The sequence below is a fragment of the Streptomyces sp. Ncost-T10-10d genome (assembly GCF_900091955.1).
Classification (GTDB): domain Bacteria; phylum Actinomycetota; class Actinomycetes; order Streptomycetales; family Streptomycetaceae; genus Streptomyces.
The window spans coordinates 1-47,978 of sequence record NZ_FMDF01000166.1 but is presented as its reverse complement, the minus strand read 5'-3'; the positions used below and the strand labels follow the sequence as shown (position 1 = coordinate 47,978).

General features: G+C 70.3%; 43 protein-coding genes and 7 tRNA genes. 14 read left to right on the top strand and 36 right to left on the bottom strand.

Translation table 11 applies throughout. The annotated features are described in order from the left end of the window. Positions 1-527: 527 nt before the first annotated feature. From GA0115254_RS29990 to pgsA, 14 genes are all read right to left on the bottom strand, one after another. The gene (locus tag GA0115254_RS29990) at positions 528-1,079 is read right to left on the bottom strand and encodes an adenine phosphoribosyltransferase (protein WP_093898412.1); all 552 of its coding nucleotides are present in this window, start codon (positions 1,077-1,079) and stop codon (positions 528-530) included. Next, the gene (gene secF, locus GA0115254_RS29985; RefSeq protein ID WP_093898411.1) at positions 1,076-2,185 is read right to left on the bottom strand and encodes a protein translocase subunit SecF; all 1,110 of its coding nucleotides are present in this window, start codon (positions 2,183-2,185) and stop codon (positions 1,076-1,078) included. The genes GA0115254_RS29990 and secF overlap by 4 nt, the downstream gene beginning before the upstream one ends. Position 2,186: 1 nt before the next feature. Next, positions 2,187-3,923, bottom strand: coding sequence for a protein translocase subunit SecD (gene secD / locus GA0115254_RS29980; protein ID WP_093898410.1), 1,737 nt, complete (start codon positions 3,921-3,923; stop codon positions 2,187-2,189). A 146-nt stretch (positions 3,924-4,069) separates the two neighbouring features. Further along, positions 4,070-4,561, bottom strand: a complete 492-nt coding sequence (gene yajC, locus GA0115254_RS29975; protein WP_093898409.1) for a preprotein translocase subunit YajC — start codon at positions 4,559-4,561, stop codon at positions 4,070-4,072. Positions 4,562-4,725: 164 nt separating this feature from the next. Further along, the gene (gene ruvB / locus GA0115254_RS29970; RefSeq protein ID WP_093898408.1) at positions 4,726-5,787 is read right to left on the bottom strand and encodes a Holliday junction branch migration DNA helicase RuvB; all 1,062 of its coding nucleotides are present in this window, start codon (positions 5,785-5,787) and stop codon (positions 4,726-4,728) included. Positions 5,788-5,868: 81 nt separating this feature from the next. Then, positions 5,869-6,495: a Holliday junction branch migration protein RuvA gene (ruvA, locus tag GA0115254_RS29965; RefSeq protein WP_093898407.1), complete on the bottom strand. Its 627-nt coding sequence runs from the start codon at positions 6,493-6,495 to the stop codon at positions 5,869-5,871. Continuing rightward, complete coding sequence (ruvC, locus tag GA0115254_RS29960; protein ID WP_093898406.1) at positions 6,492-7,067, bottom strand: crossover junction endodeoxyribonuclease RuvC; 576 nt, start codon at positions 7,065-7,067, stop codon at positions 6,492-6,494. Before ruvC ends, ruvA begins: the two co-directional genes overlap by 4 nt. A 123-nt stretch (positions 7,068-7,190) precedes the next feature. Next, complete coding sequence (locus GA0115254_RS29955; RefSeq protein WP_093898405.1) at positions 7,191-7,943, bottom strand: YebC/PmpR family DNA-binding transcriptional regulator; 753 nt, start codon at positions 7,941-7,943, stop codon at positions 7,191-7,193. Between the two features lie 61 nt (positions 7,944-8,004). Next, the gene (pdxT, locus tag GA0115254_RS29950) at positions 8,005-8,598 is read right to left on the bottom strand and encodes a pyridoxal 5'-phosphate synthase glutaminase subunit PdxT (protein ID WP_093898404.1); all 594 of its coding nucleotides are present in this window, start codon (positions 8,596-8,598) and stop codon (positions 8,005-8,007) included. Positions 8,599-8,604: 6 nt separating this feature from the next. Next, the gene (pdxS, locus tag GA0115254_RS29945) at positions 8,605-9,525 is read right to left on the bottom strand and encodes a pyridoxal 5'-phosphate synthase lyase subunit PdxS (RefSeq protein ID WP_093898403.1); all 921 of its coding nucleotides are present in this window, start codon (positions 9,523-9,525) and stop codon (positions 8,605-8,607) included. Between the two features lie 165 nt (positions 9,526-9,690). Next, positions 9,691-10,188 (bottom strand): hypothetical protein, encoded by a 498-nt coding sequence (locus GA0115254_RS29940; protein WP_176740353.1) that lies wholly within the window; start codon positions 10,186-10,188, stop codon positions 9,691-9,693. 199 nt (positions 10,189-10,387) lie between these two features. Then, complete coding sequence (locus tag GA0115254_RS29935) at positions 10,388-11,596, bottom strand: glycosyltransferase family 4 protein (RefSeq protein ID WP_093898401.1); 1,209 nt, start codon at positions 11,594-11,596, stop codon at positions 10,388-10,390. Then, a complete protein-coding gene (locus GA0115254_RS29930; protein ID WP_093898400.1) occupies positions 11,593-12,528 on the bottom strand; it encodes a phosphatidylinositol mannoside acyltransferase in 936 nt (311 codons plus the stop codon). Before GA0115254_RS29930 ends, GA0115254_RS29935 begins: the two co-directional genes overlap by 4 nt. Further along, positions 12,525-13,199: a phosphatidylinositol phosphate synthase gene (gene pgsA, locus GA0115254_RS29925; RefSeq protein WP_093898399.1), complete on the bottom strand. Its 675-nt coding sequence runs from the start codon at positions 13,197-13,199 to the stop codon at positions 12,525-12,527. The genes GA0115254_RS29930 and pgsA overlap by 4 nt, the downstream gene beginning before the upstream one ends. Positions 13,200-13,466: 267 nt before the next feature. Here pgsA and GA0115254_RS29920 point away from each other — a divergent pair, with 267 nt between their 5' ends. Beyond that, positions 13,467-15,692 carry an elongation factor G-like protein EF-G2 gene (locus GA0115254_RS29920; protein WP_093898398.1) on the top strand — a complete coding sequence of 742 codons (2,226 nt, stop codon included), beginning with the start codon at positions 13,467-13,469 and terminating at the stop codon, positions 15,690-15,692. Positions 15,693-15,839: 147 nt separating this feature from the next. Beyond that, on the top strand, positions 15,840-17,510 hold the full coding sequence (locus GA0115254_RS29915) for a hypothetical protein (RefSeq protein ID WP_093898397.1): 1,671 nt from the start codon (positions 15,840-15,842) through the stop codon (positions 17,508-17,510). Positions 17,511-17,568: 58 nt separating this feature from the next. Here GA0115254_RS29915 and GA0115254_RS29910 read toward each other — a convergent pair whose 3' ends face one another. After that, positions 17,569-18,129, bottom strand: coding sequence for an HIT family protein (locus GA0115254_RS29910; RefSeq protein ID WP_093898396.1), 561 nt, complete (start codon positions 18,127-18,129; stop codon positions 17,569-17,571). Positions 18,130-18,195: 66 nt separating this feature from the next. Here GA0115254_RS29910 and GA0115254_RS29905 point away from each other — a divergent pair, with 66 nt between their 5' ends. Further along, entirely contained in the window at positions 18,196-18,873 is a 678-nt protein-coding gene (locus tag GA0115254_RS29905; protein ID WP_093898395.1) for a potassium channel family protein, read from the top strand. 29 nt (positions 18,874-18,902) lie between these two features. On the opposite strand, the gene thrS is transcribed toward GA0115254_RS29905, so the two are convergent. The 3 genes from thrS to GA0115254_RS29890 form a co-directional block, all read right to left on the bottom strand. Further along, positions 18,903-20,888 carry a threonine--tRNA ligase gene (gene thrS, locus GA0115254_RS29900; protein WP_093898394.1) on the bottom strand — a complete coding sequence of 662 codons (1,986 nt, stop codon included), beginning with the start codon at positions 20,886-20,888 and terminating at the stop codon, positions 18,903-18,905. 138 nt (positions 20,889-21,026) lie between these two features. Beyond that, on the bottom strand, positions 21,027-22,301 hold the full coding sequence (locus GA0115254_RS29895) for a hypothetical protein (protein ID WP_256102851.1): 1,275 nt from the start codon (positions 22,299-22,301) through the stop codon (positions 21,027-21,029). After that, positions 22,301-22,867 carry a DUF4365 domain-containing protein gene (locus GA0115254_RS29890; RefSeq protein WP_093898393.1) on the bottom strand — a complete coding sequence of 189 codons (567 nt, stop codon included), beginning with the start codon at positions 22,865-22,867 and terminating at the stop codon, positions 22,301-22,303. Before GA0115254_RS29890 ends, GA0115254_RS29895 begins: the two co-directional genes overlap by 1 nt. 192 nt (positions 22,868-23,059) lie before the next feature. Here GA0115254_RS29890 and GA0115254_RS29885 point away from each other — a divergent pair, with 192 nt between their 5' ends. After that, positions 23,060-23,785 (top strand): 3'-5' exonuclease, encoded by a 726-nt coding sequence (locus tag GA0115254_RS29885; RefSeq protein WP_093898392.1) that lies wholly within the window; start codon positions 23,060-23,062, stop codon positions 23,783-23,785. A gap of 79 nt (positions 23,786-23,864) precedes the next feature. Here the strand turns inward: GA0115254_RS29885 and GA0115254_RS29880 are convergent. Both GA0115254_RS29880 and GA0115254_RS29875 read right to left on the bottom strand, forming a co-directional pair. After that, a tRNA-Val gene (locus GA0115254_RS29880) sits at positions 23,865-23,936 on the bottom strand. Between the two features lie 38 nt (positions 23,937-23,974). Beyond that, a complete protein-coding gene (locus tag GA0115254_RS29875) occupies positions 23,975-24,421 on the bottom strand; it encodes an SRPBCC family protein (RefSeq protein ID WP_093898391.1) in 447 nt (148 codons plus the stop codon). 83 nt (positions 24,422-24,504) lie between these two features. On the opposite strand from GA0115254_RS29875, the gene GA0115254_RS29870 reads away from it, so the two are divergent. Further along, a complete protein-coding gene (locus tag GA0115254_RS29870) occupies positions 24,505-27,087 on the top strand; it encodes an SCO7613 C-terminal domain-containing membrane protein (protein WP_176740352.1) in 2,583 nt (860 codons plus the stop codon). A gap of 428 nt (positions 27,088-27,515) precedes the next feature. On the opposite strand, the gene GA0115254_RS29865 is transcribed toward GA0115254_RS29870, so the two are convergent. Both GA0115254_RS29865 and GA0115254_RS29860 read right to left on the bottom strand, forming a co-directional pair. Continuing rightward, positions 27,516-27,587: transfer RNA gene (locus GA0115254_RS29865), tRNA-Val, on the bottom strand. Between the two features lie 54 nt (positions 27,588-27,641). Beyond that, on the bottom strand, positions 27,642-28,133 hold the full coding sequence (locus GA0115254_RS29860) for a TIGR02611 family protein (RefSeq protein ID WP_093898389.1): 492 nt from the start codon (positions 28,131-28,133) through the stop codon (positions 27,642-27,644). 190 nt (positions 28,134-28,323) lie between these two features. On the opposite strand from GA0115254_RS29860, the gene GA0115254_RS29855 reads away from it, so the two are divergent. Further along, a complete protein-coding gene (locus tag GA0115254_RS29855; protein WP_003959770.1) occupies positions 28,324-28,737 on the top strand; it encodes an SsgA family sporulation/cell division regulator in 414 nt (137 codons plus the stop codon). Between the two features lie 350 nt (positions 28,738-29,087). Then, complete coding sequence (locus tag GA0115254_RS29850; protein WP_093898388.1) at positions 29,088-29,675, top strand: CGNR zinc finger domain-containing protein; 588 nt, start codon at positions 29,088-29,090, stop codon at positions 29,673-29,675. Positions 29,676-29,679: 4 nt separating this feature from the next. Here the strand turns inward: GA0115254_RS29850 and GA0115254_RS44785 are convergent, their stop codons facing one another. The 3 genes from GA0115254_RS44785 to GA0115254_RS29840 form a co-directional block, all read right to left on the bottom strand. Continuing rightward, complete coding sequence (locus tag GA0115254_RS44785) at positions 29,680-29,835, bottom strand: hypothetical protein (RefSeq protein ID WP_176740351.1); 156 nt, start codon at positions 29,833-29,835, stop codon at positions 29,680-29,682. Positions 29,836-30,189: 354 nt separating this feature from the next. Then, a complete protein-coding gene (locus GA0115254_RS29845) occupies positions 30,190-31,209 on the bottom strand; it encodes a LacI family DNA-binding transcriptional regulator (RefSeq protein WP_093898387.1) in 1,020 nt (339 codons plus the stop codon). 243 nt (positions 31,210-31,452) lie between these two features. Continuing rightward, entirely contained in the window at positions 31,453-31,914 is a 462-nt protein-coding gene (locus tag GA0115254_RS29840) for a hypothetical protein (RefSeq protein WP_093898413.1), read from the bottom strand. Positions 31,915-32,116: 202 nt separating this feature from the next. Here GA0115254_RS29840 and GA0115254_RS29835 point away from each other — a divergent pair, with 202 nt between their 5' ends. Then, the gene (locus GA0115254_RS29835; protein WP_093898386.1) at positions 32,117-32,632 is read left to right on the top strand and encodes a DsbA family protein; all 516 of its coding nucleotides are present in this window, start codon (positions 32,117-32,119) and stop codon (positions 32,630-32,632) included. A 13-nt stretch (positions 32,633-32,645) separates the two neighbouring features. Here the strand turns inward: GA0115254_RS29835 and GA0115254_RS29830 are convergent, their stop codons facing one another. The 3 genes from GA0115254_RS29830 to GA0115254_RS29820 form a co-directional block, all read right to left on the bottom strand. Continuing rightward, positions 32,646-33,482 (bottom strand): GNAT family N-acetyltransferase, encoded by an 837-nt coding sequence (locus GA0115254_RS29830; protein WP_093898385.1) that lies wholly within the window; start codon positions 33,480-33,482, stop codon positions 32,646-32,648. A gap of 64 nt (positions 33,483-33,546) precedes the next feature. After that, entirely contained in the window at positions 33,547-34,368 is an 822-nt protein-coding gene (locus GA0115254_RS29825; protein ID WP_093898384.1) for an aminotransferase class IV, read from the bottom strand. Then, positions 34,368-35,402, bottom strand: a complete 1,035-nt coding sequence (locus GA0115254_RS29820) for a chorismate-binding protein (protein WP_093898383.1) — start codon at positions 35,400-35,402, stop codon at positions 34,368-34,370. Before GA0115254_RS29820 ends, GA0115254_RS29825 begins: the two co-directional genes overlap by 1 nt. Before the next feature lie 163 nt (positions 35,403-35,565). Between GA0115254_RS29820 and GA0115254_RS29815 the strand changes: the two genes are divergently transcribed. The 5 genes from GA0115254_RS29815 to GA0115254_RS29795 all read left to right on the top strand — a co-directional run bounded on the left by GA0115254_RS29815 (position 35,566) and on the right by GA0115254_RS29795 (position 36,009). After that, positions 35,566-35,638: transfer RNA gene (locus tag GA0115254_RS29815), tRNA-Gly, on the top strand. Positions 35,639-35,675: 37 nt separating this feature from the next. Further along, positions 35,676-35,749: transfer RNA gene (locus GA0115254_RS29810), tRNA-Cys, on the top strand. Between the two features lies 1 nt (position 35,750). Next, positions 35,751-35,822, top strand: a tRNA-Val gene (locus tag GA0115254_RS29805). A gap of 19 nt (positions 35,823-35,841) precedes the next feature. Next, positions 35,842-35,913 (top strand) — tRNA-Val (locus tag GA0115254_RS29800). A gap of 24 nt (positions 35,914-35,937) precedes the next feature. Further along, positions 35,938-36,009: transfer RNA gene (locus GA0115254_RS29795), tRNA-Val, on the top strand. 157 nt (positions 36,010-36,166) lie between these two features. On the opposite strand, the gene GA0115254_RS29790 is transcribed toward GA0115254_RS29795, so the two are convergent. The 3 genes from GA0115254_RS29790 to GA0115254_RS29780 all read right to left on the bottom strand — a co-directional run bounded on the left by GA0115254_RS29790 (position 36,167) and on the right by GA0115254_RS29780 (position 37,915). Continuing rightward, a complete protein-coding gene (locus GA0115254_RS29790) occupies positions 36,167-36,451 on the bottom strand; it encodes a TFIIB-type zinc ribbon-containing protein (protein ID WP_093898382.1) in 285 nt (94 codons plus the stop codon). A 68-nt stretch (positions 36,452-36,519) separates the two neighbouring features. Continuing rightward, complete coding sequence (locus tag GA0115254_RS29785; protein WP_093898381.1) at positions 36,520-37,491, bottom strand: phosphotransferase family protein; 972 nt, start codon at positions 37,489-37,491, stop codon at positions 36,520-36,522. A gap of 214 nt (positions 37,492-37,705) precedes the next feature. Continuing rightward, entirely contained in the window at positions 37,706-37,915 is a 210-nt protein-coding gene (locus tag GA0115254_RS29780) for a hypothetical protein (RefSeq protein WP_093898380.1), read from the bottom strand. A 605-nt stretch (positions 37,916-38,520) separates the two neighbouring features. On the opposite strand from GA0115254_RS29780, the gene GA0115254_RS29775 reads away from it, so the two are divergent. After that, complete coding sequence (locus GA0115254_RS29775) at positions 38,521-39,861, top strand: serine/threonine-protein kinase (RefSeq protein ID WP_093898379.1); 1,341 nt, start codon at positions 38,521-38,523, stop codon at positions 39,859-39,861. A gap of 4 nt (positions 39,862-39,865) precedes the next feature. Here GA0115254_RS29775 and GA0115254_RS29770 read toward each other — a convergent pair whose 3' ends face one another. From GA0115254_RS29770 to GA0115254_RS29750, 5 genes are all read right to left on the bottom strand, one after another. Beyond that, positions 39,866-40,684, bottom strand: a complete 819-nt coding sequence (locus tag GA0115254_RS29770) for a TrmH family RNA methyltransferase (protein ID WP_093898378.1) — start codon at positions 40,682-40,684, stop codon at positions 39,866-39,868. 99 nt (positions 40,685-40,783) lie between these two features. Further along, positions 40,784-42,046 (bottom strand): uroporphyrinogen-III C-methyltransferase, encoded by a 1,263-nt coding sequence (gene cobA, locus GA0115254_RS29765; protein ID WP_093898377.1) that lies wholly within the window; start codon positions 42,044-42,046, stop codon positions 40,784-40,786. Positions 42,047-42,298: 252 nt separating this feature from the next. Then, positions 42,299-45,553: a nicotinate-nucleotide--dimethylbenzimidazole phosphoribosyltransferase gene (cobT, locus tag GA0115254_RS29760; RefSeq protein WP_093898376.1), complete on the bottom strand. Its 3,255-nt coding sequence runs from the start codon at positions 45,551-45,553 to the stop codon at positions 42,299-42,301. A 333-nt stretch (positions 45,554-45,886) separates the two neighbouring features. Beyond that, the gene (gene cbiE / locus GA0115254_RS29755) at positions 45,887-47,125 is read right to left on the bottom strand and encodes a precorrin-6y C5,15-methyltransferase (decarboxylating) subunit CbiE (RefSeq protein ID WP_093898375.1); all 1,239 of its coding nucleotides are present in this window, start codon (positions 47,123-47,125) and stop codon (positions 45,887-45,889) included. A gap of 107 nt (positions 47,126-47,232) precedes the next feature. Continuing rightward, complete coding sequence (locus GA0115254_RS29750) at positions 47,233-47,919, bottom strand: GNAT family N-acetyltransferase (RefSeq protein WP_093898374.1); 687 nt, start codon at positions 47,917-47,919, stop codon at positions 47,233-47,235. Positions 47,920-47,978 lie beyond the last annotated feature (59 nt).

Genomic DNA, 47,978 nt, shown 5'->3' with positions numbered 1-47,978 from the left:
TCTGGGGCCGGGGGCGTTCGGCTTCTCCGCGGCCTGATTCTTTCCGGGCGCGACTGGGGCCGCCACCGGCTTGTCGGGCTGCGGGGCGGCGACTGGCTGGGCCTCGTCTGGCAAGAGCGCTCCTCATGCGGATCCGGATACCCGGAAAGGCCATCGTATCGACCCTGTGGCCGGTCCTCCCCCGGGGACCGTGAGACCCCTCCACAACGCGGGACGGGCATCCGGTTGTTCCCGGGCGCCCGTCCTTCGCGCATGACCCCTTGCCACGTACGGTCCGACTGCTGGTCGGACAGTGATCAGAACCTTCAGTGGGCGGCGCGCAGGCGCTGCTCGGGACGTGCGCGCCCGGAACCGGGGAGGATCACGCCGCAGTTCGGTCCCACCGCAGGAGCGCGCCCCGCCACGGCGACGGCCGCGAAGGACAGAGGGAGAAGCCGGCCCCCGGGGCGATCTCGCGTGAAATCGCGTCACGCGCAACGGGTGCCCCAGGAAAATCCCTGGGGCACCCGTTGCGCGGCTGTGGGTACTCAGACCTGGCTGAGCGCCTCGAGCGGCGCGCCCGCCAAGGCGGGCTCCAGACGGGCCCGGCCGGCGAGGAACGCGAGCTCCATGAGGACCGCGACGCCCGCGACCTGGGCACCGGCCCGGCGAATGAGTTCCAGCGACGCCTCAGCGGTGCCACCCGTGGCGAGGACGTCGTCGATGACCATGATCCGGTCGTCGGCGCGCAGGTCCTCTGCGTGGAGCTCGATCTCCGCGGTGCCGTACTCCAGGTCGTACGCCTGCCGCAGTGTGGCCCTGGGGAGCTTCCCCGCCTTGCGTACGGGAATGAATCCCATCCCCGCCCGGACCGCGACCGGCGCGGCCAGGATGAAGCCGCGGGCCTCCAGACCCGCGACCTTCGTGGCGCCGTGCCGGACGCACAGCTCCGCGAGGGTTTCGGTGAGGGCCGCGAACGCCGGCGGGTCCGCGAGCAGCGGGGTGATGTCCTTGAACATCACGCCCGGCTTCGGATAGTCCGGCACGTCACGGATCCGGCTGAGCAGGAGTTCCCTCGTGCTCTCGGTGGTGCTGGTCATCGGCGCTTCCCCGAGGTCCGGCCGTGGCCCCTGGGGGGCTGCTGGCGCTGGCCGACGACCGCGGCGGCGGGTGCGGGGTCGGCGTCCTCCGGGAAGTCGTCGTCCGACGTCTTGTCCTCGGCGGACTCGCCCTTGGCGGCAGCTGCCGCACGCTTGGCGAGGACCCGCTTCTTCAGAGCCTTCATCTGCGGGTCGCGTTCCTTGAGGTCGGCGACGAGCGGGGTGGCAATGAAGATCGAGGAGTACGCACCGGCCGCGAGACCGACGAACAGCGACAGCGAGATGTCGTTCAGCATGCCGGCGCCGAGGACGCCACCACCGATGAAGAGCAGACCAGCGACGGGGAGCAGGGCCACGACGGTGGTGTTGATGGAACGGACCAGCGTGCCGTTGATCGAACGGTTGGCGATCTCGCTGTACGTCCAGCGGGTCTGCTTGGTGATGTCCCCCGTGCTCTCCCTGAGGCTGTCGAAGACGACGACCGTGTCGTAGAGGGAGTAACCGAGGATGGTCAGCAGACCGATCACGGTGCCCGGGGTGACCTCGAAGCCGACCAGGGCGTAGATGCCGACCGTGATGGTGATGTCGTGGATCAGCGCGACCAGGGCCGCGATGGCCATGCGCCACTCGAAGGCGATGGCCAGGTAGATCACCACGAGGACCATGAAGATGCCGAGGCCCGTCCAGGCCTTGTTGGCGATCTGCTCACCCCAGCTGGGGCCGACCAGGTCGGCGGCGATCTTCTCCGTCGGGACGTCGAGGTCCTTGGAGAGCCGGTCCTTGATCTGGTCGGACTTCGCAGTGTCGACCTCGGTGATCTGAATGCGCAGACCGCCGTTGCCGAGCTTCTGGACGATCGCCTGGTGACCGGATGCCTCCGTCGCCAGGTCCTCCGCCTGGGAGACGCTGACGCTTGTCTTCGGGGTGGTGAAGACCGCGCCGCCCTTGAACTCGATGCCCATGTTCAGGCCGCTGACCGCCAGGCCGACGATGGCCGTGATGGTGATCAGGATCGAGATCCCGTACCAGATCTTGCGCTTGCCGATGAAGTCGTAACCGACCTCGCCGCGGTAGAGACGGGCGCCGAGACTGCCGAGTCGCGACATCTCACGCCTCCTTCGGGTCAGTGGGGGCATTGACACGGCGCGAGCGGCGCAGCGGCGGCTTGGCGCCGAGCCGCTTCGGGTCCAGACCGGACCACGGGTGACCGCTGGAGAAGAACTTCCTGCGGGCCATCAGCGTCATGACGGGCTTGGTGAAGAGGAACACCACAACCACGTCGAGCAGGGTGGTGAGACCCAGCGTGAAGGCGAAGCCCTGGACCTTGCCGACAGTGACGACGAAGAGCACCGCGGCGGCGAGGAACGACACGAAGTCGGAGACCAGAATGGTGCGCCGGGCACGCGGCCAGGCGCGCTCGACGGCCGGACGGAGCGTACGGCCCTCGCGGATCTCGTCGCGGATTCTCTCGAAGTACACGATGAAGGAGTCCGCGGTGATGCCGATGGCCACGATGGCTCCGCAGACCGCCGGGAGGTTCAGCGCGAAGCCGATGGCCGGGCCGAGCAGCGACATGATCGTGTAGGTCAGGATGCCGGAGGCCATCAGGCTCAGGAGCGCGATGAGGGCCAGTCCGCGGTAGTAGGCCACCAGGTAGATGACGACCAGGGCCAGGCCGATGGCGCCTGCGATCAGACCGGCCTTGAGCTGCTCACCACCGAGCGCGGCGGTGACGGTGGTGACGCTCGCCTCCTTGAAGGAGAGCGGGAGCGCACCGTAGGAGAGCACATTGGCCAGGTCTTCGGCGGACTGCTGGGTGAAGCTGCCGGAGATCTCGGCGCTGCCGCTGAGCGTCGTGTTCACCTGGGGCGCGGAGACGACCTCGCCGTCCAGGGCGATGGCGAACTGGTTCTGCGGGGACTGCTGCGCGGAGAGCTTCTTGGTGATCGTCTGGAATTCCTTGGAGCCCTTCTTGGTGAACTCCATGTTGACGATCCACATGCCGCGCTGCTGGTCGAAGCCGGCCTTGGCGTTGTCGACCTCGGTGCCGGACACCTCGGCCGGACCGAGGACGTACTTGGCGTCGCCCTCGGAGCTGCACGCCACGACCGTGTCGGTGGGCTTGGCGCCCCGTGCGGCCTCGGCGCGGGAAGCCTTGCTGGAGCAGTCGAGGTCCGCGAACTGCTTCTGCAGCTTGGCGGCGGCCGCCTCGTCCGCGGCGGAGGGAGCGGATGCGGAGGGCGACGCCGTGGCGTCGGCGGATCCACTCGCCTTGGGGCTCGGCGTGGTGTCGGTCTTGAGGCCGTCGGTGACCGCGCGGCCCTGCGTGGAGGCGCCGGCGCTCGGCGTCGTCGACGCCTTCCCCTTGTCCGACGTCGAGGCGCTCGGGCTGGGCTTGCCGGACGACGAGGCGCTGGGCGCCGGGGTGGGCGTGCCCTGGGCGACGGTCAGCACCGGCCGGAAGTAGAGCTTGGCTGTGGTGCCGACCTGCTCACGGGCCTGGGCTGAATTCGTGCCCTTGGGGATGTTGACGATGATGTTGCGATCGCCCTGTGTCTGGACTTCGGCCTCGGAGACGCCCAGACCATTGACACGGCGCTCCATGATCTGGACCGCCGTGTCCATGTTGGTCTTGTTGATCGCCGATTCCTGGCCCGGCTCGCTCTTCGCCTCAAGCGTGATGGACGTGCCGCCCGCCAGGTCGATGCCCAGTCGTGGGGTCGGCTGATCGGCCAGGAACATCCCGCCGGTGAGCGCGACCATGGCGATCAGGATCAGAGCCAGGGAACGCCCCGGCCTGCCCTGACCGCCGGCCGGCCCTCGGCTCTTCTTCGGTGCTGCCACCTTCTCGTTTCTCCCTGTCCAACCGCCCCGCGCCGGGTACGCGCCCGAGCGGCCACGAAGTGTAGTGGGGACCCGCCCCCGCAGAAGACCGCACGGTCCGGGGAGTGCCGGATGCCTGTGGGCTCACAGCATCCCCGGTTCGTGGGTTACTTCGCGTCGGCCTCGCCGTCGGTCTTGCCCTCGGACTTCTTGTCGGACTCGGCGTCCTTCGGCTCGGCGTCGTCGGCCTCGGCCTTCTTGCCCAGGTCGATCTTGGCGTCGTCCGAGGAGTCCTCGTCGGCGTCGGGCTCGGCCTCGGTCAGCGAGGAGGCGTCGTCCGGCACGACCGCGCCGTCGATGTCGAGGGCGTCATCGCCGTCGCCGTGGACGATGCGGTTGTACTCCGCATCGTCCAGGACGGCGCCGATGGCGTTCTTGGCGTAGATGGCGTGGACGCCGGGCGCGATCTCAAGGAGAACGGTGTCGTCGTGAAGCTCCTTGACGGTGGCGTACATGCCCCCGATCGTCCGGATGCCGGTGCCGGGCTGCATCTCATTGCGCATCTGGGCAGCGGCCGCCTGCTTCTTCTTGGCGGACCGCGTCATCAGGAACATGGCCCCGATGAGCACGATGAAGGGGAGGAGAGTCACGGGATTCACGGGACGAGTTTCCTTCGCACGACCGCGCTGGAAGGCGGCCTGATCTACGGGGGTGGGTACACCGACCTGTACGGGCGGCATCGGCGGAGTCTAAGCGAGTCCGCATCGATGGAACAACGCCCGGCGCCGCTCGGTGGTTCCTGTCCGGGTGAACCTGTGATGCATCACGCCCCGAACAGGCCCGGTTGTCCCTTTCCGCCGTGCTGGGGAGGTACGAGGCCGAGATGGGCCCAGGCCGCGGGTGTCGCGACACGCCCCCTCGGCGTCCTGGCCAGCAGTCCTTCCCGTACCAGGAAGGGCTCCGCGACCTCCTCGACCGTCTCGCGCTCCTCGCCCACGGCCACGGCCAGGGTGGACAGTCCGACGGGGCCGCCGCCGAAGAGCTTCAGCAGGGCACCGAGCACCGCCCGGTCCAGCCGGTCGAGGCCACGCGCGTCGACCTCGTACACCCCGAGGGCGACGGCGGCGACGGAACGGTCGATCCGTCCGTCGGCCTTGACCTGGGCGTAATCCCGGACACGGCGCAACAGCCGGTTGGCGATACGGGGGGTGCCGCGGGAACGTCCGGCGATCTCGGAGGCGCCCCCCGCGTCTATCGCCACGTCGAGGAGGCGCGCGGAGCGGTGGATGACGCGTTCCAGTTCGGTGGGGGCGTAGAACTCCATATGGCCGGTGAAGCCGAAACGGTCACGCAGCGGGGGCGGCAGCAGTCCGGCCCTGGTGGTGGCACCGACCAGCGTGAAGGGCGGCAGTTCCAGCGGGATGGCGGTGGCTCCGGGGCCCTTGCCGACGATGACATCGACGCGGAAGTCCTCCATCGCCATGTAGAGCATCTCTTCGGCGGGCCGCGACATGCGGTGGATCTCGTCCAGGAAGAGAACTTCGCCCTCCTGGAGTGAGGAGAGAATCGCGGCGAGATCACCCGCATGCTGGATGGCGGGGCCCGAGGTGATCCGGATCGGGGCGCCCATCTCGGCCGCGATGATCATGGATAGGGTGGTCTTGCCGAGACCGGGGGCGCCGGAGAGCAGGACATGGTCGGCGGTGGCGCCGCGGGCCCTGGCCGCCTTGAGGACCAGGTCGAGCTGTTCGCGCACCTTTTCCTGACCGACGAATTCGTCGAGGTCCTTCGGCCGCAGCGCCGCTTCGACCGCGGTGTCCTCGCCGTCCGCGTCGGCGTCGACGAGCCGCTCGTCGGTATCGGGTCCGGTCTCGTCCCAGTTCATTCAGTCTGTCCCGCCTCGGGTGTTTCGGTGCCGTGCGGTGCCCGGCCCGGTCGGGGTCTCCCCCGGGGTGACGCGCTCCGGTCAGCGCGCGCGGTTGAGGGTCTGCAGCGCGGCGCGCAGCAGCTGCGGCACGGGGGCCTGTCCACCCTCGGCCAGGGCCGCCTCGGCCTGCGGGGCGACAGCGGTGACCGCTTCGTCGGCCTCGCGGGTGGCGTAGCCGAGACCGATCAGGGCCGCCTGCAGCTGATCGCGCCAGGAGGAGGTGACGGCGGTGCCGATGCCCTGTCGGCCGATGTGGGCGCCTACGGGCTCGCCGAGTCTGTCCTTCAGTTCGAGGAGGAGTTTCTGTGCGCCCTTCTTGCCGATGCCGGAGACGGCGGTGAGCGCCTTCTCGTCGCCGCCGGCGACCGCGATCCGCAGGGCGTCCGGACTGTGCGTGGCGAGCATGGCCTGGGCGAGCCGCGGTCCGACCCCGCTGGCGGTCTGGAGCAGCTCGAAGACCTGCCGCTCGTCGTCGTCGGCGAAGCCGTAGAGGGTGAGCGAATCCTCCCGTACGACGAGGGAGGTGGCCAGCCTGGCCTCCTTGCCGACCCGGAGGCCGGCGAGGGTGTTCGGGGTGCACTGGACGGCCATGCCGATGCCGCCGACCTCGATCACGGCCGTGGTCGGGGCGAGCGCGGCCACGGGGCCACTGACGAAGGCGATCATCGGGGGACCTTCCGGACGGGAACTGTAGGTGTACGGGGAGCATGTGCGGTACGGGCAGCGGCGGCGGCAGCCGCGTGTGCCTGCTGGAGGCGGTTGACGGCAGGGGCTCGCCAGATGTGGCAGATGGCGAGCGCGAGTGCGTCGGCCGCGTCGGCTGGTTTCGGCGGGGCATCGAGCCGCAGCAGCCGGGTGACCATGGCTCCGACCTGCGCCTTGTCGGCACGGCCGCTTCCGGTGACGGCCGCCTTGACCTCGCTGGGGGTGTGCAGGGCGACCGGTATGCCGCGCCGGGATGCGCAGAGCATGGCGACCGCACTGGCCTGGGCGGTGCCCATCACCGTACGGACGTTGTGCTGGCTGAACACCCGCTCCACGGCGACGAATTCGGGCCGGTGCTCGTCGAGCCATTCCTCGATGCCGCGCTCGATGGCCACCAGCCGGTGACCGAGCTCCGCATCGGCCGCGGTGCGGACGACTCCGACGCCGAGCATCGTCAGGGGCCGGCCGGCGACGCCTTCGACGACGCCGACACCGCACCGGGTCAGCCCCGGGTCGACGCCGAGTACCCGCATGGGAGGCCCCTCCGTACCGATCGGTCAACTGTTCCCGCAGGCTATCGGCTCGCACTGACAATGCGACGGGCCGACAGGGTGTGTCCCCGTCGGCCCGTCCGTGAAGGCTGTGCTGAGCGTGGCTCAGGCGTCGACCTTCTCCATGACCTCGTCCGGGACATCGAAATTGGCGAAGACGTTCTGCACGTCGTCGCTGTCCTCCAGCGCGTCGATCAGCTTGAAGATCTTGCGCGCGCCCTCCTCGTCCAGCTCGACCTGCATGGTGGGCAGGAAGTCGGCCTCGGCGGAGTCGTAGTCGATGCCGGCCTGCTGGAGCGCGGTACGGACCGCGACCATGTCGGTGGCCTCGCTGACGACCTCGTAGGTGTCACCGAGGTCGTTGACCTCCTCGGCGCCCGCGTCGAGCACGGCACCCAGGACGTCGTCCTCGGTCAGCCCGCCCTTGGGGACGATGACGACACCCTTGCGGTTGAAGAGGTACGAGACCGAACCGGGGTCTGCCATCGAACCACCGTTGCGGGTCATCGCGACACGCACGTCGGATGCGGCACGGTTGCGGTTGTCGGTGAGGCACTCGATGAGCACCGCGACACCGTTCGGGCCGTAACCCTCGTACATGATCGTCTGATAGTCGACGCCGCCCGCTTCGAGACCGCCACCGCGCTTGACTGCGGAGTCGATGTTCTTGTTCGGTACGGAGCTCTTCTTCGCCTTCTGGATCGCGTCCACGAGGGTCGGGTTTCCCTCGGGGTCCACACCGCCGGTGCGGGCCGCGACCTCGATGTTCTTGATCAGCTTTGCGAAGAGCTTGCCGCGCTTGGCATCAATCACGGCCTTCTTGTGCTTCGTCGTAGCCCATTTAGAGTGGCCGGACATCTGCCTTCTCCTTCGCGTCACCAAATTCGATCCGAACCCGAGAGATCCTACCGGGATCGAGTCAGCCGACTGCGCGCACCATGTCCACGAACAACGCGTGAACCCTGTGGTCCCCGGTCAGTTCCGGGTGGAAAGACGTCGCCAGGGCGTTTCCCTGACGTACGGCGACGATGTGACCACCGTGTTCCGCCACCACCTTGGCCTGCGCGCCGACCGATTCCACCCACGGGGCGCGGATGAACACGCCCTCGACGGGGCCGCCCTCGATACCGGCGACCTCCACGGCCGCCTCGAAGGATTCGTTCTGCCGTCCGAAGGCGTTGCGGCGCACGATCATGTCGATCCCGCCGACCGTCTCCTGGCCCGAGCGCGGGTCGAGGATCTTGTCGGCGAGCAGAATCATTCCGGCACAGGTGCCGTAGACCGGCATCCCGTCCCGTACCCGCTCGCGCAGCGGTTCCAGCATGCCGAACAGGGACGCCAGCTTGGACATCGTGGTGGACTCCCCACCGGGAATGACCAGGCCGTCGACCTCGGCGAGTTCCTCGGGACGCCGGACCGGCCTGGCCACGGCATCCGCCGAGGCCAGGGCGATCAGGTGTTCCCGTACGTCGCCCTGGAGAGCCAGGACTCCGATCACAGGGGTTTCGCTCATCAGTGATTACCAGCCACGGTTGGCGTAGCGCTCGGCCTCGGGCAGCGTGTCGCAGTTGATGCCGACCATGGCCTCGCCCAGGTTCCGGGAGGCATCCGCGATGATCTTCGGGTCGTCGTAGAAGGTGGTGGCCTTCACGATGGCGGCGGCGCGCTTGGCCGGGTCGCCGGACTTGAAGATGCCGGAGCCCACGAAGACGCCCTCGGCGCCGAGCTGGCGCATCAGCGCGGCATCGGCGGGGGTGGCGACACCGCCCGCGGAGAACAGCACGACGGGCAGCTTGCCGAGCTCGGCGACCTCCTTGACCAGCTCGTACGGGGCGCGGAGCTCCTTCGCGGCGGCGTACAGCTCGTTGTTGTCGTAGCCGCGCAGCCGGGCGATCTCGTTCTTGATCTGACGCAGGTGACGGACCGCCTCGACGACGTTTCCGGTGCCGGCCTCGCCCTTCGAACGGATCATGGCCGCACCCTCGGCGATGCGGCGCAGGGCCTCACCGAGGTTGGTGGCGCCACAGACGAACGGGGTGGTGAAGGCGAACTTGTCGCTGTGGTTTACCTCGTCGGCCGGGGTGAGGACCTCGGACTCGTCGATGTAGTCGACACCGAGGGACTGCAGGACCTGGGCCTCGACGAAGTGTCCGATGCGCGACTTCGCCATCACCGGGATGGAGACGGCCTCGATGATCTCCTCGATCATGTTCGGGTCCGACATCCGGGCCACGCCGCCGTCCTTGCGGATGTCGGCCGGCACCCGCTCCAGGGCCATGACGGCCACGGCGCCCGCGTCCTCGGCGATCTTCGCCTGCTCGGCATTGACGACGTCCATGATCACGCCGCCCTTGAGCTGCTCGGCCATGCCGCGCTTGACGCGAGCGGTGCCGGTGGCCGGGGAGTCGGCGGACTGCGGGGTGGTGGGAAGCGTGGACACGGATCGACCTCACTCGGAGAAAAAGATACTGAAAGCGCTGGTTGCAGTGCTGAGCAAACTCTCCGGAACCAGTCCACAGCAAGGGCCAATGGGAGGCCGGTGGATCGTTTTGCGCGTGTACGAAGTGGGTTGTGATCCCGGTCACGCACAAGCGTGGCCGCCGGGTCAGCTGACGGGGCGGTCCGCCAGGGCGACAGGCGGTTCGTCGTCCATCTCGAACGCGAGCGGGAACGGGGCGTGCCCCGCCAGCCGGAACCACCGCACCGTACGGTGCCGGCGCAGCGCACGCGCGGCGCGCACCGCATCGTTGTGGAAACGCCGGGCCATGGGGACTCGGCGCACGGCCGCGGCGAGTTCGAACGCCGCCTCCTCGCCGCCGGGGATCTCCTTCACGGACTCCACCTGCGCCGTTTCACCGAACACCGCCCTCAGCGCGGTGCTCAGTTCGCTCTCCGCGACCTCGCGGTTCTCCTCCTCCGCCTGGCGGGCGGCGTGCGCGGCCTCGTACAGCACGATGGACGCGGCCGGGTCGAGGACACCCGATGTCGCCAGTTCCTGGGTGACCGAGGCGCGGCGCAGGAGCTGCGCGTCGAGGGCGGCGCGGGCGGCGTCGATACGTGTGTGCAGCCGGTCCAGCCGCCCGGCGGTCCAGCTGAGGTACATACCGATCGCGACGATCGCGACGGCGATCCAGATGAGGGTTTCGATCACGGGCGGCAAGGCTACCGTCGGGGCGCAGGCGGTGTGGCCGTCCGGTCCTGGGCGCGGAAGCGGGTGCGGGTGCGGGGCGGGCTCGACCGCCGCCGGGGATGCTGCCCCTGGCCCCGGCCCGCCATCGCCGGACGGGCTCGAACCAGGGGCCCTAGTCCCGTGCCAGTCCGAGGCGTGCGCGCAGGCCCGTGCGTTCGTCGGCCGCCACCGACGCCGCGCCGTCCGTCACCGTCTCGTACACCGCGAGGATGTCCGCCCCGACCGTCGACCAGTCGAAACGCCGCACATGCGCGGTTCCCCGTTCACGCAGCTCCGTACGCCTCCCCGGGTCGCCGAGCAGCCGGATCGCCGCCGACGCCAGTGCGTCCGCGTCCTCGTTGGCGAAGAGTTCGCCCGCCGCGCCCAGGTCCAGGACCTGCGCGAACGCGTCCAGATCGCTGGCCAGGACCGGCGCACCGGCCGACATCGCCTCGACCAGGATGATCCCGAAGCTCTCGCCGCCCGTATTGGGCGCGACGTACACATCGACGCTGCGCAGCAGGCGCGCCTTGTCCTCGTCGCTCACCATGCCGAGGAATTCGACGCGCCCGCGCATCTCCTCCGGCAGCGAGGCGACGGCCTCCTCCTCGTCGCCCCGGCCCGCCACCAGCAGCCTGGTGTCCGGACGTGCGGCAAGGATCGCGGGCAGCGCCCTCATCAGGACGGGCAGGCCCTTGCGGGGCTCGTCGATACGCCCGATGAAGCCGATCGTGCCGCCCTCCGGTCTCCCACCACCGCCCTCGACCGAGCTTCGCGCCCCCTGTGACTGCCACTCGGCCTTGGGCTCGGCCCCGGCGAAGAAGCCGACATCGACCCCGTTCGGGATGACGACCGCGTCGCCGCCCAGATGCTCGACCAGGGTCCTGCGTGCGTACTCGCTCACCGCGATGCGCGCGCTGATCTTCTCCAGCGCGGGCTGCAGGATCGGGTAGGCGGCGATCATGGCCCGGGAGCGCGGGTTGGAGGTGTGGAACGTGGCGACGATCGGCCCCTGCGCCGCCCAGCAGGCGAGCAGCCCCAGCGACGGCGAGGTCGGCTCATGGATGTGGATCACGTCGAAGGTGCCGTCGTGCAGCCAGCGGCGCACCCGGGCGGCCGAGAGGAAGCCGAAGTTCAGCCGGGCCACGGAGCCGTTGTACGGGACGGGCACCGCCCGGCCCGCCGAGACCACGTACGGCGGCAGCGGTGTCTCGTCGTCGGCGGGCGCCAGCACCGACACCTGATGCCCCAGCCGGATCAGGTGCTCGGCCAGGTCCCTGATGTGGAACTGCACACCGCCCGGCACGTCCCAGGAGTACGGGCATACGATGCCGATCTTCACGGCCGGCCCTCCCGGTTCTCCAGGTCGGCCAGCCAGAGCCGTTGCAGCATGTGCCAGTCCTCCGGATGCTCGGCGATTCCGACGGCGAAGGCATCGGCCAGCGCCTGTGTCATGGAGGACGTCTTCTCCGTACGGCTGCCTGACTCGGGCACCTCGACCGGCGGATGGATACGCGCCTTCATCACGGGCGTGTCGTCGTACGAGAGCGTCACCGGCAGCAGCAGCGCCCCGGTCTGCTGGGCCAGCAGCGCCGGCCCGGCGGGCATGCGTGCGGCGTCGCCGAAGAATGTCACCTCGACGCCGGACGCCGACAGATCACGGTCGGCGACCAGACAGACCAGGCCGCCCGCGCGCAGCCGCCGCGCCAGGGTGCCGAAGGCGGCGCCGCCACTGTGCGGCAGGACCTCCATGCCGAGCCCCTCGCGGTAGGCCACGAACCGGTCGTACAGCGTCTCGGGCTTGAGCCGCTCGGCGACCGTGGTGAAGGGCACCTTGAGATCGGTGGTGACCCAGGCCCCGGCCAGGTCCCAGTTCCCCAGGTGCGGCAGGGCGAGGATGACACCGCGGCCGGTTTCCAGCCCGTCGGTCAGCCGGTGTGCGTCCGTCACGTCTATGGACGCCTTGATCCGCGCCGGACTCCAGGTGGGCAGCCGGAACGACTCCATCCAGTAGCGCATGTACGAGCGCATCCCGGCCTTGGAGAGCGCGGCGAGCCGGGCCGGGGAAGCCCCGGGCACGACCCGTGCCAGATTCGACTCCAGCCGCAGCACGCTCTTGCCCCGCCGTTTCCACGCCTGATCGGCGATGCAGCGGAAGAGTGCCCGGGCGACCGGTTCGGGGAGCTTCTTGACGGCGGTCCAGCCGAGCCCGTACAGCCCGTCGGTCAGCCGGTTCCGCAGGCCGGACTGCGTGTCACCCGGTGCGCCGCTCACTGTGCGGCCCCGCTCCCCCGGTCCGCGGCAGCGGCCTCGGCCGCGTCGGCCTCCGCGGACTCGCGGCGCACCGTCACGACCCGCTGCACAAGAGTCACCAGGCTGCCCACGGCGACGATCCACAGTGCGATCGGCAGCAGGATCTGGATCCCCGGAACACCGAACTTGTGGAGACCGGACAATCCCGCCGCGACCAGCGAGATGACCAGCCGCTCGGCACGCTCCACGAGACCGTTGACCGCGACCGGCAGCCCGATCGACTCGCCGCGCGCCTTCGTGTACGAGACCACCTGGCCGCTCGCCAGGCAGAAGATCGCGACCGCGCACATGACGTTGTCGTCGCCGTTGCCCGCGTACCAGAGCGCGAACCCGCCGAAGATCGCCCCGTCGGCGACCCGGTCCAGGGTCGAGTCCAGGAACGCGCCCCAGCGGCTGGAGATACCGGCCTGCCGGGCCATATTGCCGTCGACGAGGTCGGAGAAGACGAAGATCGTGATGACGATCGTGCCCCAGAAGAACTCCCCCATCGGGAAGAAGACCAGCGCACCTGCCATCACTCCGGCCGTACCGATCAGAGTGACCGCGTCAGGGCTCACGCCGAGACGGAGCAACAGTGCGGCGAACGGTGTGAGGACACGCGTAAAAAATGCACGCGCGTACTTGTTCAGCATGGCCTTCCCGAGGGTCGGTGGGCCGAGCAGCCCCTACGGCCACCGGCTGGCCCATCGTAGTCACGCCCGCCGGACTCCACCGTCCGGGCACCCGGCATCGCGCCGCGGTGCACGACGTATGGACGCAACCTGACCTGAGTGGAAAGCTCGAATTACCGCGGGCGTCGCCGTAGCCGCCGCGGCGGCTCCCCGTGCCCGTGCACCCTTCTCCCCACACCGCGCCGGCTTTTCTTCCCGCTCCGCGCCACTATCTGGGAGGCACGCATCATGGGCGACAAGGCACACGCACACACCGGGGCCGCCGGCAGGGCAGCGACGGCCGACCAGCCCTCATCCGTACGGAATGTGGTGCTGGTCGGCCACAGCGGCTCCGGCAAGACCACCCTCGTCGAGGCCCTCGCGCTGACCGCGGGCGCGGTCAACCGGGCCGGGCGGGTCGAGGACGGCGCCACGGTCTCCGACTACGACGAGATCGAACACCGCCAGCAACGCTCCGTACAGCTCTCGCTCGTCCCCGTCGAATGGGGCGGGTACAAGATCAATCTGCTGGACACTCCCGGATACGCCGATTTCGTCGGGGAACTCAGGGCCGGTCTGCGGGCAGCGGACGCGGCCCTGTTCGTTGTGTCCGCGGCCCAGGAGGCCGACGCCGTGGCGGGCGCCACCCGCGCCGTGTGGGAGGAGTGCGCCGCCGTCGGCATGCCACGCGCCATAGTCGTCACGCATCTCGACACGGCACGCACCTCGTTCGACGAGATGACCCGGATCTGCGGCAAGATCTTCGGCGGCGACGACCCCGACGCCGTACTCCCGCTCTACCTGCCGGTGCACGGCCCCGAGGGCCCGGACGGGCACGCTCCGCTCACCGGCCTCACCGGACTCCTCACCCAGCGGATCTTCGACTACTCCTCGGGCGACCGGCAGGAGAACCCGCCCGCCGACGCCCAGCGGACCACGCTCCGGGAGGCCCGGAACCGGCTCATCGAGGGGATCATCGCCGAGAGCGAGGACGAGACCCTGATGGACCGCTACCTCGGCGGCGGCGAGATCGACATCAAGACACTCATCGACGACCTGGAGCGCGCCGTGGCCCGAGGCGCCTTCCACCCCGTCCTCACTGCGGCCCCCGCCACCGAAGGTGCCCGTCAGGGCATCGGCACCGTCGAGCTCCTGGACCTGATCACCGGCGGCTTCCCCACCCCGCTGGAGCGCCCCCTCCCCGAAGTCACTCCCCTTCATGGGGCGCCGCGACCGGTCCTGACCTGCGACCCGCGCGGCCCACTCGTCGCCGAGGTCGTCAAGACGGCCTCCGACCCGTACGTCGGCCGGGTCTCGCTCGTACGCGTCTTCTCCGGCACCCTTCGCCCCGACGAAACCGTCCACGTCTTCGGCCACGGCCTCAACGATCCCTGCCACGAGACACGCCCCTTCCACGAGGCGGAGGTGCGCGTCGGCGCGCTCTCCTCCCCCTTCGGCAAACAACAGCGCCCCCTCACCGCCTGCATCGCCGGAGATCTGGCCTGCGTCGCCAAACTGGGCAGTGCCGAGACCGGGGACACCCTCTCGGCCAAGGACCAGCCGCTGCTGATGGACCCCTGGACCACACCGGACCCGCTGCTGCCGCTCGCCATCGAGGCACACAGCAAGGCGGACGAGGACAAGCTCTCCCAGGGGCTCTCCCGGCTGGTCGCCGAGGACCCGACCATGCGCCTCGAACAGAACCAGGACACCCACCAGGTGGTCCTGTGGTGCCTCGGCGAGGCCCATCAGGATGTGGCGCTGGACCGGCTGCGCAGCCGCTACGGCGTGCAGGTCGACGCCATACCGCACAAGGTGTCGCTGCGCGAGACCTTCGCCGGCCCGTCGACCGGGCGCGGCAGGCATGTGAAACAGTCCGGCGGCCACGGCCAGTACGCCATCTGCGAGATCGACGTGGAGCCGCTGCCACCGGGGTCGGGCATCGAGTTCGTCGACAAGGTGGTCGGCGGAGCGGTCCCGCGCCAGTTCATCCCGTCCGTCGAGAAGGGCGTGCGCGCCCAGGCCGCCCGAGGAGTCGCCGCCGGACATCCGCTCGTCGACGTACGCATCACCCTGCGGGACGGGAAGTCCCACTCGGTGGACTCCTCCGACGCCGCGTTCCAGACCGCGGGCGCACTAGCCCTGCGCGAAGCCGCCGCGGACACCCGTATCCAGCTCCTCGAACCCGTCGTCGAGATCCAGGTCCTGGTCCCCGACGACTACGTCGGCCCGGTGATGAGCGATCTGTCCGGGCGGCGCGGCAGGGTGATCGGTACCGAGCAGTCCGGCCCCGGACGCACCCTCGTACGGGCCGAGGTCCCGGAGCTGGAAATCGGCCGGTACGCGATCGACCTGCGTTCCCTGTCCCATGGCGCCGGTCGCTTCGACCGGGCGTACGCCCGGCACGAAGCCATGCCCCCACAGCTCGCGGAACGCATCCGCGAGCAGCAGGAGAACAACCCGAATGACGCGTAATCGACTGTGCCGCCCGCCCTTGTCCACAGAGGCGGGCGGCGAATTGATCCGGACGATACGCTGTGGTCCCAGCTCAGAAGGTGTGCCGGGCACGGCAGTTGGGAAACAGCCGCAGGAGCAGTTCCTTGGCGGCGAGTGGGGGCGACAGTGGCCAACGACGGATTCGATTTCTCTCCCGGAGCGCAGATCCCGCTCCAGGGCGCGGGCTCACAGGCGGTGGCGACGAACGCCCTCGCCTCCGCCGCGTACCGCGACAGCCCGGTGGAGAAGATCCTTGAAGCCAACAGCGAGTGGCACAAGTCCGAAGTGAAGGCGGGCCGTTCCAAGCTCTTCAAGTCCGACTACTTCAAGCCCAACCTCGGCGAGGCATTTTCCCGCGCCGTCCAGGAACGCATGCTGGGCGGCGCCCGGAAGGCCCTCATCCAGTCCTTCGGCACCGACCCGCAGACCGTCGTCGAGCACTGCCTGTCCGCGACCCGCCTGCGCAGGGCACGCGACACCAAACTGACCGCCGTCACCGCCCTGTTCGGCTTTCTCTTCCTGCCCGGAATGCTCCTGTGGGTCATCGCCTTCCGGCTGCGCGACTCGCTCGGCAACACCAAGGACAAGGCCCTCGCCGCCCTGGGCAACGCGCTGCTCCCGGTCATCGGCATCGTGGCCCTGTTCTTCCTGATCAAGCTGCCGCTCACCGGGATTCCCGCACTCTACGTACGGGCGATGATCGTCGCTCCCGTCATCGGCTGGCTCATCGCCAAACGGATCGCCGAGTCCTCCGCCAAGGACATGCGCGCCCGCTGGGAAGGACTGCTCTCCGGCGGCGGCGTGATCGCCAAGATCCCCGAGGCCGTACCCAAGAACCCGAACGAGACCTCCCGCGAGGCGCTCCGCCAGGGCCTGGAGAAGCTCTCCGCCGAGCAGCAGTCCAACTCGGTCTTCTACGCGGGCCCCAAGGGAATCCTCGGCATGGGAACCCGCTGGGGCAGCTGGCAGCTCGCCGAACAGCTCGTCGCCAAGGAACCCGGCAAGGAGTTCCACCAGTTCCGCAGCTGGGACCTGATACGGGTCATCCACGACCAGCTCAAGGTGCTGGAGCGCGGCCCGCTGAACACCGGAGGATTTCCCACCCCGTCGGTCACCCACTGGATCGTGTCACCCGTCGGCGAGAACGCCGACGCGGTCTCCAGGCCCGACGGCGAGGACGTCGCCACCTTCCAGGTCAAGCCGCACGAAATACAGCGGATCTGCAACCACCAGCAGTTCGGCGGCGGCGACCGGCACTATCTGGGCGTCCAGTTCACCCTCTGGGACGGCCAGTTGGTCATCACGATGATGATCACGGTCACGGTGCTCTACGAAACCCTGCGCATCGAAGTCACCGGACACGCACTCGGCCCGGTCCACTCGCTCTTCACCAGCAAGCCGGCGGCCAGGACCAAGACGGTCAACAAGACCGTCCGCTTCTGGGAGACCCGCGACATCACTCTCGCACTGGTCGAACCCCGTGAAGTCGTCCGCCTCGCCCTGCGCGCCCCCTTCACCTGGTACCCGCCGCTCCTCGACTACCTGGGCGGCAAGATCGCCCTGCCCGAACCGTTCGGCCTGCGCCACGCCTGGGCCGAGAAGCCATGGCGCCACCGCTTCATGGCCGACGACGCGATGCGCGCCGCCACCCCCGTTCTGCGCGCCGTGCACAGCGCCGCCCTACGAGTCCTGGAGGAAAACGGCGTCGACACCGAACGCTTCGACAACCGCTCGATGATACTGAGCGGACTGGTGCAGGACCCGACCCCGCGCAAGGCCGACCTGTACGACGCATAGACATGCACAGGGCGCCCCGGCAAAAACCGGGGCGCCCGCGCAGAGGCAACAGCTCCGATCAGGCCGCCGGCCAGGCGTCGGCAAGCATCTTGCGCGTATCGGCCAGCAACTGTGGCAGCACCTTCGTATGCCCGACCACCGGCATGAAGTTGGTGTCACCGCCCCAGCGCGGCACCAGATGCTGATGCAGATGGGCCGCGATACCGGCCCCCGCCACCGAGCCCTGGTTCATACCGATATTGAACCCGTGGGCACCCGACGCCGCCCGCAGAGCCGCCATCGCCCGCTTGGTGAAATCGGCCAGCTCCATGGTCTCCGGACCGTCCAGCTCCGTGTAGTCGGCGACATGCCGGTATGGCACCACCATCAGATGGCCGCCGTTGTACGGATACAGATTCAGCACGGCGTATACTTTCTCGCCGCGCGCGACGACGAGTCCGTCCTCATCCGATTTGGCCGGGATCGCACAGAACGGACAGCCGTCGCCGGCCTCCGGACCGGTCGGCTTGTTCTCGCCCTGGATATACGCCATCCGGTGGGGTGTCCACAGGCGCTGGAACGCGTCGGGCGTTCCCACTCCGATCTGCTGCTCCGGCTCACTCGTCATGCCGATCAGCATATTGCTTCGCTCCCGGGCAGCGTGTCGCCGGGGCCGGACCCGTCGGCGCACGGCGATGCTGAGGCGATGAGCGACCAGCCCGCGGACTCCACCCCTCTTCGTTTCAGGCGCTGGGAGCAGCGCACAGAGGTGCCGCTCTTCGGCGCCTCGCTACTCTTCCTGCTCGGATACGCGGTCCGCGTCCTCGCCCCCCACGGCGCCGAGCCCTGGCACAGCCTCGCCCTCGCCCTGGTCGGCGCCACCTGGCTGGTCTTCGCCGCGGACTACGTCGTCCGACTCCGCCTCAGCGGCCTCGGCCACCGCTTCGTGCGGGTGCACTGGCTGGACACGGTCGTCCTGCTGCTTCCCCTGCTGCGGCCGCTGCGCCTGATCCGGGTCTACAGCGCGGTCCAGCAGCGCAGGGAGAGGGCACGGCTGAGCCTGTACGTCCGCGTGATCGCATATGCCGGTACGACCTCCCTGCTACTCGGCTTCTCCGCATCGCTCGCCGTCTACCACCAGGAGCACGCGGCGAAGGGAGCTTCGATCCGCACCTTCGGCGACGCGGTGTGGTGGGCGTGCGAGACGCTCACGACGGTGGGGTACGGGGATACGGTGCCGGTCACAGCAGGCGGACGAGTCGTGGCGTCGGGCCTGATGGCCTGTGGGCTGGCGCTGCTCGGGGCAGTGACGGGTTCGTTCTCGTCGTGGCTGTTGCAGGTGTTCAGGCGGGAGGACGAGAAGAGGCCCCCGGGCGGCAGGTAGCTCCCCGGGGGCCTCTCACTTCGTACCCGTCAGACCTGAACGCGGTCCTCGACGGCCTTCTTGATCTTGGCGATAGCGTCCTCGACGGGGACGCCGTTCTCCTGCGATCCGTCGCGGTAGCGGAAGGAAACCGCGCCGTTGGCCATGTCCTCATCGCCCGCGATGATCATGAAGGGCACCTTGGCCTTCTGCTGGTTCCGGATCTTCTTCTGCATCCGGTCGGACGAGGCGTCCACCTCGACCCGCAGGCCCTTCTTCCGGGCCTTGGCCGCGAACTCCTGGAGGTACGGGATGTGCGCGTCGCCGATCGGGATGCCGACCGCCTGGACCGGGGCCAGCCACACCGGGAACGCACCCGCGTAGTGCTCGAGAAGTACCGCGAAGAAGCGCTCGATGGAACCGAACAGGGCGCGGTGGATCATGACCGGGCGCTGCTTGGTGCCGTCGGGACCGGTGTACTCCAGGTCGAAGCGCTCCGGCAGGTTGAAGTCGAGCTGCACGGTCGACATCTGCCAGGTGCGGCCGATGGCGTCCTTGCACTGCACCGAGATCTTCGGGCCGTAGAACGCGGCGCCGCCCGGGTCCGGGACCAGGGGCAGCCCCTGCTTCTCGGCGACCTGGCGCAGCGTCTCGGTGGCCTCTTCCCAGACCTCGTCCGAGCCGACGAACTTCTCCGGGTCCTTGGTGGAGAGCTCCAGGTAGAAGTCGGTCAGACCGTAGTCGCGCAGCAGGTTCAGGACGAAGGTGAGCGTCCGGTCGAGCTCCTCCGCCATCTGCTCCTTGGTGCAGTAGATGTGCGCGTCGTCCTGCGTGAAGCCGCGCGAGCGGGTCAGGCCGTGTACCACACCCGACTTCTCGTAGCGGTACACAGTGCCGAACTCGAAGAGACGCAGCGGCAGTTCACGATAGGAACGCCCACGCGCATCGAAGATCAGGTTGTGCATCGGGCAGTTCATCGGCTTGAGGTAGTAGTCCACCCCGTCGTCGAGCTGCATGGGCGGGTACATGCCCTCGGCGTACCAGTCCAGGTGACCGGACTTCTCGAAGAGCTTGCCCTTGGTGGCGTGCGGCGAGTAGACGAACTCGTAGCCCTCCTCCTCGTGACGTCGGCGCGAGTAGTCCTCCATGGCGCGGCGGATGATGCCGCCCTTGGGGTGGAAGACCGCGAGACCGGGGCCGATCTCGTCCGGGAAGGAGAAGAGGTCCAGCTCGTTGCCGAGCTTGCGGTGGTCGCGCTTGGCGGCCTCCTCCAGGAACTCCAGGTGCGCCTTGAGCTCGTCCTTGGTGGGCCACGCCGTGCCGTAGATGCGCTGCAGCATGGGGTTCTTCTCGCTGCCCCGCCAGTACGCCGCAGCATTCCGCATCAGCTTGAACGCCGGGATGTTCCGGGTCGTGGGCAGGTGCGGACCGCGGCACAGGTCCTTCCAGCACAGGTCGCCGGTCTTCGGGTCGAGGTTGTCGTAGATGGTCAGCTCGCCGCCGCCCACCTCGACATCCGCGCCGTCGCCGGCGTTCTCGACGGAGTCGGAGCCCTTGATACCGATGAGCTCCAGCTTGTACGGCTCGCCGGCCAGCTCCTCGCGGGCCGCCTCGTCCGTCACGACCCGGCGGGAGAACCTCTGCCCCCGCTTCTGGATCTCCTGCATCTTCTTCTCGATGGCCTTCAGGTCCTCGGGAGTGAACGGCTTCTCGACGTCGAAGTCGTAGTAGAAACCGTCCTTGACCGGCGGACCGATGCCCAGCTTGGCCTCGGGGAAAATCTCCTGCACGGCCTGCGCCATGACGTGCGCGGTGGAGTGCCGGAGGATGTTGAGGCCGTCCTCGGAGGAGATCTCGACGGGCTCGACCACCTCGCCGTCGGCGACGACGTACGCGAGGTCCTTCAGCTCACCGGCGACCCGGGCGGCGACAACGGTGCGCTCGCCGGGGAAGAGCTCGGCTGCCGTAGTGCCCGTCGTCACCACGCGCTCTTCCCGCTCGGAATCGCGTTGGATGATCACACGGACGTCTGACACCGGTCTCTCCTGACTCAGGGGGTACGCACGCATTCGTGGTGCACGTGCGATACGAATCGTACCGAGCCGTGGGCCCCCTCTGCGAAACGGTTGAGCGCGAAGGGCCGCCTCTTGCCCGCGGCCCGCCCCCTGCGCCCCTCATTCGCCGGTGCACGCCTCCTCGAAATAGTCGACGTTCTCCTGGAGCGACTTCATCAGCCGGTCCCGTTCCGCCTCGTCCACCTGCACGGGCACGACCTGCGAGGTCCGGGTCAGCCGCCGGAAGCCGCCGCGACTCTCCAGCCTGCCCTCCACCCGGATCGGCAGCCCCACCAGGTGGGCGTGGCCGGCGATGCGGTACGCCTCCTCGTCCAGCTCCAGCCGTACGTGCGGCACCTCGGCGCCGGCCAGCACCCGCAGCCGTACGATCCCGGCGCCACGCGGTGCCGAGCGGCGCAGCCGGACGACGACGCCGGTGATCCGCACCGTCACGGCGGGTTCGTCCTGGAGGTAGCGGGCGCCCGCCCGGCGCAGGGCGGGCAGGTCGCCCGGGGAGAACTCCACCGGTTCGGGGCGGGCCGGGCAGCCCTCGGGGGTCCCGGCGGCGGGCGCCCATTCCAGGGCGATCCCGGCCCCTTCCGAGCCCCGGACCAGTGCGATGACGGCCTCGGTGAGTTCCCGGCTGACACCTGCCTCGACAGCGGTGTCGAAGGCTTCGAAGCCACCGGTGGCCCGCTGGTAGTCCACTGCCTCGCGGGTGGCGTGCAGGGCGTGGTAGAGCCGTACGGCGACGGCACGGCCCGCTTCGGCGGGGACGAAGGCGGTGAGATCGCGACCGCCGGGCGCGGGCCCGACGAGGATGCCTTCGAGGGCTGCCAGGGCCCTGCGGCGGTGACGTGCGCCGTGGTAGCCGGCGCGCCCTCGTACGGCGAGCGCCCCGGCGAGCAGGATCTGCCGGGCGGCGGTGTGCAGCTGCTCCGCCCCCGTCCAGCTGGCGGCCCCGGCCGCTCCGGCGACCGGTTCGGGGACCTCGCGCCACCAGCGGATCTCGTCGCTGGGTACGGCGAGGGAGACCAGGACTTCACGGGCGGAGGGGGCGGCGCTGCGGGCGAGCGCGGTCAGCGCCTCGCCGAGGAGGTCCTCGCTGTCGGGGAAGGCGGTGGTGTCGGGGACGAGGAGGCTCGTACCGCCGCCGGGCGGGGCCGGTGGTCCGGGCGGGGTCCAGCGGCTGTAGCGTCCTGCCGCACCGCCGCGGCGGTGCCAGCCGTGCCGGTCGAGCAGGACACCGAGGACCGCGGGGTCGATACGGGCGGGGTCGGGGATGTTTCCGAACGGCTCGGGAGCGATGGGCCACGGTCCCGCGGATTCACTGGGGTGCGGACGTGTCGCTGACGGGATCGCTTCGTTGACGGACTCGTCCATCGGCCGGTGCATCAGGGTCTCCCTCCCGCCCCTACGCGGGTCATGATCTCGCAGAGCGCCCGGTCGTCGAATATGCGCGAGGTCGGGATCCGCACAGTGGTCCTGTGCCGGCCCGTCACCGCGTGGCCGGCCAGGTTGGTCCAGTAACAGCAGTGCCGCAGGTCGAGCCGGTCGTGTCCGGCGCGCAGCCAGTCGTCCTGGCTGCGCGGCACGATCATCACGACCAGGATCTTGTGCACCGACACGGGCGTCCGGGCGAGCTTCACGAGATGTGCGTTGTCGAGCGTGAAGGAGAACGTCGGTCCGGCCGGGTGCGGCGGGATCTGGTAGGTGCATTTGAGCTGCACCTTTATGGTCACTTCGTCGTCCACGGTGTGACCGGGGGCGCCGTGGCTGACGTGCCAGTCGATGCCGTTGTCGGGGAAGGGCTGTGACAGGGAGCACCCCGCCGCGGCCGCGACGGCGTGCAAGTAGCCCACCTGGAGGGTCTCCATGCAGGCGGTGGTGGCGAGTGTGCCGCGCAGCGGTGCGATCCGCTGGGGCAGCAGCCCGCTCGGTTCGGGCTGCGCGAGCGCCATGGCTGCGTGTGCCTTCCCGGCTGTGCCGATCGGTTCTTCGTTGCAGGGGTGACGGACAACTTCCTTTCCCGTCACCTGTGTTGTCACCGCACAGGGCGGCCCGCAAACGGCGTATCAGGCAAAGGGTGCGGGTATCACCGAACCGGGCAGGGGAATCACACCATCTGCCGTTCACGCACGAGGAGTTCGGGGATGACTCACTGGTACGAGGGGCCGCTGGCCGCTTTTGACACCGAGACAACGGGAGTGGACGTCGAGGAGGACCGGATCGTTTCGGCCGCCCTGGTCGTCCAGGACACGACAGGCGGCCGGGTGCGCGTCACTCGCTGGCTGGTGAATCCAGGGGTACCGGTGCCCGCCGGGGCGACCGAGATCCACGGTCTGACCGACGATCACCTTCAGCGCAACGGCCGCTGGCCTGCGCCCGTGGTGGAGGAGATAGCCCGGGCGCTGGCCGAGCAGTGTGCGGCCGGCCGTCCGCTCGTCGTGATGAACGCGCCGTTCGATCTGACGCTGCTGGACCGGGAGCTGAAGCGTCATCGCGCGTCGTCGCTCGCCGGATATCTGCAGAACGCACCGCTGTGTGTGCTGGATCCACGCGTACTCGACAAACATCTGGACCGTTACCGCAAGGGCCGGCGGACCCTCACCGATCTCTGCGAGCTGTACGGAGTGGTGCTGGACGGTGCGCATGACGCGGCGGCCGATGCGGTGGCCTCGCTGGAGCTGGTACGGGCGGTGGGGCGACGGTTCTCGTCCCGTCTGGAGCGGCTGACGCCGGCGGAGCTGCACACCTTGCAGGCCGTGTGGCATGCGGCACAGGCGCGCGGCCTGCAGGCGTGGTTCGCGAAGAACGGCACGGCGGAGGCAGTGGATCCTGCGTGGCCGCTGCGCCCGGACCTTCCTGCTGCTGCGTGATCGGTCACACCCTGGAGCCTCTTCCCGGACACGCAGAGGCCGGTCCGTCGATTCTACTGACGGACCGGCCTCTTCCGGGTGGGCGATACTGGGTTCGAACCAGTGACCCCTTCGGTGTGAACGAAGTGCTCTCCCACTGAGCTAATCGCCCGGAACGGGTTGAACCATACAGGGCTCGGAGGGTCTGGTTCAAACTCCTTGCAGCCAGGCCGTGAGGCCTCGCCGTCCGGCACGCATCATCAGGGCGTGGTTGGCCCGGAACACCGCGCGTCCGGGCACCGCGAGGATCCGCATCAGCCGTCTGTGCACCTCGACCTCCTGCTCGTAGGTGGCACGGCTCCCGGTGCCGTGTGCGGTGACCGTCCACCGGGCCCAGCCGTCGAGGTCGCCGCTGAGGATCGCTTCGAGGACCCTGGCCCGGGGGTCGCGGCGGCGTTCGCGGACGGTCATGACGAGGTCGTACGGGAGGAAGGAGCGGATGCGGGTGGTTCCGGTGGTGCCGTCGACCGAGGTGACCTCGCGGATCTGCGGCCACCATCGCGGGTAGTCATCCGCGCGTCCGAGGATCTCGTACACGGCGTCGGGTGGGCCTGGCAGGTCCCAGATGCTCACAAATCGGTACTGACTCCACTCCATGGTCCCAGTCTGCGCGTACTCAGCCGGAGAACTGAGTACCCGAGCGCATGTCCGATCCTGTGGCTCGCACCACACTCCCGTCCATGGAACATGTGCCGCCGCCCGCCGAGGAATTGGCGCTCCTCGATCGCGAGCTGGCCCGGCTGGATGCCCGCCGGTCCCAGTTGCTGGTTCGTCGTGCCTGGCTGCTGAGTGTGCTGACGCCGCCCGTCGCGCGCCCTGCCGCCCCGCCCGCACCGCCGTTCGCGGCTCCGTTCGGGCCGCCGTCGCCGGTCCGGCCCCCGGCATCGTTCGCGGCTCCGTTCGGGCCTCCTGCCGCGCCTGTCGGGACGCGCGGTGCGCAGAATGTACTGCTCACCCTGGGCGGTCTGCTGCTGACGATCGCAGCGGTCGCGTTCACTCTGGTCAGCTGGGGTCACATGGGCATCGGTGGCCGCTCGGCCGTGCTCGGGGTGGTGACGGTCGCGACACTCTCCGCTCCTGCCGTGCTGCTGCGTCGTGGGCTGCCCGCGACAGCCGAGTCGCTCGCCGCCCTGGCTTCGGTGCTGATGGTGCTGGACGCGTATGCGATGCACCGGGTGGTGGTGCCGCAGGCCGACGGACGAGGTTTCGCCGCGGCCGCCGCAGCGGTGCTGGCCGTGCTCTGGGGCGCGTACGGGCTGCTGCTCGACCGGCTGCGGCTGCCGCTGCCCCTGGCGGTGATGAGTGCGCAGCTGCCGCTGTTGCTGTGGGCGTGGGCGGCGGGTGCGGGAGCCACGGTGTTCGGTTGGGCGTTGCTCGTCACGGCGGCGTCGGACTGCGCGATCGCGGTGTGGGGCAAGGGTGTTGCCGTACGGGTGACGGCCTGCGTCTGCTGCTGGGCGACGGGTCTGCTGGGGCTGCTGGTGGCCCTGGCGCAGTCGGTGTCCGCCGATGCGGCGCCGGCCGCGCTGGCGCCGGGTGTGCTGTTGCTCGTGGGTGCGCTGATCGCGGTGTCCGGGGCGTGGCGTGCACCGGCGGGGCTTGCGGTGGCCGGTGGCCTGGTGGCCGGGTTGTGCGGGGTGGCCGCCGTGGGCGGTGTGCTGCGTGCCGGGGTGGCCTGGGGCTGGTCGGTGCCGGTGTATCTGTTGTGCGGTGTGGTGCTGTTGATGGCGGTGCGCGCTCCGCTGCCGCGTCCGGTCGGGCAGGGGCTGGTGTGGGCTTCGTCGACGGTGACCGTCGGAGCGGTGCTGGCCGCGGCACCGCCGGTCGGTCTGTCGCTGATGGGTGCGGCGTCGCAGATGGCCCGGGTGTGGTCGGGGGCGCCGGGCGGTGGTGTCCGTGGCGCGCTGGGCGTGGAGGGTCCGGCGTGGTCCCAGATGGCTGCGGCACCGGTGGTGCTGCTGGTGGTGGCCGGTCTGCTGGGGGCGGCGTACCGGTCGTGGGCATGGCTGGTGCGGGTGGCCGGGCCGGTGCTGTCGCCGGGTGCGACGGGGCGGGGTGCGGCGGGGCGGGGTGCGGCGGGCGCGGGTGCGGTGGCGCTCGGCTGGGCGGGGCTCACCGTGCTGCCGGCGATGCTGGGGGTGTCGTACGCGGCCGCTGTGTCGGTGCAATTGACCCTGGTCGCCGGGGTGTTCGCGGTGGCGGTACGAGGTCTGCGCCGCCGGATGGATGGCGTGGGACTGACTGCGTTGGTGTGCGGTCTGGTCGGCGCGGTGAGTACGGGGATGCTGTCGCTCGCGGCGGAGGCTGCCACGTACGCGGCGTTCGCGGTGCTACTGGTGGTGTTCGGCGGGGCCGCGGTGCTGCTCGGCGGCGCCGCGGTGCCGGCGGCGCGGACATTGCCGCCGCTGCCGTACGGTCAAGCGTCTCGATCCGTGGGGACGTTGCAGATCGTCCAGGCGGTACCGGCGTGCGGTGCGGTGGTGTGCGGGATGGTGCTCGCCCGTGCGGTCGGGGCATCGCTGGGGCTTTCCGCGCATCAGGCGGCGCCGGTCATGCTGGTCGTCCCTGCGGTGACGGTGTTGCTCGGAGCTCGGCTGCGGGGTCTCCCTTCGGCTCTGCCCGTCGAGCTGACCGGGGCCGTGGCGGGCCTGGTGGCGGTGGGCATGGCAGTGACGGACCGGCCGTTCCTGGCGTTGGTGCTTGCACTGTGCGGGGTACTGGCGGCGGGTACGGCTGTCCGAGCCGAACGGCGGCCGGTGGCCGGGTATCTGGCGATGACGCTTTTCGTCCTGGCGGCCTGGCTGCGGCTGTCGGCTTCGGGGGTGTCGGCGCCGGAGGCATACACCCTGCCGGTGACGGTGCCCGCTCTGGCAGTCGGTACGCTGCGCCGACGCCGTGACCCGGAGGCGTCGTCGTGGACGGCGTACGGTGCGGGCCTCGCGGCGACGCTGGTGCCGAGCCTCTTCACGGCATGGGCCGATCCGCACTGGGTGCGGCCGCTGCTGCTCGGTGTGGCGGCACTGGTGATCACCCTGTCGGGCGCGCGGCTGCGGCTCCAGGCGCTGCTGCTGCTCGGCGGCGCGGTGCTGGCTCTGGACGCCCTGCACGAACTCGCGCCCTACGTGGTCCAGGTCGTCGGCGCCCTGCCGCGCTGGCTGCCGCCCGCGCTGGCCGGGGTGCTGCTGCTGGTGGTCGGGGCGACGTACGAGCAGCGGCTGCGCGACGCCCGGCGACTGAAGGACGCTCTGGGCCGGATGCGTTGACGGTGTGGCCACATGGCCGGCCCGGGTCGCCCTCATGGGCTTCGGGCCGGCCCGTGGTCATCAGGTCGTCGTCGAAGGCGTACCGGACAAGGAAGTTGTCGCGGCCGGCCTGCCCTTCGGAGTCGCGCAGTACGCGTTTCCCGCCGTACTTGCGCAGAAATACGACGGAGTTCCGGAAGGCATCGGGAGATGCATTTGCCCGCGGGGGCTCGGGTGTTGAACTCTTCCAGAAATTCTCGTAACCCTGGAAGACGGCCCTGGCAGCCCGTCCCGACGCTGATATCCGAATGCCTCTTCCCGGGGAACGATGCCCGGCGTCACCCGCTGCCACGATCGATTGAATCGTTCACGAAGACGTCGCAACGAGTGGACGTGGACATGCAGAGGGCCCGTGAGACTCTGCGGTCTCACGGGCCCTCTGTCCGGGGTGGGCGATACTGGGTTCGAACCAGTGACCCCTTCGGTGTGAACGAAGTGCTCTCCCACTGAGCTAATCGCCCGGGCACAGGCCAAACATTACCCCATGTCAGCGGCGCCCCATGACCATCCCCAGGTCACTCGTGGATCTTCCACGGCATGGTGATGCCGAACTTCCAGACGTAGATCCCCACCAGCACCACGATGATCACCAGACCGACCACGGTGAGGATGATGTTGCGACGCCGGACCTTGGGGTCGAGCGCACGCTGAGCGGCCTCGGTGACCTTCCGCCGAGTCCAGCGCAGAACCAGCTGCGCCCAGACGAACTCGGTCGCCCAGATCGCCATGCCGCCGAAGATCACCAGCCAGCCGGGGCCGGGCAGCGGCAGCATGATGATGCCTGCCACGACCACCGCGAGACCGACCACGAAGACGCCGACCTGCCAGCTCAGATGCAGCGCCCTGGACGCCTTGATGAACCCGGGCGCCCTGGAGCCGAGCTCCCGGTCCTCCTTAGTCACGCCCTCCGCGACATCCCCTGTCACGCTCTCTGTCACATCCCCCGCGGCGGACACCGGTTTCACCGGCACGGCGCCCCCGTCCCGCTCGTCACTCTCCGCATTCATGGGAGCCAACCTACCGGAACGGCCTTCGTCACCGGAATGGCCGCATAACCCAAAGTTACACACCGCCGTACGAGCTACCTGAAGGAACACAAAAAGGTCAGAGGGGTTTACAACGCCACCGTAGGTGGCATGTCGATTTCGCCGACGTGCGAATCCCCGAGCGCACACTGAGCGAAAGGCCCTGGCGCTTATGAACACCACGGTCAGCTGCGAGCTGCACCTGCGCCTCGTTGTGTCGAGCGAGTCCTCACTGCCTGTACCTGCGGGCCTGCGGTATGACACGGCCGATCCTTATGCCGTGCACGCCACCTTCCACACCGGAGCGGAGGAAACGGTCGAGTGGGTTTTCGCCCGCGACCTCCTTGCCGAGGGGCTTCATCGGCCCACCGGCACCGGAGACGTCCGCGTCTGGCCATCCCGTAGTCACGGCCAGGGCGTCGTCTGCATCGCGCTGAGCTCCCCAGAGGGCGAAGCCCTGCTCGAGGCCCCGGCGAGGGCCCTGGAGTCGTTCCTGAAAAGGACCGACGCCGCGGTTCCGCCAGGCACCGAGCATCGTCACTTCGATCTCGATACGGAGCTCTCACACATCCTGGCCGAGAGCTGAGCCAGGCCGAGAGCTGCACGGCGCCGTCCGACTCGGGGAGGCGGCGCCGCGCGGAAAACCTCATAGGGCTGACACCGACGCCGCCATCACGGAATCCACCGTGGTGACGGCGTCGGCGCGTTCCCCCTCAGCCAGGCCCGCACCCCCACGCGCCGGCACACACCCCGGGGCCCAGGGTGCCCGCTCACGGCCCGAACAGGCAGCCTCCGGCCACGGATACCGATAGGTGGCCGGTAAGCGCTCCCCGCGCCCCTCATGGACCCTCTCGGGCCTCTGTGCGCCGGCGTCGAGCCAGTAGAGTCAGCCGGCATCGGCGGACACCCGCCCGCCGGAGGCCAGGGAGCGAAAGCGTGCTGATCCCCCACGACACCCGGATCGCCCTCGACACGGTGGTCGATCTGCTGAACACCGCACCGGAGAGCGAGCCCCCGGGAAGCGGACAGCCGGAAGGCGAGCCGATCGACGGTCTCGCCGACATCGGAGCGCTGTACGACTTCGCGCAGCGCCATCGCATCAGCGGCGTGGACGAGCTGCACGAGAAGGACCTGCGCGCCGTGCAGGACGTACGGACGCGCTTCGCCGCGATCTTCGCGACGGACGACGCACAGCTCGCCGCACCGCTGGTCAACGCCCTCATCGCCGCCGCCGGCACCACACCCCAGCTCAGCAATCACGACGGCTACGACTGGCATGTCCACTACTTCGCACCGGACGCCTCGATCGCCGACCACCTCGCCGCCGACTGCGGCATGGCGCTGGCCTTCATCGTGGTGACGGGCGAGCAGGAGCGGCTGCGCCGCTGCGAGGCGCCGGACTGCCGGCACGCCTTCGTCGATCTCTCCCGCAACCGCTCGCGCCGCTACTGTTCCAGCCGGACATGCGGTAACCGTCTGCATGTGGCCGCGTACCGGGCACGCCGCAAGGAAGCGGCCGGCTGACCGCTCACAGCATGAAGAGATCATGCAGCGCGGCCATCAGCAGCAGGCTGCCGACCACCGCGAGGAAGATCATCAAAGGGGGCTGGGAAAGCGCGAAGAGGCAGCCGCGCGGCTCTTCGGCAGGGCTTGCGGGGGCATCGCCCCGGGAAGTGTCCACCATCTCGGGACGATCATGACTCAGCCCGGGCCCCTTTGGCGATCAACACGCCTTCTCGTACGGGGAGTTCACCCACCCCGGAGCCGGGCACGATTCGCTCCGGCGTCCGATCGGCAGTCACATTTTCGGTGCGACAGCTGACGCGCCCCCCTCGCATGCGCCACATCTCGGACGTCGACGCGCCCCTCAACACCGCTTTGCACAGGACGAATTCGGTGCCCGGCTGATGAGCGCCGATCGGTTGCGGACGCGCCGTCAGAAGACATCGAAGTCCTCCGGTTCACCGGACTCCGGTCGGTAGTCGACGAGTTGGGCCAGGAATGGCGCGAACGAGGCCGGGCGGGCGGGGTCGCGGTCTCAGCGCGGTGTCGCGCTGGAGGCACGCACCACGAGTTCCGGCTGGAGCACCACGCTGCGGTGCTCGTGCGTGCCACCCTCGTCGTCCGCCTCCTCCAGCAGGAGCTCCGCGGCCATCCTGCCCATGACGACCGCGGGTTGACGGACCGAGGTGAGCGGTACGGCAGCGGCGGCGGCGAATTCGATGTCGTCGTAGCCGACGATGGCGATGTCGTGCGGCACCCGCACGCCCGCCGCGTACAGCGCCTGAAGCACACCGAGGGCAAGCAGGTCGTTGGCGCAGAACACCGCGGTCGGCCGCGGTACAAGACCGAGCAGCCGGGCCCCGGCGTCGCGGCCCGCCGCCACGTCCAGGCGGTCGGAGGGGATCTCGACGAGCGCCTCGGGCGGCAGTCCGGCGTCGGCGAGGGCCGAAAGGGCGCCTTCGCGCCTGTCCCTGATCTGATGCAGGTCGCCGGGGCCGCTGACGTACGCCACCGAGCGGTGTCCGGCCGAGACCAGATGACCGACGGCGAGAGCGCCGCCGCGGACGTCGTCGACGGAGACCGCACAGGTCCCCGTGCCGGACGCCACCCGGTCCACCAGCACGAAGGGAATCCGGTGACGGCTGAACGCCTCCAGGTTGCGGCCGGTCGCATCGGCCGGGGTGACCAGGACGCCGCACACCCGCTGCTCGGCGAAGAGCCCGAGGTACTCGGCCTCCTCCGTCGGGCTCTGGCCGCTGTTGCAGACCATGACACCGAGGCCGGCCGCACGGGCGGCGCGCTCGGCGCCACGGGCCACGTCGACGAAGAACGGGTTGCCCATGTCGAGGACGAGCAGTGCCATGATCCGGCTGCGGCCCGCCCTGAGCTGGCGGGCCGATTCGCTGCGCACGTACCCGAGCTCCTCGATGACTGCCAGCACCCTCGCACGGGTCTCCGGCAGCACCGCCTCGGGCCGGTTGATCACGTTGGACACGGTGCCCACGGAGACTCCGGCCTGCCTGGCCACATCCTTGATCCCTGCCACACGCGCCACTTGCCCTGCCCCACTGATGTCCTCGGCCGCACCGGTCCGCGGCGCGTCACCCCGTCGTACGGACGCCGTTACGAGGCGTTCCGTCACCCCGGGCCGGTTTCCCGGGGATCACCCACAACGGAATGAATTGTTTCAATGCGATCGGGACGCTAGCTTCATCCCCGTACCCCGTCAAGGCGAGCCATGAATCGATTCATCCATCGAGGGCACACACTCCCCGCCGGAAGAAGGCGGGGGTGCGGGTCAGATTCCGTGCTTCTTCAGGATGGCCTCGATGTCGCTGAAGTCCTCGCCCGACGAGGCGGACTGCTGCTTCGGCTTCGTCTTCGGACGCGCCTGCGGCTGCGTCGCCGGGAGCCCGGACCCCAAGGAGGGCGCCGAAGCCGCAGGAGCAATGGCCTCGCTCCGCGCCGCCCGGGCGGCGGCCTTGCGTTCCTTACGGGTACCGACGCCGCAGCGCTCGACCGCACGAGTGGTCATGAACAACAGCCAGGCCACGGCGAGCAGCCCGAAGCCGATCCAGACGCTCGGCCTGAAGGCGATTCCGGCAACCCAGTCCACGACGCCGGTCAGCACCAGGCCGATCGGCACCAGGGAGTAGGCGGCGATCCGGGCCGCGGCGAGGAAGCGCTTCCGGTACGCGGTGACGGCGGCGATGCCCAAGCCCGCCGCGGACGCCGCGGAACAGATGGTCTCGGCAAGCATCGGGGCCTCCAGGCGCAAGGGGAAACGTCCCTTCCATCCTGCACCGGTCATCGCCCGGACGGCCACGATCCGAGACCACATCAGGGACATTTCAGGGCCGGAATCCTCCCCAGGTGCCGATCGGAGGCGATCCGGCCGTACGGAGCCGGCGCGGACCGGCTGCCGATTGGGACGCCCGCCCGGGCCCTGGGAGACTGGCCGCATGAGCGATTCCATCCCCGCAGCGCCCGTCGTCCTCGACGTCTGGTGCGAACTCCAGTGCCCCGACTGTCACCAGGCCCTCACCGATGTGCACGCCCTGCGGGCCAAGTACGGCGACCGCCTCGAGGTGCGGCTGCGGCACTTCCCGCTGGAGAAGCACAAACACGCCTACGCCGCCGCGCAGGCCGCCGAGGAGGCGGCGGCCCAGGGCAAGGACTGGCCGTACATCGAGGCGGTTCTCGCCCGTACCGACGACCTCGGCCGCACCGGCGAGCCGCTGCTGATCGAGGTGGCGCGGGAACTCGGCCTGGACGCCGAGGAGATGGACACCGCGCTGATCGACGGACGCCACATGCTGATCGTCGACGCCGACCAGGCCGAGGGCAAGGCGATCGGGGTCACCGGCACGCCGACGTATGTGATCGGCGACGAGCGGCTGGACGGCGGCAAGAGCCAGGACGGGCTGCGCGAACGGATCGAGGAGATCGCCGACCGGCTGCTCGCCGAGCAGGGCTGAGCCGACGCGGCTCCTAGAGCGTCTTGGCCAGGTTGTACTGAGTCGTTCGGTAACCGAGCGACTCGTACAGTCGCAGGGCCGGCGTGTTGGAGGCGAGGACATGCAGTCCGATCCGGTCGTCGCCCGCCCCGAGCACGATGCGTTCGGCCTCGAGCATCAGCGCCCGGCCGTGCCCCCGCCCCCGGAACTCCTCACGCACCTCGACGTCGAACACGAATCCCATCAGCATCCCCGGATGCATTTCGTGCCTCGCCACCCAGACATGTCCCACGACCTCGTCCTCGTGGACGAGGACGTGCAGATGCGCTCCCTCGGTGGCGAGGCCGTGCGGCAGGTTCTGGGCATGGCTGGTCTCGGCCTTCCTCATGGCCTGTTCCACCGGGACGCCACGGTCGATCCAGGTCTGCGCATAGCCGGTGATCGCGTCGCGCTCCCATTGCGCGAATTCGTCGTCCGTCATCGGGCGGGCAGCGACACCGTCCGGCAGCGCGGGTGGGGTCTGCGGCAGTGTCTTGACCATGTTCCTGCTGCGCTCGGTGTAGCCCAGCGCTGTGGCCAGTCCTTGCCCCGCGGTGTCCTCCGCCGGGACCGCCACCATCATCTGGGTGCAGCCCCAGCCGCGCAGCACCTCTTCGGCGGCCAGTGCCGCGATGGTGCCGCGGCCGCGCCTGCGGCGGGATTCGTCGATGTGCAGGGAGCGGAGCACGCCCGCCCTCTCGCCGAACCCGGGATCCGTGCCGATCTCGACGGCGCCGACGGGCCGCCCGTTGTCGCATACGTCGTACATACGGCTCTTCGCGCCGTCGGCGCCTTGCTGGATCGGCCCGGTCGGCCGGAGGGTCGTGGTCATCGGAGACGTTCTATCCGCTGAGCCCCTGCCCGTCACCCTGTTTTACGGGTTGGAGGTACGCGTTTTACGGGTCGAGGTCGTTCCCGGCCCGCTCGTCGAAGATCCGCATGGCCTTTGCGGTCACCGGTCCGGGCCCGCCGGGCAGCTCCCGTCCGTCCACCCGGTGGACGGCCTGCACGTCACGCAGCGTGGAGGTCAGGAAGATCTCCTCGGCCCGTTCCAGGGCATCGAACGGCAGGTCGGTCTCCACGGCCCCCGTCCACTCCACGGCCAGTGCACGGGTGATCCCTGCCAGGCAGCCGGAGGCGACCGGCGGGGTGTGGGCCTGCCCGTCGAGGACGACGAAGACATTGGACCCGGTGCCTTCGCAGAGCTGTCCGACCGTGTTGGCGAAGAGCGCCTCCGACGCGCCGTGCTCATGGGCGCGGGCGAGGGCGACGACGTTCTCGGCGTACGAGGTGGTCTTGAGCCCGGCGAGCGCACTGCGTTCGTTGCGGGTCCAGGGGACGGTGATCACGGCGGTGGTGTCGGGGCGGCGCCCCGCCTCCCCCAGGGCGACGACGAGGCCGGGGCCGGCGTTGCCGCGGTCGGAGCCGAGCGGGGAGAGTCCTCCGGTGTAGGTGATGCGCAGCCGGCCGAGCGCCATCGGGTTGGCGTCGATGACGGCGGTGCAGGCGCGGCGCACCTCGTCGAGGTCGGGGGCCGGGAGGCCGAGGCCGCGGGCGGAGCGGGACAGCCGGTCGAGGTGGCGGGTGAGGGCGAAGGGCCTGCCGTCGACGGCCTTGACCGTCTCGAAGATGCCGTCCCCCACGGTGAGTCCGTGGTCGAGCACGGACACCCGGGCGTCGTCGGCGTCCCGCAGTTCGCCGTTGACCCAAATCCTCATCACGCGGTCCTTCCAGTCGCTTCGTAGGCGCCCGACGCTACAGCGAGCAGCCGGGAGGCCTTGAGTTCGGTCTCGTCCCATTCGCGCTCCGGGTCGGAGCCCCAGGTGATGCCGGCCCCGGTGCCGAAGCGGAGTACCGGTGCGGTCCGGGTCCGGTCGATCCAGAAGGTCCGTATGCCGACAGCCAGGGAGGCGGTTCGGCGGTCGGCGTCGACCCAGCCGATGCCGCCGCAATAGGGCCCGCGCGGTGCGGTCTCCAGTTCCTCGATGATCCTGAGGGCGCTGGACTTGGGTGCCCCGGTGACGGAGCCGGGCGGAAATGCCGCGTCGAGGAGTTCGGGCCAGCCGACGCCTTCGGCAAGCTCTCCGCGCACGGTGGAGACGAGGTGGACGAGGCCCGGATGCTTCTCCACCACACAGAGGTCGGGGACCGTGACCGATCCGGTGGCGCAGACCCGGCCGAGGTCGTTGCGGACCAGGTCGACGATCATCACGTTCTCGGCGTGGTCCTTCTCCAGCAGATCGTCCTCGGTCCGTCCGGTGCCCTTGATCGGTCCGGACTCGACGATCCGGCCGTCGCGCCTCAGGAAGAGTTCGGGGGAGGCTGTAGCGATCTCCACGCCGTGCGCGGGCAGCCGAATCGTTCCTGCGTACGGGGCGGGGTTGCCGCGCGCCAGCAGCGCGGTCAGCGCGTCCACGTCCGCGGCGGCCGGGTCGGGCAGTGCCGCGGTCATCACCCGGCAGAGGTTGGCCTGGTAGACCTCGCCCGCCGCGATGTACTCGCGGATCCGCCGGACGCCCGCGGTGTACGCGGCACGGTCCAGGGACGAGTTCCAGTCACCGGCCGCGGGGCCGCACCAGACACCGCGTACCGGGTCGGGCACCGCCTCGGTACGTACGGCGGCGAAGCGCGCGCAGACGAGGCGGCCCTCGAAATCGGCGGATACGGCCCAGAATCCGGACGAGTCGAGGGCTGCGGGATCATTGGTCACGTCCTGCAGATCGGACGCGACGAGGCCGCCGAAGCGGGCCATCGGAGCGAGGTCGTGCACGCCGTTGAGTCTAGGACGGCGCGTGCTGACCTGCGCCGGGGCGAACGCACCCCAGCACGCTGCACAAACGCGTTTTTGTACTGGCCCAGGAATCCGCTAGAGTTCAACACGTCGCCGGGACGCGCAAGCGGACCGGGAAAGACAAGCGGACGTAGCTCAGTTGGTAGAGCGCAACCTTGCCAAGGTTGAGGTCGCCAGTTCGAACCTGGTCGTCCGCTCGCAGAAAGTGGGGGATCTTCCCGAACCCTCACTCCTGGTGGAGTGGCCGAGAGGCGAGGCAACGGCCTGCAAAGCCGTCTACACGGGTTCAAATCCCGTCTCCACCTCCAAGGACGATTAGCTCAGCGGGAGAGCACTTCCCTGACACGGAAGGGGTCACTGGTTCAATCCCAGTATCGTCCACTGATCCGCAAGGATCCCCGCGCGATTAGCTCAGCGGGAGAGCGCTTCCCTGACACGGAAGAGGTCACTGGTTCAATCCCAGTATCGCGCACGCAGTACACGCAGGTTCACCCTCGCGCGATTAGCTCAGCGGGAGAGCGCTTCCCTGACACGGAAGAGGTCACTGGTTCAATCCCAGTATCGCGCACGCAGTAAAAGTCCCGGTCGTCTCGACGACCGGGACTTTGTCGTTTCCACGATCAGCAGCAGTGGGTGTTGGTGAGCGGCCGGACGGCGGAACGCACCGCGGGCCCGGACGGAAGGCGTCCGAGCCCGCGGTCAGGCGCTCACCGGTGTCGGCCCGCTCAGGACGAGAAGAGCATGTGGCCGAAGCTCTTGTGCCGGTAGTGACCGCCGTGGTGGCCGCCGTGGTGCTGCGGGGCGCCCCAGGCGGGCGCCGGGGCGGCCGGGTAGGCCTGCGGGGCGGGCGGCGCGGGCGGGGCCTGCTGCGTCCACTGCGCCTCGATACGGGTCAGGGACTCCAGCTCGCCGTAGTCGAGGAAGATCCCCCGGCAGCCGCTGCACTGTTCGATCTGTATGCCATTGCGGTTGTACGTCTGCATCTGCGCGTGGCACTTGGGACACTGCATGGTTCGGCTCACTCCTCGCCGTCGGGTCGCCGTCGCCGGAATACATGCCCGCCGACGGTCGGTTCAGCCTACGACGAGGGCTCAGCGGCCAACTCGGGCGGGAGGGAGGCAATTCGGGCACAGGCGTCGATCATCGTCTGCTCCACCTCATCCGGAGTTCGACCCTCCGCCGCCGACTTGGCGAATGCCAGCGCCGCGGTCTGAACGGTCAGGGCCCGGGCCGGGACGTCCAGTTCGGGCCAGGGGTCACCCTCGGCGCGTACGGCAGGCCCGCCGGCCGCCCGGTAGGCGTCCAGGAAACGGAGCCAGACCTCGGGTGGCAGCAGCCCTGCCGCGTACCAGGCGGCGGGGCGGGCGAGGTCCCATGCGGGGTCGCCGAGGCCGGCGTCATCGACATCGATGAGCAGCCAGCGGCCGCGCGGGGCGGGATGGCGGACGAGTTGCCCGAGGTGCAGATCACCGTGGCACAGGAAGCGGGAGCGATGCGGGGGCGGTGCGGCTTCGCCGCGGGCCCAGGCGGGCAGGCGGCGCCACGCTTCGCGTACGGGGGTGGCGGCCGGGTCGCCGGGCCGGGCGGCGTGCATCCGGGCAACGGCGAGCGAGGCCTTGGCGGGGCCCCGCATGGGCGGGAGCGCGAGGGAGGGCGGGGCCGGAGTCAGGTGCAGCCCGGCCAGCAGGACGGCTGCCTCTTCCCAGGGGGCGGCGTCGGGGTCGCCGGGGTCGACGGGCTCGCCGTGGGGCCACAGGGTGACCGGGCGGCCCCTGGATGGTGGTGGAGGGAAGGGGGGCCGGGGCTGCAGGGGGGCGAGGAAGACGCCGGCCAGGCGGGGGTCGTTCGCGAGGCTCAGTCGGGACAGCAGGTCGGAGGTGTCCGTGCCGGGGGCGTGTGCCTTGGCGACGACGGGCCCGCTGCGGACCACTGTGCCGTCCGCGCGGTCGGCGAGCACCGCGGGTGGCGGGCAGGAACAGATGTGCCCGGGATGGGCGTGGGCGGCCCGGTGGGCGAGGGCGCCCAGCGCGCGTGCGACTGCGGTGGTCACGGTCTCCCCCGGTGGCGGACAGGTGCGGGCGGCCCGGTACGCGCCGGGCCCGCCGACGAGCGTACGCGCGTCGCGAAAAGACCCCGGACAGCGCGATGTCCGGTCAGCTCCCCAGCTGACCGGACAAACGCTGCCGTCCGCCGCACCCCCGTCCCCACGGGGTTGTTGGCCGGATGTCCCGGTCCGGACCGCTCTTCCGGACCCGGGGCGCCGCTCAGCGCCCCAGCATCACGCCCACGGACGACGCCTGTGTGACCACTGCGTCCCAGCCGCCGAAGGCGACCACGAGCAGGGCCGCCAGAGGAAGAACCATCGCCGTCGCCACCAGCGGGTGGCGCGTCCCGGACGACGGGCGGCTGCCGAACGAGGCACGGGCCCTGCGTCCTCGTGTGCGGATCATGGTCCGCGCTGCCGTGTCCGCCATGGTTCCTCTCCTGACTGGATGTGGAGCGACGGGCGTGTGACCTCGGGGGACGAGTGCTGCGCCCGCCGCTTGACTTCAACATTAGGGACGCGGAAGGGACACGACGTCATGCCCGCGTACCGAATTCCGGGCCTCCCGGAGGATGAGCTCCGGGTAGTCGGCGTACTCCCCTGGGTGGAGATCGGGCTCCTGATCCCGGGGTCATCCCGGAGGGGTGCCCGGAATGTTGTGGATCAGGTGGGCGTACGGATGCGGCGGCAGGTGGGACGGCGACCGTGACTTCACTCACTCGCCCGCGCCGCGGCTCCCGGCCGTGGGCCGTGGGTACGTCGCCCCGGTCGCCGCGGCCCCTCCCCGCGGGGTCCGTGTCGCGCCCCCACTCGTCGGGTCCGCAGCCTTCACAGCGCCAACCCCTGGTCACCACAGCCGCTTTGATGACCAGACACCGTTCGGTGCGGGACCGGCTGCGGCTCCACTCCCCGTCATGGACCGTGCCACGCCCGGACAATCGATCGGCGGGCGAGGGCGCGGCCTCTGAGCGCCCCGGGCGCCGGGTACGTAAGCTGTGCCTCGTCAGGCGTACCAGGCAGCGGGGATGGGCAGACATGGCGATGATGCGGCTCCGGCGCGAGGACCCGCGTGTCGTCGGTTCGTTCAGGCTGCACCGGCGGCTCGGAGCGGGCGGCATGGGTGTCGTCTATCTCGGTTCGGACCGGCGGGGCCAGCGGGTGGCGTTGAAGGTGATCCGTCCGGATCTGGCGGAGGACCAGGAGTTCCGCTCGCGCTTCGCGCGCGAGGTGTCCGCCGCGCGACGGATCCGCGGTGGCTGTACGGCGCGTCTGGTGGCCGCCGATCTGGAGGCGGACCGCCCGTGGTTCGCCACGCAGTACGTCCCGGGGCCCTCGCTGCACGACAAGGTGGCCGAGGAGGGTCCGCTGTCGGCGGCCGAGGTGGCCTCGATCGGGGCGGCACTCTCCGAGGGCCTGGTGGCGGTGCACGAGGCCGGTGTCGTCCACCGTGACCTGAAGCCGTCGAACATCCTTCTCTCCCCCAAGGGCCCCAGGATCATCGACTTCGGGATCGCCTGGGCGACCGGGGCGAGCACGCTCACCCATGTCGGTACGGCGGTGGGCTCGCCGGGATTCCTGGCGCCCGAGCAGGTGCGCGGCGCGACCGTGACACCCGCGACGGACGTGTTCTCGCTCGGTGCCACGCTGGCGTATGCGGCGACGGCCGACTCGCCTTTCGGGCACGGCAGTTCCGAGGTGATGCTGTACCGCGTGGTGCACGAGGAACCGCAGTTGTACGACGTACACGATGCGCTCGCGCCGTTGGTGAGCGCCTGCCTGGCGAAAGACCCCGAGGAGCGGCCGAGCACGCTCCAACTCTCCATGCGGCTCAAGGAGATCGCGGCGCGGGAGGCGCAGGGTCTGCACGAGAGCCGTCCGCCCGTTCAGCGTTCGGCCCAGGAGCTGGACCGGCCGACCGGACGTCTCGACGGCCCGTACACCGAGCAGCAGACCCGGCGTACGGCTCCTCCATCACCCCGTCAGCAGAAGCAGAAGCAGCCTCAGAGCAGCCGGCAGGGCACGTCGTCGCGGCCCGGGTCGCCCCGCACCGGTGGTTCGCGCCCTCAGCACCATCAGCCGCCGCGCACCACCACGCGGTCCGGCAGGCGTCCGCAGGGCACGAACGGGACGAACGGCCGGCCGGGAACGCGGCCCGGGGCCCGTAAGACTTCGACGGGGCGGCGTCCCGCCAACCCGCGGCTGCTGAGGCAGCGGCTCGTCGTCTTCGTCGTGGTCACACTGCTGGTCGCGCTGGGCATCGCGGCGGCACAGGGCTGCCAGGGTCCGGCCCGCGGGCTGGGCATGAGCGAGAGCCAGACGCAGCCCCGGGACCAGAACCCGGACCAGAACCAGGGCCGGGGCCTGCAGCCTCAGTAGGCGGTCAGTTCCGCGGGCGGCCCGATGCCACCGCGTAGAACGCGACTGCGGCGGCCGCTCCCACGTTCAGCGAGTCGACGCCGTGCGCCATCGGGATGCGCACCCATTCGTCGGCGGCGACCAGGGCCTGGGTGGACAGTCCGTCCCCCTCGGCGCCGAGCATCAGCGCCACCTTGTCCATCCGGTGCGGTGCCGCCTCGTCGATGCTGCTGGCCTTTTCGTCCGGGGTCAGCGCGAGAAGTTTGAAGCCCGCTTCCCGTACGGTCTCCAGGGCCTTGGGCCAGGTGTCGAGACGGGCGTAGGGGACGGAGAAGACCGCACCCATCGAGACCTTGACGGAGCGCCGGTAGAGCGGGTCGGCGCAGTCCGGGGAGAGCAGTACGGCGTCCATGCCGAGGGCGGCGGCGCTGCGGAAGATCGCCCCGATGTTGGTGTGGTCGTTGACGGCCTCCATGACGACCACCCGGCGGGTCGTCGCCAGCAGTTCGTCGGCCGTCGGCAGCGGCTTGCGCTGCATCGAGGCGAGGGCGCCGCGGTGGACGTGGTATCCGGTGACGCGCTCGGCGAGCTCGGGAGTGACCGCGTACACCGGGGCCGGGACCTCGTCGATGACGTCGCGCATCAGATCGATCCACTTCGCCGAGAGCAGCATCGACCGCATCTCGTACCCGGCGTGCCTGGCGCGTCTGATCACCTTCTCGCCCTCGGCGATGAAGAGGCCCTCGGCGGGCTCTCGTCTGCGCCGGAGTTCGACATCGGTCAGTCCGGTGTAGTCGCGCAGGCGCGGGTCGTCGGGGTCGTCGACGGTGATGAGATCAGCCACGGGTTTGATACTGCCTTGTCCGGTGTGTGGTGCCAACGGCTTGGGAGAAGATCCGTTACCGCTGGTTACTCGGCGGGGTGCGGGCGGCGCTCGCGCCGGTTATTCGGCGGGGTGCGGTACGGAGCTCGCGCCGACCGCGACGACGTCGCCGATGACGATGACGGCCGGGGGACGTACATCTTCGGCGACGGCCCGTTCGGCGACGGTCGCGAGCGTCGCGTCGACCCGGCGCTGGGCTGCCGTGGTGCCCTCCTGGACCAGGGCGACCGGGGTCTCGGGGGCCTTGCCGTGGGCGATGAGGGTACGGGCGATCGCGCCGATCTTGTCGACGGCCATCAGGAGCACGAGCGTGCCGCGCAGCCGGGCGAGGGCCGGCCAGTCGACCAGCGAGCGCTCGTCGTCCGGGGCGACATGGCCGCTCACGACGGTGAACTCATGGGCCACACCGCGGTGGGTGACGGGGATTCCGGCCGCGCCGGGCACGGAGATCGAGCTGGAGATGCCGGGGACGACGGTGCAGGGGATGCCTTCGGCGGCGAGCGCCTGGGCCTCCTCCATGCCGCGGCCGAAGACGAACGGGTCACCGCCCTTGAGCCGCACGACGGCCTTGCCCGCCTTGGCATGCTCGATGAGCGCCTGGTTGATCGCCTCCTGGGCCATGTAGCGGCCGTACGGGATCTTCGCGGCGTCGATCACCTCGACGTGCGGCGGGAGTTCGTCGAGCAGGTCGCGCGGGCCGAGGCGGTCCGCGATGACGACATCGGCCTCGGCCAGGAGGCGGCGGCCGCGCACCGTGATCAGGTCCGGGTCGCCGGGGCCGCCGCCGACCAGGGCGACACCGGGGGTCCGGGTGCGGTGGTGGGGTGCGGCAAGGGTGCCGTCGCGCAGGCCCTCGACGATGGCGTCGCGGACGGCGGCGGAGTGGCGCGGGTCGCGGCCATGGGTGTCGGTGGTGAGGACGGCGACGGTCACGCCCTCGCTGCGGCCGGTGGCCGGGGTCCAGGCGGTGGCGGCGTCGGCGTTGTCGCTGCGGACGCACCAGGTGCGGGTGCGCTCGGCCTCGGCGGAGGCGGCGTCGTTCGCCGCGGTGTCGTCGGACGCGATGAGTGCGTACCAGGTGTCGGCCAGGTCCCCGTCGGCGTACGGGCGGCGCTCCCAGCGGATCTCGCCGGCGTCGGCCATCGCCTCGACGGACGGGGTCGCGGCCGGCGATACGAGGACGATGTCGGCGCCCGCCGCGATGAGCGCGGGGAGGCGGCGCTGGGCGACCTGCCCGCCGCCGACCACGACGACTCGACGGCCGCTGAGACGCAGTCCGACGGGGTACGCAGGGTGATCGACGTGATCTGCGTGCTCGGCCATGGCGGTGCGGCTCCTCGTAAGGTGCGGGGTGCGGGCCGCTGCGGCGGTGGAGCGGCTGTGACGTGCGGGTTCGTGAGGCTGGGTCCACGATACGGGGTGGGTGCGGGGGTGCGTGGGGAGCCTGCGGCGGGCTTGTTCCGCTGCCCGCCCCTTCCTGTGACCGGGGCTCCGCACCGGACCCCGCGCCTCAAACGCCGCAAGGCTGGAGAACAAGCCCTTCGGTGATTGAGGAACGGTGGTCCGGTGGAGGGACTACTTCTCCGTGACGCCCGCAGAGTCGAACGTCGCCACCTCGTGCATCGCCCGCGCCGCACTCTGCACGATCGGCAGCGCCAGCAGCGCACCCGTGCCCTCGCCGAGGCGGAGGTCGAGGTCGACCAGCGGGCGCAGGCCCAGCTTGTTGAGCGCGGCGACATGGCCGGGCTCGGCGCTGCGGTGGCCGGCGATGCAGGCGGCAAGGGCCTCGGGGGCGATCGCCCGGGCGACCAGGGCCGCGGCGCCCGCGCTGACGCCGTCGAGGATGACGGGCGTACGGAGCGAGGCACCGCCCAGCAGGAAGCCGGCCATCGCCGCGTGTTCGAGGCCGCCGACCGATGCCAGGACACCGATCGGGTCTGCCGGGTCGGGCTGGTGGAGTTCGAGGGCCCGGCGGACCACGTCGACCTTGCGGGCGTGCATCTCGTCGTTGATGCCGGTACCGCGACCGGTCACCTCGGCCGGGTCCATGCCCGTGTAGACACAGATCAGTGCGGCCGACGCGGTGGTGTTGGCGATGCCCATCTCACCGGTGAGCAGACCCTTGTTGCCTGCCGCGACCAGATCACGGGCGGTCTCGATGCCGACCTCGATGGCCGCGAGAACCTCTTCGCGGGTGAGGGCCGGTCCGGTCGTGAAGTCGGCCGTTCCGGCGCGTACCTTGCGGGGAAGGAGGCCGGGGGTCGCGGGCAGCTCCATGGCCACACCGACATCGACCACGCACACCTCGGCGCCGACCTGGGCCGCGAACGCGTTGCAGACCGCGCCGCCGCCGAGGAAGTTGGCGACCATCTGGCCGGTGACCTCCTGCGGCCAGGCCGTGACGCCCTGGGCGTGCACCCCGTGATCGCCCGCGAAGATCGCGACGGCCGCGGGCTCGGGGATCGGCGGCGGGCACATCCGGGAGAGTCCCGACAACTGCGCGGAGATGATCTCCAGCATGCCGAGCGCACCAGCGGGCTTGGTCATCCGCTTCTGGCGTTCCCAGGCCTCGCCGAGCGCCTTGGCGTCCAGCGGACGGATATTGGAGATGGTCTCCTGCAGCAGGTCGTGCGGCTCCTCGCCGGGCAGTGCGCGGCGGCCGTACGTCTCCTCGTGGACGACCCAGGACAGCGGGCGGCGCTTGGACCAGCCCGCCTGCATCAGCTCGGGCTCCTCGGGGAACTCGTCGACGTAACCGACACAGAGGTACGCAACGACTTCGAGGTGCTCGGGCAGGCCCAGGGCGCGGACCATCTCGCGCTCGTCGAAGAAGCTGACCCAGCCGACGCCGAGCCCTTCGGCGCGGGCGGCGAGCCACAGGTTCTCGACGGCGAGCGCCGAGGAGTACGGGGCCATCTGCGGCTGGGTGTGCCGGCCCAGGGTGTGGCGGCCGCCGCGGGTGGGATCGGCGGTGACGACGATGTTGACCGGGGTGTCGAGGATGGCCTCGATCTTCAGTTCCTTGAACTGCTTCGCCCGGCCCTTGGGAAGCGACTTGGCATAGGCGTCGCGTTGACGCTGTGCCAGTTCGTGCATGGAACGACGGGTCTCCGCCGAGCGGATGACGACGAAGTCCCAGGGCTGCGAGTGGCCGACGCTGGGCGCCGTGTGCGCGGCTTCGAGGACGCGGAGCAGAACCTCGTGCGGAATCGGGTCACTGCGGAAGCCGTTGCGGATGTCGCGGCGCTCGCGCATGACCCGCAGGACGGCCTCGCGCTCGGCGTCCTCGTAGCCGGGGGCGGGCGGGGAGGCGGGAGCCCCGTTCTCGTCGGAATCGGACGCCTCGGGAGCTTCCGCTTCCTCGGCCTGGAGCAGGGGCTCGGGCCGGGCCTCGGGCTGTACGGGCTCCACGGGCGCGGTCTCCATGGCCTCTGCACTGTCCGTGGGGGCCGTGATGTCCGGGGTCTCGATGACCTCGGGGCCCGGTTCGGGCTCCGGCTCGGCCACCGTCGGAGCCTCGGCCTCGGGGGCGGGCGCGGGGATCGGCTCAGGAGCTTCGGCGGGCTCGACGGTCTCGACCACTTCCGCGGCCTCGGCGGCCTCGGGCTGAGCGGGCTGGACCGGCTCCATCGCGAACACCACGCGTTCGGGCTCGGGCTCGGTTTCCACGGCCTGCTCCACCACGGGGGTCGGGGCCAGGTGCGGGGTCGTCGGCACCGAACCCTCCACGGGCACGAACTGGCCCGTGGGAGCGGCTTCCGCGACGTCCTGCGATGCGACGACAGCGGCTTCGGCAGGCACCTCGGACACAGTCTCTGCCTGTGCCCCGGCAGAAACCTTCGCCGGACCCTCTACGGGAGTCTCGACAGTGGTCGGCACCGTGTCGGCCCCGGGAGCATTCACGGCCTCCGGCACCACTGCCGGAGCGACCTGCACCGACTGTTCCTGCTGTGTCGCCGGTACCGGCTCGGCGACAGGCTCCGGCTCCGGCTCCGGCACGACCGTTTCTGCTGCCACCGGGGGAACAACCGGCTGCGGCGCCTCGGCCGACCAAGGGCTTCCGCCCTGCGGCAGGATCTCACCGAGCTGCGGGCCCGGCAGTGCGGCCGCCTCGTCGACCGGCATCTCGAAGTACTCGGGCCCGGTGGTCGGCGCTCCGGCGTGCCGTGCGGGGGCCTGCGCCTGGGGCGCGGCGGCCGGTCCTCGGTCGGCGAGCGAGCGGACCACCCCGCCGCTCGGCGTTCCGCCGTAGGACGGCCCACCGTCTGCCGCGACCGGGCCGCGATGCAGCGGTCGGCGCACCGGCGCCTGGGTCTGCGCTGCCGTGGCCGGAGCGGGAGCCTGGGTGGGCGACGGGATGCGTACGCCCCTCAGGTCGACCGAACCGGAGTCACGGCCACCGGTCTCGTGCGTCCCCTGGCCGGTCTCGGGCAGGGGTTCGGCCACCGGCTGCTGCGCGACGTATGCGTCCGCGACCTGCGTCTGAACGGTGGGTTCCTGCACCTGCACGGGCCCCTGGGGCTGCACGGGAACCTCGCCGCCCGCCTGGGAGTGGACCGCGTGTGCCGACGGCTGGGCCTGGTAGGCGCCCTGTTCGGGCAGCAGCGCCTGTGCGGCGACACCCTCGGGGTACTGGCCGGGGGCCGGTACCGCCTGCGGGTCGCCCCAGGCGCCCTGGGGGCTCGGCATCAGAAGGAGATCGTCGTCCTCGGACACATGCTCGGAGGGAGCGAGGTAGGTGTAGGCATCCGGGGCGGCGATGCCCGGCTGCTCCACCATGCCTGCGTTCTCCGGCAGTCCCTCACCCGGGATCTGGCCGGTGTCACTCATGCGTACCCCTCGCCCATCGTCAGTGCTCCTTCGGCCCATCGCCCGGGACGCCCGACCACGGCACGCCGGCGCTCGTCAACAAGAACGAGCGGGCGCGCCGCGCGGCACGAAACGGTCGCGGACATACTGCATTCTCGCGGCCGTTCGCCGCCGCGGCAGCTCATTTCGCCACGGCCCGCTGTGGACTGCGCCACGTCGCGCATCCCCCGGCTCTGCCGTACCACAACGGGGGCCAAAACGGTCCCCTTTTCCGGACATTGACGAACGAAGCGACGAACGTCCAGCCGCGGTGCAACGATCGGCCAGCCTACCTCGCGCTGTACGCCGACCGGGTCAGGGGGCGAGGTCCGAACGCAGCGCCGAGAGCAGGAACACGACCGAGCGTTCGCGCTCCGACCATGCGGCCGTGTCGAGTTCGACGGACTGGAGGAGCGAACACCGGACGGTGTACCCGTTCCCGGTGAGTGCCGCGCCGAGTGCCTCGGCCTCGTCCCGCGTCGACGCATGGGTCACGATGCGCTCGGGGCGGCGCTCGGTGACGGCGGTGACGACGGGGACTCCCCCACCCCCGATCCGTACGACATCGGGCTCCGGCAGCCGTTCCAGCACATGGGGTGCCCGGCCCTCGACGACCTGGAGCTGAACTCCGAAGGACCGGGCCGACGCCGCGGTGCGGGCGCAGGCCGCCGGGTCGCTGTCGACCGCCAGGACCGCAGCCCCGAAACGGGCGGCCTCCACCGCCAGGGCACCGCTGCCGGAGCCGATGTCCCACAGGAGGTCTCCGGTGCGGGGGCCCAGACGGGCCAGTTGGGCGGCGCGCAGCCCCGGGGACTCGCCCTCGCCGCTCTCGTCCCCGGCGTCCGTGGCGCCGCCCGGGTAGGCATGGGAGGGCAGTGCCCAGCCGCGTACGCCACGGGGGTAGGCGGGGTGACGGCCCGCGATCCAGGCGCCGGCGGCCTGTGGTTCGGGGCCGCCGCCGATGACGATCACCACGTTGGGGTCGCGCCAGACGTGGTCGGCGGCCTTTTCGGATGTGACGACGCTGACCTGTTCGCGTGCGGTGCCGAGTTCCTCGCAGATGACGAAGGTGCGGTGGACGCCTTCGAGGAGCAGGGCGAGTTCGGCGGGGCCGGCGCCGGGCGAGGTGAGAACGGCGACCTTGTGGTGGGCGCGGCAGACGTTGACGGCGCGCCGCAGGGTGCGGGGGTGGGCGACGACGATCTGGGCGTCCTCCCACGGCATCCCGGCGCGGGCGAACGCGGTGGCGACGGAGGACACGGCGGGCACCACTTCGACTTCGAGGCCGTGCTCGGGTGCGCGGAGATTGCGTACGACCCCGAAGAAGCCGGGGTCTCCGTCGGCGAGGACCACGGCGCTGCCGCGGTGTCCGGCGATCCGGCGGGCGGCCAGGTCGATGGAGCCCAGGCGAATCCGTTCGGCGTTCGCCGGGACTTCGGGGAGTGCGAGGTGGTGGGCGGCTCCGGCGACGAGCGTGGCGGCCGAGAGGGCGGCCGTGGCCGCTCCGGTCAGTGGCGAGCCGTCCCAGCCGATCACGGTGACCCGATCGGCCATCTGTCGTCAGTCTCCTGGAGTTGTCGCAGGTGGGGATGCCCGTACAGGGCGGGCAGGGTGAGAGTACCCGGTCTCTGACAGTACGGTGCCAGGACCCCTTGGACAGGTCAGTTCCAGTCGTTGTAGGCGCCGTAGGCGCCCGCGTCGGCGAGCTGCTCGGCGACCCCTTCGAGGTCCTCGGGAAGCAGACCCCAGACGATCAGGTCGGTCCTGATGTCGGTCCAGCCTCCGGCTGTGCCGTTCTCGGTCCGGGTGCGCGCTATGCGGGCGTTGCGCAGCACCCCCTCGCTGATGCAGCCGAGCTTCTGGGCGACCTGCTGGGAGGCGGTGTTGTCGGCGGCGGTGCGCAGTTCGATGCGCTCGAAGCCCTGGTCACGGAAGAGCCACTGGGCCAGCGCCAGCACGGACTCGGTGGCGTACCCCTCGCCGCGTGCCCAGGGGGCGGTGATGTACGCGGCCTCGGTGGCGAGGGTGCGCCAGTCGGTGTTGCGCAGGCGGACCGAGCCGACGAGTCGCTGGGTCAGGAATTCAGTGACGGCGAAGACGATGCCGTCGCCCGTGGTGCGCTGTGCGGGCGCGATCCTGCGGACCCAGCGTTCGGCGTCGACCTGGGTGTAGGGGTGAGGGGCATCGGTCCAGGCGGTCACGAGTTCGTCGTTCATCATCTCGATGTACGCGGGGATGTCCGCCATGTCGAAGGGGCGCAGCACCAACCGATCCGTGCTGATGGAGATGTCCGGAAAGGTGGAAGTCATGCGCAGCTCCATGCCGAAGACCGTGTAAAGACACAGCATGCAGCATCGGGCCGACGTTGTGCATGGGCGGGTCCGTACGACGGAGCCCCGCGCCCCCC

Bases quoted from the DNA above. Each gene is read 5' to 3' on its own strand.
- GA0115254_RS29990 (WP_093898412.1), bottom strand. From the start codon at position 1,079: ATGACCAGCACCACCGAGAGCACGAGGGAACTCCTGCTCAGCCGGATC.
- secF (WP_093898411.1), bottom strand. From the start codon at position 2,185: ATGTCGCGACTCGGCAGTCTCGGCGCCCGTCTCTACCGCGGCGAGGTC.
- ruvB (WP_093898408.1), bottom strand. From the start codon at position 5,787: ATGAACTGGGACGAGACCGGACCCGATACCGACGAGCGGCTCGTCGAC.
- ruvA (WP_093898407.1), bottom strand. From the start codon at position 6,495: ATGATCGCCTTCGTCAGTGGCCCCGTGGCCGCGCTCGCCCCGACCACG.
- ruvC (WP_093898406.1), bottom strand. From the start codon at position 7,067: ATGCGGGTACTCGGCGTCGACCCGGGGCTGACCCGGTGCGGTGTCGGC.
- GA0115254_RS29955 (WP_093898405.1), bottom strand. From the start codon at position 7,943: ATGTCCGGCCACTCTAAATGGGCTACGACGAAGCACAAGAAGGCCGTG.
- pdxT (WP_093898404.1), bottom strand. From the start codon at position 8,598: ATGAGCGAAACCCCTGTGATCGGAGTCCTGGCTCTCCAGGGCGACGTA.
- GA0115254_RS29940 (WP_176740353.1), bottom strand. From the start codon at position 10,188: ATGTACCTCAGCTGGACCGCCGGGCGGCTGGACCGGCTGCACACACGT.
- pgsA (WP_093898399.1), bottom strand. From the start codon at position 13,199: ATGCTGAACAAGTACGCGCGTGCATTTTTTACGCGTGTCCTCACACCG.
- GA0115254_RS29920 (WP_093898398.1), top strand. From the start codon at position 13,467: ATGGGCGACAAGGCACACGCACACACCGGGGCCGCCGGCAGGGCAGCG.
- GA0115254_RS29910 (WP_093898396.1), bottom strand. From the start codon at position 18,129: ATGCTGATCGGCATGACGAGTGAGCCGGAGCAGCAGATCGGAGTGGGA.
- GA0115254_RS29905 (WP_093898395.1), top strand. From the start codon at position 18,196: ATGAGCGACCAGCCCGCGGACTCCACCCCTCTTCGTTTCAGGCGCTGG.
- GA0115254_RS29895 (WP_256102851.1), bottom strand. From the start codon at position 22,301: ATGCACCGGCCGATGGACGAGTCCGTCAACGAAGCGATCCCGTCAGCG.
- GA0115254_RS29890 (WP_093898393.1), bottom strand. From the start codon at position 22,867: ATGGCGCTCGCGCAGCCCGAACCGAGCGGGCTGCTGCCCCAGCGGATC.
- GA0115254_RS29885 (WP_093898392.1), top strand. From the start codon at position 23,060: ATGACTCACTGGTACGAGGGGCCGCTGGCCGCTTTTGACACCGAGACA.
- GA0115254_RS29875 (WP_093898391.1), bottom strand. From the start codon at position 24,421: ATGGAGTGGAGTCAGTACCGATTTGTGAGCATCTGGGACCTGCCAGGC.
- GA0115254_RS29870 (WP_176740352.1), top strand. From the start codon at position 24,505: ATGGAACATGTGCCGCCGCCCGCCGAGGAATTGGCGCTCCTCGATCGC.
- GA0115254_RS29860 (WP_093898389.1), bottom strand. From the start codon at position 28,133: ATGAATGCGGAGAGTGACGAGCGGGACGGGGGCGCCGTGCCGGTGAAA.
- GA0115254_RS29855 (WP_003959770.1), top strand. From the start codon at position 28,324: ATGAACACCACGGTCAGCTGCGAGCTGCACCTGCGCCTCGTTGTGTCG.
- GA0115254_RS44785 (WP_176740351.1), bottom strand. From the start codon at position 29,835: ATGGTGGACACTTCCCGGGGCGATGCCCCCGCAAGCCCTGCCGAAGAG.
- GA0115254_RS29840 (WP_093898413.1), bottom strand. From the start codon at position 31,914: ATGCTTGCCGAGACCATCTGTTCCGCGGCGTCCGCGGCGGGCTTGGGC.
- GA0115254_RS29835 (WP_093898386.1), top strand. From the start codon at position 32,117: ATGAGCGATTCCATCCCCGCAGCGCCCGTCGTCCTCGACGTCTGGTGC.
- GA0115254_RS29830 (WP_093898385.1), bottom strand. From the start codon at position 33,482: ATGACCACGACCCTCCGGCCGACCGGGCCGATCCAGCAAGGCGCCGAC.
- GA0115254_RS29825 (WP_093898384.1), bottom strand. From the start codon at position 34,368: ATGAGGATTTGGGTCAACGGCGAACTGCGGGACGCCGACGACGCCCGG.
- GA0115254_RS29820 (WP_093898383.1), bottom strand. From the start codon at position 35,402: ATGGCCCGCTTCGGCGGCCTCGTCGCGTCCGATCTGCAGGACGTGACC.
- GA0115254_RS29790 (WP_093898382.1), bottom strand. From the start codon at position 36,451: ATGCAGTGTCCCAAGTGCCACGCGCAGATGCAGACGTACAACCGCAAT.
- GA0115254_RS29780 (WP_093898380.1), bottom strand. From the start codon at position 37,915: ATGGCGGACACGGCAGCGCGGACCATGATCCGCACACGAGGACGCAGG.
- GA0115254_RS29775 (WP_093898379.1), top strand. From the start codon at position 38,521: ATGGCGATGATGCGGCTCCGGCGCGAGGACCCGCGTGTCGTCGGTTCG.
- cobA (WP_093898377.1), bottom strand. From the start codon at position 42,046: ATGGCCGAGCACGCAGATCACGTCGATCACCCTGCGTACCCCGTCGGA.
- cobT (WP_093898376.1), bottom strand. From the start codon at position 45,553: ATGAGTGACACCGGCCAGATCCCGGGTGAGGGACTGCCGGAGAACGCA.
- cbiE (WP_093898375.1), bottom strand. From the start codon at position 47,125: ATGGCCGATCGGGTCACCGTGATCGGCTGGGACGGCTCGCCACTGACC.
- GA0115254_RS29750 (WP_093898374.1), bottom strand. From the start codon at position 47,919: ATGCTGTGTCTTTACACGGTCTTCGGCATGGAGCTGCGCATGACTTCC.